Below are 57671 nucleotides of genomic sequence, written 5' to 3' on the forward strand. Positions count from 1 at the left end.
GGGTCTACATCAACAAGCTCGAGCTCAAGGCCGTGGCCTGAGAACACCGCTTACGCCTCGATCCCCAATGTCTGGTCTTCATCGACGAGACCTGGATCAAGACCAACATGGCTCCGCTGCGCGGCTGGGGGCCGAAGGCCCAGCGGCTGCGCGGCCTGGCTCCGCACGGCCACTGGCGCACGCTGACCTTCCTCGGCGCGCTGCGTTGGGATCGGCTCGCGGCACCTTGCGTCTTCGACGGGCCGATCAACGGCCAATGCTTCCGCGCTTATGTTGAGCAGCAGCTCATCACCGTGCTGAAGCCCGGCGATATCGTCGTCATGGACAACCTGGGAAGCCACAAATCCGCAGCCGTCAGGCAGATGATCAAGGCCGCTGGCGCCAGGCTCTGGTACCTGCCGCCATACTCACCCGACCTCAATCCGATCGAGCAGGCCTTCGCCAAGATCAAGCACTGGATGCGCCAGGCCCAGAAACGCACCGTCGAAGACACTTGGCGCCACATCGGACACCTCGTCGAAACCGTCGAGGCGGCCGAATGCAACAAATACTTCGAAAACGCCGGATACGCTTCCGTCAAAACGTGAAAGACTCTAGCCGACTGGGCGTCCTTCGAATTCGCGCTTAAACCGCTGAAATCGCTAAATTTTTTTATCGCTTGTTACGCAGTTTGTTACACAGCCATCGAAGACGGTTTGCTCCCCATGGGCCATTGTATTTGCGTAGGCCAGAGCTTCATGTGGACATCCATGCGGCGTCCAATCGCACAAACGGAAAGCATGGGTTTCTCTGAATCATTGACGTGCGCTTTTGTCTCTCTTCGCCCCCTCGAGCGAGACAAACGCAAGCTTGGGAGGGTCTGTCAACCCCCCTTGCATCACCAAGACTGAACGTCAGGATCTGCGTCGTCGCTATTTCCCGGAAAGGTTCGGAGCGCCGCTTTCGAGAGTTATAATCGTCACGAGCACTTTCTCAGGGTCTACCGGCTTTTGCAGGCAGGGAACGTTCCTGAACTCGGCCGGAATGATGTCGGGGTCATAGCCGGTAAGGAAGACAAAAGGTATTCCCCGTGCCTGGAGGGCGGAGGCCAGCCCGAAGCTCGGACCAGCGCCGAGGTTAACGTCCACCACGGCGTAGTCCGGCCTCTGAAGCTCCAGCAGCGAGAGAGCCTCGTCGGCTGCGCTGACAGGACCCAGCACCTTGGCCCCGGCGTCTTCGAGCACCTGTCGAGTGTCATCGGCAAGGTAAAAGTCGTCCTCGACAACCAACACTGCTCGGCCGTGCAGGTCGAAGCTCATGAACTCCTCCTGTTTTCCTCGCCGCGCTCTGCGGGCACGTCAGTCTGCAGCACGCTTTCGCTCGGCTGTAGAGGAAACGAAATGCGGCACAACAGCCCGGTTTCGGTAAGCTGCATCTCACCCACACCCTTGAGCTCAAATGGCACGCGGCGGGTGATTAGCTCAGTTCCGAAGCCTTTCCGCGTCTGCCGACCTGGCGAAACTTCGACGCCGATCTCTTGCCACGTCAGTTCCAGCCAATCCCGGCCCTGCCGCGGCTGTCGCCGCCAGTGAACGATGACTTTACCCTGCGGCGCGCCAATGGCACCGTACTTGGCGGCGTTGGTCGCCAATTCGTGAATTGCCAACGTCAGGACCTCGGCCGCCTTTGGCATCAGGATGACGGAAGGTCCATCGACCGAAATCCGGGACGCATCGGCGGCTTGCGCCAGGAGTTCATCACGCACGATGCCGTCCAGTTCCACACCTTCCGCGGCTCCGCGTGTCAGTAGCGTCTGAGTGCGCGCCATGGCGGCAATTCGCCCGCTCAACCGTTCACGAAACTCCTGGGTGGAGCCGGTCGCGTCGCCTCTCTTAACCAGCGAAGCGACCATGGCAAGAACGTTGCGGACCCGATGCTGTAGCTCAGCCGTCAGCACCGCCTGGCGCTCTTCGTTGCGCTTGCGGTCGGTGATGTCCTTGCCGATCTTCATGAACCCACGAATGGTTCCGTCATCGTTGCGGAGTGCAACCGTCTGGCCGTCAAGGAAAACGCGGCCACCGTCTTTGGTTTTATGCCAACGGACGTTGGGAGCGACACCTTCAGAGCGCGCCCGGCTGAGTTCTTGTTCGGGAACCCCGTGTGCCTGATCTTCGGGTGTGAAGATCGAGGAGGTCGGCTTGCCCAGCATTTCGTCTGCGCTCCAGCCGAACACCGCGGCAGCCCCGGGCAGCCAATCGACGATGCGATCGTCGGGGTCGCTTAAAATGATGGCGTAGTCTCGGGCATTCTCGACGATCAGGCGGAAGCGCTCATTTCCGTGCTCCAGCTCGCTTAACAACCCTCTGAGCTCGTACTGGCGCTGACGGGCACGCAGTGCTGCCCTGGTCGAGCTGGTGAGCGTAATTGACTCGACCGGCCGCTCCAGCAGCGTGACATTTCCGAGCGACGAGACAAGCCCGGCTCGCCATGCTGTGGCCCTCTGATGGGACAGGTGGCTTGTGAGAATGATGAAAGGAAGGTCCGACCAGACCGGCTGATCCTTGGTCCAGCGGATCAAGTTGCTGAGATCGCGACCGTAGAGACCTTCTTCGGCGGCGATGACGGCAAGACATTGCGGGCCAAGGCGCTCGATCAATGCGCCATAATCAGCACAGACGATCCCTGAGATTCCGATGCGCGACAAAATCTCGACCGCCGCTGGCCCATCTCGCCCGATTGGGGCAAGGACAAGAACTGCGCCGCTGTCCATTTCAGGCCTGATTGTTGGCACCGTGCACCATCGGCAGTTCTTTGTCGCTGGTATAGGTCGGTGTCCCCGAGAAGACTCCGGAGAAGTGCGTGAGCGGCGGACCGAGTGCAATGCCCTTTGGCGTCAGTTGGAATTCCCGGATCGTATGCTCGTGATTGCCACTGCGCTTCTTCACCACCGAAAGTGCGCGCCGGACCGAGCCGCCGAACTCAAAGTAGCGCAGCATGAGCACGGCGTCGCTCAGATAGCTGATGTCGAGAGGGGTATCCATCGGGCCAACGAGACCATGCTGCGCGAGAATGAGGATGGTGGTCACGCCTTGCTGCCCAAGATAGCTGAGCAACTCATGCATTTGAAGGATCAAGAAGCGCTCGTCAGGCATCGCGTTCAGATAGCCGTTCAGGCTGTCGATGACGACAACTCTGGCCTTGTCCCGCTCGACACTCGCGCGCACTCCGGCGGCGAATTCTCCGGGCGAAAGCTCGGCCGGATCGATCTGCTGAAGTCTTAGGGTTCCATCATTCAGTGCCTGATCGAGCGGCATCCCCAATGTCTGTGCCCGCGCCTCAATCGTGCCGCGGCCCTCGTCAAACGCGAAGTACACGGCGTGCTCACCCCGCCGAGCCGCAGCTAGGGCGAAAGTCAAGGCGAGGGACGATTTTCCAACACCGGCGGAGCCGATGAACAACGCGTTTGTTCCCCGCTCGATCCCCCCGCCGAGCAATTTGTCCAGTTCGGCATTCCCGCTCAGCGCCGGTTCGACGACAAACTTCCTGTGATGCTCCGCAGCTACGAGGCGAGGGAAGATTCTAAGGCCGCCTTTTACGATTGTGAAATCGTGATAGCCACCTCGAAACTTAATCCCTCGCATCTTGACGACTCGAATGCGACGCCGTTCCGCGCCATAGTCCAACGCGAGTTGTTCCAGGTTGATCACGCCATGGCAGATCGAGTGCAATTGCAGATCGGTATCCGACGACGAAAGGTCATCCAGCAAAACGACCGTGCAACGGCGTGCAGTGAAAAAATGCTTCAAGGCGAGAACCTGTCGCCGGTAGCGCAGCGAGTTCTGAGACAGCAATCGCAGCTCCGACAAGCTGTCGAACACCACGCGCGTGGGATCAAGGGCGGCAACCTTGTCAAACACTAGCTTGGTCGTTTCGCTCAGTTCGACCTCGGCAGGGTGTAGGATCGTCAGTTCACGGTCGGGATCCAACGACGTTTCCGGCGGCACCAGTTCAAAAATGTCAATTCCGTCCAGGGTCCAACCGTGCCGCTTGGCAACTAAGGCCAGCTCCCGTTGGCTTTCCGAAAGAGTGATATAGAGCACGCGTTCGCCGAGGCGGACCCCCTCGAGCAGGAACTGAAGCGCTATTGTCGTCTTGCCGGTGCCGGGGCGGCCCTCGTAAAGATACATCCGGTCGGGGTCAAACCCGCCGCCTAAAATATCGTCCAGCCCCTCGCTGCCCGTCGATATGCGCCTTTCTCCCGAGTCTTCAACATGATCAACGCCGCTTGTGGTTCCGTCTTGGTCATCAGCCACGTTGCTTCCCCTCATAATAGATGCGCCGGGCAGTGCCGGCGGCGGCAACCCGGAACAACGCCAAAAATAACCGCCGGTTCCCTGTGCCTGCCCGCGCCTCACTGGGCGGAATGCGGTTAAGCGAGCCCCGGTCAGGACTGCGTGAGAACTGCGCAGCTCAAGTCGGCGTTTTGCGCTCGCCCACCTCTTCGATCTTGTCCAGAACAACTTCCGGTGCCACGTCGCGCTTGAGCTCCTTCAACTCGTCGTCTGCGTCGGTATTGACGTCCAGGCGCTTGGCAATCTCCTCCACCAGCTCGATGAGCTTGGTCGTCTCATGTTCGTTAAGAAGGCTGACCTGAAGATCGAGGTCCGCCCTGGCATCGTCCTCGGCCGCCATGCGGTTCTGGTTGATCAGCACGAACGTCGACAGGAAAATGGCCTCGACCGAAGCAAACATCGCCAGGATTACCAAGGATGGATCAAACGGCTTGATAAAGGCCACGACGCCGAGATTGAGTGCAATCCATGCTCCAAAGAAGGCAAGGTGGATGTAGACGAAGGCCATGCTGCCGGCGAATCTGCTGATGGCAGCAGCCGTGCGTTCCTCCAAGGACCCTGTTTCGGCGTCACGTTTTCGTCTCTCGATCAGTGCCTCTATATTCCGCGCCAGGGCAGGGGCGAGGCCCTCCGCCGCCGGGGTCGTGGGCGTGACGGAGCCCATGGTTTGAGGGGCGCGTTTGGGATTCATTTCTGTGTCTCCCGTATAGGCAGCCTAACTCCCTGTTTGCCAATTCGCTCCATCGGCTGTTGTCGAGAGAGCGAGGAGATGCCAGCATCCATTTCAGTCCGGGGATCCTGCCACACCTCGTAGGAGCCTGCGCACCTCCGCTCGCGCGTTGAGTTAGGTTGGCTAAAGACCTATCTAGAGCTGATGGCTGTGCGGCGAACAAACGAGCCGAAATACAAGGGTAATTGCAGAGTGGCCGCTGTCGTCGGTTGCGACGCTTGGATCGTCGGTCCGGGCGCGGGGTATCTTTCTGGAATGCCCGCCTACCAGCGGCGTTGAGAAAGCTCCTTCATATCGACTCAAGAGTTCTCTCTCTGCGGCTGCCGGAGGGTTCGGATGCGGATGTCGAGGCGGCAAAGGCGACTGTTTCCAACGCGATTCGGGATGTCGACGGACTTCCGGTTATCCCGCGTGAAGCCTAGGACATTCTTACAATTTCATCTGGGGAGCGGCACCGCTGGCTGAAAGATGGTCTCTTGCAGAGTGCTGGGACCAGAACGGTCAAACTCCGGGGCCGCGCGCGAAAGATCACCTTCCATGTCTCTTCGATCCACACCACATCGAGGATGTGCTCGATCGCGATGTTGTCACCGTCTGGCGCGAAGAAGACGCCGCGGCGGCGGCCGAGAACTGGAAGCGCGCCGCCGCGAAGGCAGCCCTGAAGCGCGCAAAGAAGAAGGGGGCAGGCGGCAGGAGCAAAGTACCAGCAGCAGAGACGAGGATCCCCGGTCCAAGATGCGTGGCTGGGAAGATTTCCAGGAGAAAGGGCTGCTGCGCTGAATCCCCCTTGCCGTTGGGCGTGGTCGGCGGGCTCCCGAGTTAATCCCAAGGCTCGCTGCGGGACACTGCTTCGATAGCGCGTCCCTCCCCAGCGCCTTGTCGGGCCTGGATCACAGCAAGCAAGCTCCTTTTGGCAGAGCCGGCGCTAGATCAACGTGATCGGCATATGGCGGATGATCACCTTCTCCTGCCGGAAACGCCGCTCGAGAGCCATGCGACGATCACGCCAGTCGAGGTCGATCTCGTCGGTCATGACTTCAAAGATGACGATCTTGTCGGCGTTTGACTCGGCCCCTTTTCTCCGCAGCCCATCGCAGGAGCCTGGAGGTAAGCGGTAACGCCGTCGAAACGGCCAGCCAGCTCTTCCTTTACCCTCTCGAAGTCTTCCTGCCCGAAAGGCCGCCCTTCGTTGTCCATGCATGGGAGTAGAATCTGAACAAGGTGCATGGCGATCAATGGTGGAAAGCACGGTTGCTGTATTCAAGGCAATTGTGCCGGTCGGTGGCCGCAATGGGAGCGTGACCGACGGTTCGATCAAAGCCGGTGGTTGCCCTGCAGATCATCATCCGCAATTTGTTAAAGCGACACTCAGTGGAAGGTGCAGCCTTAGCCTGTCCGGGGGCTCCGCCGTCAGACTGACCCGGCCCGCAAATCCTGTGTCACCACATAAGCACGCCGGGTCGCTGGGTTCCCGGGAGTGTGCCATGCATGAATCACTCATAGAGGTCATCTACCCTGACGATGCTCGACCGGGTGATGCACAAGCTCCTGCCCGTAGCGCCTGGCAAAAATTGAAGGGAGATTAGGCTGGAACACGAGGCGCATCTCGTAGTTCGGTGTCGGGCGGTCGATCCAACCTCCCTTAAAATCGGCTGTCCATCCCTAGTGCCATATCAGGCCCACCGCTGTGCTCCCGTGGTGGGCCTTTCATTAAAAAAAAGGCAACTTTTGTGATCAAATTGCACGCTAATCCCGGCTGCAAACTAACCATTGTTATTGAGAGCAATTCGAGCGGCTAGCACGAACATGACCGCGACTCTGACGGCCCGCTGCCTGTAGGGAGGTGGACACTTTCGCTTGGCGGCGGGCCAAATTCCTCTGTTATGGTCGTCGCTATGCACCGCCACCAACACAACGCCGCTGAAGGCGGTTCAGTCACGCAGTTGGACCACCAATGGCATTGCCATCGAAGAGCCAGGGTTTGATCCTGTCGTTCGCTCCTTTGGAGAGGAATGGGCTTGGAACTTTGCGCAGGGCCAGGCGATGCGGCTGCGTGTCGAAGGGGTTACACGCAAATAGCCCCTGAATTTACGCGGCCACCGCGATCCTTGCCGATCTGGCCAAGAAGAGCCGTAGGAGAGGCACGCGCGTTAAGCCTCAGAACTCGACTTCGCTATTGAGCTAAGCTCAGCCCCAGGCAACCTGCTGAATGCGAGATGGACCGCCTTGCCCAGCTTTCAGATCTGGCGCCGCATGTGATCCAGGCCCACTACATGCCCACAACGCCACCAGCGGGGTCCAATCTGAAAAAACCGCCTAGGGCGAGTTAGAGACTTTCAGTCTTTCTACTTGGGCGAACGGCCTGCATTGGCTGGTCGACGCCATAAGCTGACCACCCCTTTCGGCCCCAAAGCGGATGCCGGCCAGGTCCACAATTGAGGAGTGAAAGTAGCGTCGAGCGAGATTATGAGGGAAGTTGGCGGAGCCGATTTCGCAAGTTGCAGATCTCCGCGGGCGGCGTTCGGCAGAGAGCGCTACCGCTCACACGCTCACCCTGCCCAGTTCAGGCTTCGTCTCTACGGTCGAGTCAGACGCGCTAGCGGTTGCATTGAACTGTCGGCTCCTACGGATCCCGTTCCGTAACTGATCAGGCGGCCCGGCTCAAGGCGGGGGAGCCGCGAGCCGGGTCTGACCGGCGGGGGCACGGACTAGCTACAGGTCGCCGGCTGGCATTGTTATATCAGGGTTTGCAAGGCTGAATGCCATGCGAACGAAGGATGTCAGGAGCTGCTGAGATCCAGAACATTCGTATTTGCCTATCGTCGTCCTCTCAGCATCATCTACATAGTGAGCTGGTTCTCGCCGCCTGTTTTTTGGTCTCGGAGGAGAGCTGTCGCGTTGTCTGGCTAGCCCACTGCAAGCAGTGTGGGTTTAGCGGAATGCACGTGACATCTGATCCGTGAGTGGCTTCAGAAGATAGGACCAGACGCTGTGACGGCCGGTTCTTACGTGAACCTCGGCCGGCATACCCGGCTTGAGCACCTTTGCGTCGGGCAGGCAATCGGTCTTGTCTTGTACACTGATGCGTGCCGAGAAATAGGAGAGCTGGTGCTGCTGATCCTTGATCAGGTCTGCCGAAATCCATTTCACCTTGCCACTGCACGCCGGTGTCGTGCCCGCATCGAACGCCGTGAGGCGAATTGAGACTTGCTGACCCGAATGGACTTCGTCAACCTGGGAGGGGGGGATGCGCGCGTCTACTACGAGGTTGTCCGCATCAGGGACAATCGTCATCAGCAATTCCCCTGGAGCGATTACACCGCCAATCGTGTGAACAGTGGATTGTTGTATCGTTCCCGATTGCGGGGCGCGGATTTCGGTTTTGGACAGCTCGTTCTCCGCGACGATCTTGCGCTCGTCGAGCTCGGTTCGCTTGGCTTCTGTTTCATGCAGCTCTTTGGTCACCTCGCTGCGCGTTTGCTCGTCAAGTTGCAGAACCTGCAATTCGGTTTCTGTGATCTTGACCTGTGCTTCCGCTACAGCCGCGGCCAGACGCCCTGACTCGCCTTTCGCTCTTGTGGCCTCAAGCCTCACATTGCTGAGCCTCTCTTTCGAGACCAGTTTTTTGGAATACAGGGTATCAACATCGCTGAGATCGCGGCCGAGCAAGGTAGCGGATTCGTCCATCGCGGCCTGCTGAGCCTTGAGGCCCTCGAGTTGACGCTCAATCTGCTCGGTCTGGCTTCTAAGAAGCGTTTTCTCACCGGCCAGTTCCGATGCCCTTGTTTCGAGCAGAGTACGCTCGCCGTTGACCAGCGCCACCACGTTCGGATTGCCCATGTCGGCCTGCAGGCCGCTTGGGATCCGCATTGTCGACAGCCCTTGACGTTCAGCCTCAAGTCGAGCAAGTCGCACCGTGGTGCGGTCTAGATCTTCGCTGATGATCTCGAGGTTTGCCCGAGCCAGCGTGTCGTCCAGCCGGACCAACACGGCACCTGCCCGGACATGGTCGCCGTCCTGCACATAGATTCCACTGATGGTGCCACCCGTCTGGTGCTGTACCTTCTTGGTGTCGCTTTCCACGACTACAGTTGCCGGTGCGATCACTGCGCCCGCAATCTCGGTCAAACCGAGCCATAGCCCTCCGCCTACGACCAGCAGGCAAGTGACCGTCAGCCCCAGCGTCAGGCTGGGTCCGAGGTCGCCCGTCGGTGTAAGCTCTTTCGAGGTCTTCGAGCACGAGCCGGCATCGGGCCAGGCGGAAAATGGAAGGTACGAAAGCAAGCGAGGCAGAACGTCACGCATGTCCGCTAACACCAGTTCGAATGGGCATAGCCGCGGACGGACGATGCGCGGGGGAAGGGGGCGGGCGCACGATGCCAGCCAACACCTCTTCGCGAGAGCCGAACGTCCTGACCATACCATCAGCCAGCACCAATACCTGATCGATGTTGGTGAGAGCGGAGGGACGGTGCGCAACCACGATGACGATGCCCCCACGCTGTCGCACCGCCAGGATCGCACCGGCAAGCGCGGCGTCGCCTTCAACGTCGAGGTTTGAGTTCGGCTCATCTAGAACAACAAGAAATGGGTCACCATAGAGCGCCCTGGCAAGGCCAATCAATTGTCTTTGGCCAGCCGATAAGGCCCTGCCTCCGTCGCCGATGCGCGTTTGGAAGCCCTCCGGCAAGCTCATGATCAACGAATAGATGCCTGCAGCCCTCGCGGCGGCAAGGATACCTTTCGGGTCGCTCTTTCCGCCGAACCTCGAAATATTGTCCGCAACCGTTCCGTCGAAGAGTTCAACGTCTTGTGGCAGGTAACCGATGTGTGAGCCAAGCGAGCGCGGGTTCCATTGGTCGAGCGAGGCTCCGTCCAACCGGACTTTGCCGTGGAGGGGAGCCCAGGCTCCGACCAGTGCCCGCACGAGGGTGGTCTTGCCTGAGCCGCTTGGGCCGACAATGGCCATGCCGGCGCCGCTGGTAAGGCGAAAGCTTACATCGAGCACCGTCGGCTTCGGCATGCCAGGCGGAGCTACAGTCAGTCTCTCGACGGTCAGCTGTGTATGCGGTGGCGGCAATTCCATGGGGTCGGCCGCAGTTTCGAATGCCTCCAGCGTAGCCTTGAGATGGAAATAGCTGTGTCGGGTGGACAGGAAGCCCTTCCAGTTTGCGATCGCTGCGTCGACCGGAGCCAACGCACGGCCAAGCAAAATCGATGAAGCAATGATGACGCCTGGCGACGCCTCGCCGCCGATCACCAGGTAGGCGCCAAGCCCCAGCACGCACGATTGCAGTGACATCCTTAGCGCCTTTGACAACGAAGCAGTTCCGCCAATGATGTCGGACAGCCGCTCTTGGTGCGCCAGATAACCAAGAACGAGTTCGCTCCAGCGTCCCGCCAGCCTGGGCAGTAGGCCCATCGCGTAAACGACCTCGGCATTGCGCCGCCCGGACTCGGCAAGTGCGCGTTGCGATATCATTGCCTCTGAGGTCAGCTTGGCCGGCCTGCGACCGAAAATTTCGGCAAGCGCGGTTATTGCAACCACTGCAACAGCACCAATTGTCGCGAGCACGCCGAGCGCCGGGTGGAGCATGTAGATGATCATCAGATAAAAAGGGATCCAGGGCGCATCGAAGACCACAGTCGGCCCTGATCCTGCAACAAAGCCACGCAGGTGCTCGACGTCTCGAAGCGGATCCAGCCGGTCAGCCTCTCGGCCAGCTTTCAGAGGCAAGAGCATCGAAAGCGCAAACGCCCTTTGATGGAGATTTTTGTAGAGCCGGCTTGCAATGCGGGCCAACAGTCGAAGTCGAACGAGGTCGAGCAGTCCATAGGCCGCGTAGAGACCCAGCATGCCAGCAGTCAATCCGACCAGGGTCGGTATGCTCTGGGATGGCAGCACCCGATCGTAGATCTGCAGCATATAGAGCGACCCGGTCAGCGCCAGCAGATTGGTCATCGCGGAAAAAAGCCCAACCCCAAAAAGCCCCGGTGCGCAGTCCGACATCGCGCTATGTAAAAGGGACGATACTTGCTTGGTCTTCATTGCCTCTTATTCTTCACGCAGGAGTGCCGCGTGGCTTTGTTGGGCTTTGGCCAATAGGGGAAACCCCGACCTTGGAAATGCTCTCAGTTCGGGCCAATTTCCCCGTGAATAACGTGAACATGAGGCGTCGCTAAGATATCCGAATTTTAATCAAAATGAAGCAAAATCGTGGCGTTGAGTGCGCTCGCCGGCAGCTAGAGCGGTGAAATTCGGGGATAACGCCGTGGAAGAAAACCGAGTTAACCTCGACTATTCTGGACCCAGCGCGCTGGAAACGTGGAGTTTTTTGTTCGTGAGACATCTTTGTGATACGCGGCCTCGATCAACTATTTTGTCCGGCGAAATCGGTACGTGATAAACTTGCGCGTTCATTTTTCCACGGTTGATCTTGGCGGGCTGGCGGGAGGTGAATGGGTGGGGTCGTAGATAGCAGGGCAAAGCGTCGATTCCCAAATGCTGCTGCAACACTCCAGACAAGCCAGGATTCATCTCGAGAGCCTCAGAGTTCGGACGGATGACGGCGTTCGAACCAGGCCGGCACCGTAGTGGATTGCTCCTTGAGCAGACCTCAGTTGCGTCGCGCTGCAAGGACACGCTGACCAGCCGGTTCTTGCGCGCGCACTATCCGCCGCTGGCGTAGGACGGCGTGGCCGACAGTGGAGCCAAGACAGCTTTCGGTTTGAGCCCTCGCGGCTTCCTCTTTAGCGCTGGATGACTGAGGTTCTACAGTTCCCGCCAAGAGAGGTCCGTCGTCCATCATTCGAACGGACGAGGACAAACGTTAGACCCCTCCCTAGCGTGACTTAGGCATTCTCGCACAGTAATCGGGCCATGAGAGATCATTACGATTCCGTCGATGTCGGACTGCTGGCCGGCCGCAGTGTTAGTGGAGCGGCAAAATGAGGCCGCATCTGGTCTGCGTCGGTGGCGAAGATCACGCTCTGAGAGTTCCATTCTTCTTGGAACTGCGTGCGAGAGGTTTCCAGATCACGGCAGTTTCGACTTGCGACGGCGCCTCTTTCCGGAGGCACGGGATATCCCACAAGGGATACGAGTTTGATCGCTTCAGCAATGGCAGCGGGAAAGCCGGCGCAATCAGAGCACTCCGCGAATTAATCGCCGAGCTGCGTCCGGACATCGTGCAGAGCTTCGACACAAAGCCAAATCTTTTGGCTCCGCTCGCGGCGCGGGGGCGGGTGCCGGTTGTTCGTACCATCAACGGACTGGGGTGGACGTTCTCGTCCCTTGCGCTGCGCGCCTTGATGCTGCGGCCACTTTTCATCGGACTGCAACGGCTTGCGTCCCTTTGGACGGCGGCGACGGTATTCCAGAACCGAGACGATCAGAAGTTCTTTCATCGATACCGGCTGCTAGGCCATGGCACCAACTGCCTGATTCCGGGTTCCGGCATAGACATAGGCGCTTTCGCGGCCGCCCAGCATCTTGGGCCACCAGCCGCGCGGCTTCGCCAGGAATTCGGGCTTGAATCGGCAGAAGTCATCATGTTTGTCGGGAGATTGACTCGTCAGAAGGGGATTCCGACCCTCCTCAAGGCGGTGCCGAAGGTTCTGGCCAGACGCCCGAATGCGCGCTTCGTGCTGGTCGGACCTTGGCAGTCCGAGGGGCCGTTCGCCGTCGCCGAATCGAAAATTCGGCAGCTTGGTTCCAATGTTGTGGTTTTGGGCAAGCGCTGCGACATACCGGCCCTTCTGGGTATAGCTGATGTGTTTGCTTTTCCAACGGAATACCGTGAGGGAGTGCCTCGCGTGTTGCTGGAGGCCGCGCTTGCAGGGCTCCCCATTGTTGCCTCAAGGATGCCGGGCTGCACTGATGTCGTCCAGGATGGGTGGAACGGGCATCTTGTGGCGCCACGCGATCCGGATGCATTGGCCAACCGAATCGTCGACCTGCTCGCTGACCGCCAGCGCGCCGTCAACATGGGCAGGCGTTCCGTCGATCTTGTCAAAGAGCGCTTCGCCCTTTCCGGGGTAGTCGACCAGTATTCCGATCTATACCGGAACGTCCTTGCTGCTCGTTCCGATGGCTCTCCCGGCCCTTCATTCTTGGCACGCCACCCCTCCAACAGCAGAATGGGGGAGTCGCGCTGATGATGAGGGACGCATTGCTTGCTGCGGGAGTCGCCTTGTCTTTCGCATCGCAGATCTCCGTCCCAGGTCTGCCATTCGGATATGGCGAACTCTTTCTGATAATTTGGATAATGCTCTCGCTCGGCCGGATTTTGGCGGGCGGTTCCATAGTAGCCACGCCGGCCTTCGCGAAATTGGCCAAGTTCTGGTTGCTTCTGTCTCTGACTTTGGCGGTCGGCACCTTCGTCGGCTACTTCACGTCGGTGCTTTATCTGACGGGACTATCACACGATGCAATGGCTTATGTGTTGCTGGCGAGTGTCACCTGCCTTGCAGCACTGGAACCCGATGCGGAATTGCGCTTACGACGGAGCGCTTGGTGGGTGATCGCGATCGCCACCGGAGCCTTCCTGGTTCAGCTTGGGGTGGCGTGGGGCTGGATCCATCAGTCGGACGTCGAGCCATGGTATTGGGACCGCTTGCGAGGCTGGTCGGAGAATCCCAACCAGCTCGCACTCTATTGCGCGGTCTTCGGTCCTCTGGCGCTGCACCTGGCGACGACAACACAGAGCCGATGGGCTCAGTTGTTCGCGTTCTCTAGCCTTGTCCCGATCTTCTACGTCGGACGGCTGACCAAAAGCGACACCTATCTCTACACCACTGTTTTGAGCGGTCTCGTATTTCTGGGGCTGTGGCTCAGGGCGTGGTTCGCATCAAGTTCCGGCAAAGCCACCTTGTCCAGAGAGATTGCCCTGCTGCTCGTCGTCGGTGCAGTTCCGCTCGCCATCGCGGCTGCACCATACGTAGTTACCGAAGAGAGCAGCGTGGCCGAGTTTGCCAAGAGCCTCACCAAGGACGGGGGCGACGAAGCAACAGCGGAGACATTTGACCTGCGCGTTTTTCTTTGGGGGCAGGCGATCGAGACGGGACTGCAATCCTGGTCGCTTGGCCTTGGTCCGGGACCACACCTTGAGCGACCGCCGGTCGCCGACAAACAGTTCTTGGAGCGCCCATTTGAGGCCCACAGCACAATACTGGATCTCTATCTGCAAGGAGGGTTGGTGGCGGTCCTGGCGCTGGTCTGGATCGTGGGGTCGGCCGCAATGTCAGCCTGGCGAAGCCGCTTCGACGCGCTCTCGGTGCTCCTTGCCTCGGTGGTCGTCTTCAGCTTGCCGCATCTGATCATCCGCCATCCCATCGTTTGGTTTGCGCTGACGTTCTGCCTAGTGGCGGGAATGCATCCAGCAGTCGGGCAGCGGCCCGGGTATGCAGAGGTAAGTTGATGTGCGGGATTGCCGGAATTCTAGTCGCGCCGGACCACATGGATGCAAACTCGCTACAGCCGATCGGGCACATGACGAGTTCGCTTCGCCACCGCGGACCTGACGGCCAAGGACTTTGGATTGATCGTGATGCCGGCATTGCCTTGGGCCACCGTCGGCTCGCGATCGTCGACCTGTCGAGCACCGGTCAACAGCCGATGCGTTCCGCAACCGGTCGCTACATCATTTCCTTCAATGGTGAGATCTACAACTTCCGCGACTTGCGGCGCCAGCTCGAGGATGCGGGCTGCGAATTCCGTGGCACCGGCGACACTGAAGTGCTGCTTTGCGCGGTAGAGTTATGGGGTCTGGAAGCCGCACTCAAACGCCTCGCGGGGATGTTTGCCTTCGCATTGTGGGATCTCAAAACCAGAACTCTTCACCTTGCCAGGGACCGGGTGGGCAAGAAGCCGCTTTACGTGGCTCTGGCAGGGGGGGCCTTGGTCTTCGCCTCGGAACTCAAGGCAATCAGGTGCTTTCCATCCTTCTCAGCCGAGATCGATCTTGAAGCCGCCGAAGCCATGCTGTCGCAAGGCTGGGTTCCAGATCAGGCCTGCATCTGGCGAAACGCGTTCAAGCTGCCTCCCGGCTCCTTCCTTTCGGTCAAATCTTCGGATCTCGCGAAAGTTGTCAGTGCGGTTTCGCTTGCAGAGCGTGTCAACCATTGGTGGTCGCTGGCCGAGGTCGCCAGGATCGGACGTGCCGAACAAATCGTCGGCGCCGACGATGATCTCACCAACGCACTCGATGACCTGCTGCGGCTCGCGGTTCGCGAGCGGATGATCGCCGATGTGCCGCTAGGCGGCTTTTTATCCGGCGGGATCGACAGCTCTGCCGTGGTGGCTCTAATGCAGGCACAATCCGCCAGTCCGGTGCGCACCTTCACAATCGCGTTTGGGGAATGCGGCTTCGACGAGAGTGGCTATGCAGCCGAAGTGGCGCGGCATCTGGGTACCGACCACACGCAGCTTCAGCTTTCGCCTGATGCCGCGCTCGATATCATTCCGGAACTGCCGCAGGTATGGGACGAGCCGTTCGCCGACGAATCCCAATTACCGACCCTGCTGGTAGCGCGGCTCGCCCGCCAATATGTGACCGTAGCGTTGTCGGGCGACGGCGGTGACGAGTGCTTCGCCGGCTACGGTCGTCACTTTATGGCGGATTGGTTGCGGCGCCGCCAACAGCTGCCCTTTGCAGTACGGCGAACCATGGCTACCGGGTTGAACCTCCTCGCCCGCGCAGTGCGTGAGGACATGCTGCGCCGGCTTCCTCTCGGACCGGATATTAGTCATATGCTCCGCAGCGATCGTCTCAATCGGATCTCCAGCCTGATGGGTGCAAGGCACGAGGACGATCTGTATCAGCGCTTGGTAACGCCTCCGACGGCAAACCTCACTCGCCGCGGGCAGGCCATACCGGCTCACAACATACCGAAGCTCGACGGGCTGCTGTCACGGCTCCTCTACGATGACATGGCGGGATATTTGCCCGGCGACATATTGGTGAAGCTAGATCGCGCGACCATGGCCAACGGGCTTGAGGGAAGATGTCCGATGCTTGATCATCGGGTGATCGAATTCGCTTGGCGCCTCCCGTCCAATGCAAAGGTGCGCGACGGCAAGGGCAAATGGATCCTTCGCAATCTGCTGCGTCGCTATGTTCCGGACCGGCTGATCGAGCGGCCGAAGCAAGGCTTCGACGTGCCGGTATCCACCTGGCTAAGGGGGTCGCTGCGCAACTGGGCGACCGATCTTATGGCCGACATCCGGCACGATGGCGATGAGGTGCTGGACAGCTCCAAGGTGGACAGATGTTGGCGCAATCACATGCAGGGGCAAGATTGCTCACGCGAATTGTGGTCGGCGCTGATGTTTCAGGCCTGGCGAAATGAGACCAGGAAAACGCCATGCGCAGCTCATTCGCGCCAACTCGACATGGCAGGAGTATGAAAATGGCAAGTTCCGCCGTCAGCCGGATCAAAATTCCCGCGTCCGTTCCTGCATCTGTCCCGGCAGTCGTGGAAGCCGGTCAGCGATTGCGCCCTCGGCGCGAATACGAGCAATCATCTCCCACGCATCAGCTGATGGCAGATTGGGCAAGAAAAAAATGGCTTATCCTAGCCCTGGCGATAGTCGGCGGGATACTCGCTGCGATCCTCGGTCTCGCTCGGCCGGTGATGTTTGAGGCGACGAGTCAGTTGATCATCGACGCCCCAGCGCGAGTGTCCATTGCTCCTGGAGCAGGTTCCGCACAGGACGTCATCGATTCCAGTATCGATGATCACATCACCATGCTCTCTTCGCAGGGCCATCTGCGACGTGTCGCAGCGGCGCTGCACGCGATCGAAGGCGTTGCGCCGGGGCAGGGTTCGTCGAAGACTGAAGCTCCCGAAATGCGTGTGGAAACTCCATCGCTGCAGACAATTGCTGCAGGGATTGTCGAGCGGCTTTGGCCACAAAGCGATCAGGGGGCGTCCGACCCCGACCTCAAGCAACTGCGCAATAGAATAAGGATTGGGCAGGAGCTGCGCTCGAGGATCATTTCAATCGCCTTCGCGGACGAGGATCCAGCCCGAGCCGCTTTAGTGGCCAATACATTCGCTCAGGTCTACATCGACGAGCTTGCAAAGAGGAGATTGGCGGAGGACAGGCAAGATCTCAACGTGGTGATCGCCAGTCTGCCGCGGGTGCAGAGTGATCTCGTTGCGGCGATCGACCGGCTGGAGAAGTACCGTCTGGGTGCTGGGGCCGTAGATCAAGGCTCAGCCGATAACGCCGCCCGCGAAAGAGCCGATCTAAGCCAGCAGATATCCATGTCAAAGGCCGATCTCAGGGCTATGGAATCGCGCCTTGAACATACCAATGATCTTCGCAACAGCGGCGCGCCGGTTGCGTCTCTCGCCGAAGCATTGGGGTCGCCCGAGTTGGCGGATCTAGCAGCGCGTCAGGCTGGTGACCCTGCGGACAAGGATCTTGCCTCTGCAATCCAAAACGCCGTCCAGCAAGGGCTTGCCAAGCTCGATTCGGAAGTGAACACCTATCGGGCTCAGGTCAGCACTCTGGAAAATCGTCAAAATGTTCTCGATGCGGTCGGGGCAGACACCGCCGGCAGACTTTCCGGATTGCGCGCGCTTGAACCGCAGGTAACTCTGCTCACTCAGAGATACAACGAGCTCTTGAGCCATCAGCAGGAGCTGACCAGACGCATTGCGGCTCCAACGGCAGGCGTCTCGATCCTTTCGACAGCATGGCCGCCGACAAAGCCGCAGACGTTGCCACCGATCTTCCTTATCCCACCCGGCATGATCGGTTTTGCCATTCTTGGTGCGGCCCTCGTGTTGATCTACAATCGTTCCAATCGCACTTTGCGGGGCGAGGCCGAAACCGAGGCTGCGTTCAATGTTCCTTGCGTCGGTATGGTGCCGGAGCCCGGTAAGGTCACCATGAAGAAGCTGCGGGAATTGCTCCTGGATCAGCCCAAAGCGGCCTACAGCCGAGCCGTGACGTCGCTTCTGGTCAGGGCATGGCCAAATCAAGCCCGGACCAATGCTTCGCAGACTATTCTTGTCGCGTCCAGCGTTCGTTATGAAGGCGCCAGTGAACTTGCCTGGAGTCTGGCCTTGGCAGCCACACGGTTGGGTGGCCCCGTGCTGCTGATCGATCTTGAGTGCTCGCATCATCAGCTTACGCAAGAGTTCATCCGCCAGGCCGGGGGACCTAAAGCTTATCGATCGTTCGGTGATTTTGTCGGTACTCGCTGCAGCCTGAAGGACGCAGTCGTGAGCGTCCCTGGCGCCGGCGTCGACCTGATGACCATTGCGTCAGGGGACGATCTTCTCGGGCTGCTGACGCGGGTTGACAGCCTCGAATGCAGGGATGAACTACGGGCGCAGTACAGTCTTGTGGTCATCAACGGACCATCCTGGCTCGCCGGACCCGAAGCAAGCCTGCTGACGAGTTGGGCCGACACGATACTTTTCGCGATCCGTTGGAACAAGACGCCACGCCATATCGCGGGAGGCGTTTTGGATTTTCTGAGAAGAGACGGTGCCGATTCTGTTCCAATCGCGTGCGTGCTCACGCGGGTCAATCTGAAGCGGCACGCCAAATATCGTTTCCACGATAGCGCGGATCTCTTGGCGGCGCAGACACCCTGAAATCGGCCATCGTTCGGCACGTCAGCCGAAAAGCTGTCTCGAGCCTTGCGAGGCACCACACCACTCCATGGGAAGCAGTCCTGGCGCTTTGTTACTGGGCCGTCGTCTTTGTCGGCACCAGCCGGAAACAGCACTTTGCGGGCTAGACCAGGGCCTGATCTGAAGCGCACCGAGTCCGTTGTTTTGTGATGGCCGGTCAGTTGCAGATCTCTCGTGTGCTGGCGCGTTGATCACGTCTGGGGTGCGCGATATTGCACGATGGCGGCTCTGATCGTCCGCGCTTCGGACGGGAGCATAACCGGTATACCGTCACGTACGGGATAAGCCAGCCCGGCGCTCGCTGAGATGAGTTCACCATTGTTCGCGTTCCAGGCAAGGGAACCCTTGGTCATAGGACATACCAGCCGCTCCAAGAGCGCAGGGTTAAAGGAAAGCGTTTTCATCCTGTCGTCTCTCCATCTTACCTGCGCCCCGCCAACAGCAATCCCAAGGGTTTGTCATGCTATGCAATCACCCGGCTTCACGTGGTCTGCGATCTTTCGGCAAACGTCGACGCAGCCCGAACAGAGCAACATTTGGACCCCTCTGGGCCTGTTTCTGTCAGTGCCATCAACTCCGACTGGCATCATGGACGTATAGGGAGCAACCATCTAGGGACTAGAAAACTGCCTCAGCGGGCCGACTTGAGCGTTGACACTGTTGTTGCAAACGGCGCTCAGGCCTCGGGTCCCATCCCGTTTCCGTGAACACGGCATCCATCCTAGTTCGAGCGTCCGACACTTTCCTCGTCAGTTTGAATGAATTGCCGGGCCGGGCGAACTGGGTTTCAAGCAATCAATAGCTTGAGGCGCATGGGTGAAGCATGAATGGCAGCGATATCAGCGTGGCGATGAGCTCCAAATTCTGAGAGTACGCCCTCGTCTTCTGCCTGCCCCGTTCGGCGGGGCTGGGCAATATTCGGTCCCGCAGGCAGTGTTTGGACAGGCCGCTCGGGTGCGAGCCATCGTCCGAAATGGCCTACTTAATGAAGGCAGTTCGGGGTCCCTGCCTCCCGCCCTCTGTCGGGGTATTGTCGCCAGTCAACACGGGTGACGAAGTCGTATACCGGGCCTCCAGGAAGGCCCCAGTTGCTGGACCATATCACCTGCGAACCGTCTGGCGAAGGTGAGGCGTGGGTCTCACTCCAATAATCAGAGGGAGCGTTTCGCGTCTGGGCAATGCGTCGTACCTCTCCGCTGCCGTCGGTGCGCAGCGCAATGATTTCCCGCGCATAGGGTGCCCAGTCAGGATGCTTCGAGACTTCACCCGGATCCCCGGAATAGCTAAGGAAGACCCAACCGGGCCTGCCAAGGGACCTGAGGGATGCGTGTTGTGCTTCGCCGTATCTCATCAGCGAGGTGACCTTACCGTCTTCAAGCCTGCGCTTGATGACCTGGAATTTGTCAGGATCTGACTTGCTGATTCCGACATATATTTCGCAGCCATCGGCGTCGACCGTCATGTCGCCGTGGCCGGGCCGGTGATGCTCAGTCCATTGCTGGCGCAAATTGCCATCAACAGAGAAAATGAACGTGTGTTCAACGTCACCCTTTTGAATGCATACGATGTTAATGCCCAGCGGCGAGATCGAGCATGCACCGTTGGATCCCTCTATCTGTGCAAGATCGATTTCCGCAAACTTGCGACGCTGCAGCAGGTCGAATGCAAAGACGACCATTTTCCCATCCTGTCGAACGGCGCGTACAGCGATACGGCTTCCGTCGCGACTTGGATTTCCCTTGTACGGGCCGAACTGGAGAATGCTGCCGTCAGTGGAGACAAACAGAACCTGCTTTCGATTTGTGCGAGGAGCCCAGGTGAAGATTTCCTGACCGCCTACGCAAATCATCATATTGGGATCGCGCGGGTGCCATTCGCATTCGGCCGACTGAGCACGGCGAAAGAGCGGCACGTAAGTTTGTCCGTCAAGGAAACACAAGCCTCCGCACCCGTTGCTGATGACAAGAAGGCTCTGATCCGAATTCCAGGCCTGCGCACTCGAATAGCGGTGGCTACAATAATTACGACACGCAATGTCATTGCCAAGGAGGCCGGGTCTCGTGATTAGCGTGAAGCTTGTTCCTGGCGCCGGATCCAAAGCGGCTTGCAGGTATTCGGGCAATTGCATCGCTACCGGCGCCACGAACCCTGTCGATATCTCCTGCGGACCTGAGGCTCCCTCCACATCTGAAGAGACGGCATTTAAAGAGACCAGAATTCCAACAAGGCCGAATAACTGACGGGGCTTCATGAAGCTGAACTCACGTATTCAATGTTTTTTCTACTTCATTGTCGCTTGTAATTTTCCGTATCTGAATTCAACTTCAGATCTTTTTGTGAATGAGCCCTGCATCGTTTCGATCGCGTCTCTTGCTATCATGTCGAGAGCCGCTGCGCGCCCACTTGCGTGCGAGCTGTCGATAGAAATCGTTGGCACGCCAAACGATTCCACGAGCTCTCCGACCAGAGTGATGTGCCGAATGTTGTCGAGGCTGGTCTGAAGATCGACTTCAAGGAGCCTTTGAACTATGCCAAGGTGTCGCTGGCGCTCCCTAAGCCGAGACTCGAGAATCTCTCTTGGCGCTTGTAATCTGACGAGCAAATTCGGTTTGGGTACAAGGTCTAGCGCGCGCTCTATCTTTTCTTGGTTGGTAACCCCGCTGAACATAACCAGCGAGCAGACGAATTGAACCATGCCCTGGTCGAAGATCGAGATCGTTTCGTTGGAAGTCAGAGCGGCATTCCATACCTGTATCAAGAGCTCGAAATGCCATTTGAGGCGGGTTGCCCAGAGGTCGCTTTTTGGTGGCAACAGCTCGAATATCTCGGTGGTCAGCGGATTTTGACCCACCCATTTTGAATGCAAACCATAAGCCAGCTTCAACGCGGCTCTTCTAATTGGATGCCGCCGGTCCCCGATCTGCAACACGACGGGATACCCGTGGCAGCGCAGAACAGGCACCAGCCCGGACGTGAAAGTCGTCTTGCCAGCTCCTGAGGGGCCGAATACTTCCAGTATCATCTCTCAATCCAACAGAAGCTGGCTTTGTTATAGAACTTTGTCACTCTGTTCAGATCGCACACGCGCCTTCAGCGTCCATCCCACGCCAGGCAGAATTCCAAGGCGGACGTGGATGTAGACCGCTTGTGAAATGCTCCAAAAAATCAGCATCGCGCTTGTGCTGATAGCCGCCCCCACGACTCCATCCAGGGCTATGCCCGCTATGCATCCCAAGATGTTGATGACTGCCGAAACAGCCATGAGCGTGGCGGCCGCGCGTTCGTGTCCTGCCATGGTCAGAAGTTGCTGCTGCGGCCCTGCGGCGACCCCAATCAACTGTCCGACCACGAGAATTCGGGTCAGCTCCACACCGGAGGAAAATCCGCTGCCAAGCAAGTGAAAAATCGTCTCGGTGAACATCAGCAGAGGCATCGCCAGCGCCAGCCCCCCCGCGCAAGACAGAATCGTGGCTTTGGCAAAGACAGTCTGGAGCCTCGCCACGTCGTTGCGCGCTGAGAGGCGCGCTATCGTGGGTGCGAACGCGCTGCTCACCGCAACTCGCGGCAGAGCAATGAGCATCGCCATATTCGCTGCGGCCGAGAATATGCCTGCATCCTTTACATAACCGTCCCATCCAAGCAGCATCACGGCTGTCCGGTTCATCAGGGTGTCGATGAAAACCATGATCACTATCGGGAGGAGGGAAGGCCACCATTCCCGAAACGCATAGGCCGGCTTCCCGAAATTCAGTTCAACCGGCCAATGACGCCAGCTGGCAAAAGCTGTGATAGATGCCGCAACGGCGGAGGCAATGAACAACATCCACATCACCGCCACGGCGTCCAGACGCCATGACGTCAGATACGCTGCCCCGCAGAGAAGCGTGAGGACAAGTCCGTCCCGCACGATCCGCTCAGGGAGCAGGGCAGATATCAACGCCTCAAACGCGCGCACGAGACCCCCGCCGGCAAGATAGACGGTGACCAGGGGGAGCGTCGCCATGCCTATTAATAGACTGCCGGCGAGTTCCGGATCGAGTTCGTCGGCCTCTTGGGTGACAAGCAAGATGCCAACGAGCGAAATGACCAGCGCCGCGGCTATGCAGGCCTTTGCACCTAGCATGATGAAACCCAGCGCCATCGGAGGCTGCTTGGTGGTTAGGTAGGTCGGCACGAACCGCATGACTGCCACGTGGAAGCCAAGCGTTGCGCCGTAAGACAATAGCGCGATCCAGGCGAAGACATAGGCGTAGATGCCGTAGCTTGCCGGTCCGACCATCCGCGCAATGGCAACTTGAGTGACGAAGGTCAGGGCGGCGCCGGCCATGTAAATGAAGAACGCCCAAAGGCTCGCGTGCGAAAGCCGTTGGGTCAAACCGTGAGTGTCGCCAGGCGTTCTCGCACCCAGGTCAACGCTGCTGGCAGTGGCCGTCCCATTGACAGTCGCCAAGTCGAATTCCGCGGTCTCGGCAGGACCAAATATGGACATCCTCGGGGAATCCGGCTTTCCGAGAGAGGCCACTGGCGGCGCTTCAGTAGCTATGCTTCCGGATCGCCCTGGCATTCTCTTTCCGATCTGTCCCCGCACGGCCTCTTGGCACACCAATTTGGCAGCGCCCTTCAACATCACGGTAGCCATAAGTGATCGCCAGTCGTCATCCGTTCGGGGGATGCGTCGGGCACACCCATCTGGAAGTTTACCCCCGCGAAAGTGTCGATCTTGTCGGCCACGTCAGCATGGGTTTGATGGACATTGCATATCAAAATCTCGGTCCGGATTGGCCGAGCGTTTACTCACGGGGCCGTCAAACAAAGTTGGGTCGGAGCGACCTGCCCGCAAGAGTTTCGACCACGCCGAACCCACAAGAACCGGGGTCATAGTCGGCAGACTTAATCGGCAAGGATGCCTTGCCGCCAAAAAGCAAAGGCTGTGCTTCAATGAACGTATTGGACAGAAAATTCCGGCCGGGCCTGAATGGGAGCCGGCGAATGAGCGAGGATCACGAAGCGGGTGAGACTGCAGGAGCAATCCTCGCGGAGCCGGTCAATTACGATGCCGATGTCGCGGCCTACGAACTCGCGACCAAACCCAGATATCAAAACCTTGGTTTTGCGGAGCGATATCTAGCGGGGTATGCCGGACGCCTGAAGCTGTCCACCTTTGCGTCCTACGTCATCGCACGACGGGAGCAGAACTGCATCGCCAAGGCGCTGGAGACCTGTTCTCCACTGCCGTCTCAGATACTGGATATTCCCTGCGGAACCGGAAAGCTCGCTGACGTGCTTATCCGGCACAACTGCCAGGTCATGGCTGCTGACATTTCCATGGAAATGATGGCCTTGGCTAAGACCGCATATGAGGGCCGACCTGGGTTCCAGGGTTTCGTACGATGCGATGTAACGCAGTTGCCAATGGCCAATGAAAGCTTCGATACGGTGATCTGCCTTCGACTGATCCATCTCATTCCGCCGCATCTCAGGCGCAAGATCATCAATGAACTGGCGCGCGTTACGAGTCGCCGCCTCATCGTCTCTTACGGCCTGGCTTCCCGATTTCAGAGAATACGACTAAAACTGCGGAATTCGATCACGGGCAGAGTTTCCGCGCCCCATCCAGTCGATTTCAGTGTCGCCCGGGAAGATTTCTCGCAGGCTGGCCTCAAGCTCGTCAGATCGTTCAGTATCCTTCCGCTCCTGTCGTGCGAGCAGGTCTTCGTCCTTGAAAAGGCATAGCCCCGGAGCTCGACTGATCGTCGAGCGCGGGGCGGGAGCTGATTATGGCGTCCATTGGCAAGGTAGGCACTTCGCGGATGACATCGCTCGACCTGCTCAGGTTGATGGCAGCTCTGGCAGTGATGCTTTACCACTATCTTTTCCGCGGCGCGATCGCTGGAAATCTCGATGTCAGCTACCCTTATGCAGCACCTTACGCCATCTATGGCAACCTCGGGGTCAATCTCTTTTTTTTGATCAGCGGGTTCGTCATTGCCTGGTCCGCCGAAGGCCGAACCTGGCAAGAATTCGCTGTCGCGCGCTTCGCTAGGCTTTATCCCGGGTTTCTCGTCTGCATGACGGCTACGTTCCTTTTTCTGGTTGTTGCCAAGGATCAGCGGCTGCCGACCGACGCTGCGACCTATATCGCCAATCTGACAATGTTCGCTCGAATTTTCGGCCGGCAGTCCATGGACGGCGTCTACTGGTCGATCATGGTCGAAATTCTATTCTATGGCTGGGTCGCGATGCTGATGTTGGCGGGCGCCTTTCAGCGCTGGAAATTGCTGATCGTAGCTATGTGGCTGGCCGTCGCGGCAGGCAACGAACTCGTGTTCGCAAACCCGGCGATACGCCTTCTTTTCATCACGGATTATGCGCCCTTCTTCGCGGGAGGCATCCTGGCCGAAGACCTGGTTGCAAGGGGACGTTCTCCCGCAGCGCTCCTGCTTTTTGCTGCCGCGTTGCTGCTGTCCTACAAGACCATGGTTCTTCCCCAAGCCTGGATGCAGGAGCACTATGGCGTCTCGCTTTCGCCCGCTGATCTCGTTGTCGCCAATACAGTGGTCTTTGGGATATTTGTCTGCGCCGTGTCGTTCGGCAGAATCATAAGGCCGTCAAAGCTTATTGTAATGCTCGGCGGACTTACTTATCCACTATACCTTTTGCATCAGTATATTGGCTATATTTCATTGAATGCGCTCGCTCCCTATGTTGGGAAGAATGTTGCTTTTCTTGTCGTGTCAGGTGGGGTCCTGCTTGCCTCCTTTCTTGTCTGTCGCTTCATCGAAACGCCGGTGCGCAGGCCAATTGTCCGCGCCCTGACGCCTTGGGTTTATCGGCTCGCGCCAGCGGCGCAGCAAGTAGGGCCGACCTCGCACACACTGACCTCATAATCACATGCCTGGGGAGGACCTTTACGTCGCGGCTGATATGCGGAGTGTCGGCAGGATGAGGTGATCACCGTTGAGGTATGATAAGCAGAACCTGCCGGACATGATGCAGGTACGGCCTTCTTTCAATGCGTAGCGCTTCAACGCTTGGTGCTCCGCCGTCTGCGATACGTGCGCGCCACCCTGCCGGGCGATCAAGAAATCTCTCACCAGCCGACCGTTTTTGATTTGGCGCTAATTTAGACCTCCAATAGGTAGGGTGTAGGGGCTTTGTCGAACAGCTGAAGGAAATGCGCATGGCCACTCTCCACTACACGTCTGGCGGATCGGGCGCCGACATTGCGACAGCGGGATTCAACTTGGCCGACGTATCATCTGTCGACCAGCTCAATGCCCTACCTGCCGGTATGAAGGGACTGGTCTGGCTGGGCGAGACGAACGGGACCACCGCATCCTTTATCCAGAAGGTCACGCCTTTCATCGGCAACCCGAAGGTGTTCGGCTTCTTCCTAGTTGATGAGCCGGACCCCACCGGCAAATGGGGCACTTATGCCAGTGCTGAAAATCTAAAGGCGGAATCGGACTGGATCCACTCCCATCTGCCCGGCACCAAAACCTATATAACGATGATGAGTTTGGGCACCTCTGCGAACCCCGACTTTTCGAACACATACAACCCCGCCAACACGCATATCGATTATTTCGGGGTGGATGCCTATCCGGTGCGCACCGGCGGCGTGATCGACTACAACATGATCGACCGCTATGTCGCTGCCGCCAAGGCGGCGGGCATCCCGGTGAGCCAGATGATCCCAGGCTACCAGGCATTTGGCGGCGGCAACTACAATACCGACACAGGTGGAAAATACGTCGTTCCCACTGCCGCGCAGGAACAGACCATCATAGACCATTTTGCCAAGCTGGTTCCATCACCTGCCTTCGATTACGCATATGCTTGGGGCTCTCAACAGGGCGACACCGCGCTTGGTCAATCACCGGCGCTTAAGGCGTTTTTCCTTCAGCACAACAAAAGCGTGGACAATCTGGACCACTCCGGCGATGCGCCTGCGCCCACCACAACGCCTCCGGTTATTTCCACGCCGTCGACCAGCGCTCCATCCACCGTCACGTCGCCCAGTCATCACGTGTTCAATGGCACCGGGAGTGCGGATGTAATTCATGGCACCACCGGCGCAGACACCATGATTGGCTACGGATACAACGACACCTATTACGTCAACAACGCTGGCGACAAGGTGGTTGAGCTCGCCGGTAGTGGCCGCGATACCGTGCTTGCATCAGTGACCTATGCACTCTCGACTGGATCGGCGATCGAGCGTCTCGCAACAACCAATCCATCCGGAACGGCCGCAATCGACCTGACGGGGAATGAGTTCTCCCAGACCGTAACTGGCAACGCAGGCAACAATGTCATCAACGGCCGCGGCGGGCACGACATCTTGCGGGGAGGGGGTGGGAACGACGTTTTCGTCTTCGATTCGGTGCTCAAGACCGGTGATGTCGCCAAGGTCGCCGATTTCAGTGTGATCCACGACAAGATCCAGCTCGACCACAACGTTTTCACGGGTCTCCATGTGGGCCCTCTAGCAGCAGGACAGTTTCACGTGGGCGCGAGTGCACATGACAGCACCGATCACATTATTTACAACAGCTCGACCGGAGCCCTTTATTTCGACAGCGATGGGATCGGCGGTGCACATCAAATTCAGTTTGCCGCCCTTTCGCATCATTTGCCCTTGACAGCATCGTCGTTCACCGTGGCGTGAGCACGGAAATCTTTTATGCTCTGTTCACGATGTGAATGCCGTGCAGATCCGCAAAAAGAAGCTACCTCAATGAGGCTCGACTTTGCGTCGATCCAAGCCTCATTGAGATCATGTCTGGGCGGTGATCCCTGAACTGGCGGCGAACTGCGAAAACCAGCGCTGCCGGACCGTTGGACACTACGGCAGCACAGATATGCGCCCTAAAAGGGCAACCAATTCCGCCTGACGCCTCGTTTCTGTTTTGGCGAACAGCGACGCGAGTTGGGTGCGGATAGTGGTTCGGCTCAGCCTGCTGCGCTCGGCAATTGTCAAGGGTGCATCGCCGCTCGCCAAACGCAATGCCAAATGCGTCTCGGCACCGGTCAATCCAAACATCTTTCGTAGGGTCTCTGGATTGGGGCCAGTCCTCGGCTGGCGATCGAGGAGCGCCACCAGGATCGACCCATCAGGAGTGACGGCGCCTTCCTCGCTCACGATGATCGGCCGATCGCCAGGGTTGCGAATGACGATCCAGGAAAGCGATCCGGCAGCAAAATGAGCCGGCACGCCAGCTATCAGGCTCCTCAGGGCTGCCGTCAGATCGCTGCGCGGATCAAGGGACTCGTCGCAGGCCCGCAGGATGGTTTCGGCGGCCGCGTTCCACTCAAGTACTCTTCTTGCCTCACTCAGCACAAGCCACCCGCACCCCATGCGTTCAAGCATGCCGGTCGCCGAATCGAGCGACGGCCGCGCGCATGTGCTGCCCGTTATTGACCTTGCCGTGGTGCGAGGGACGCGTCGAGCGGGGTTGGTCGCTGCTCTGCCCCCGAAGCGGACCGGCGCCACCCCAGGCGCCGCGATCGATCCCATGCCGCTTTGCCCGCTATTCAGACCCATGGATAGTTCCTCCTCGTCGTTATTCCCTATCTCGCCCAAGGGCGATATAGCCGGCTTAATAAAGCCTCGATTTCGTTCGATGGGAAAGCTGGCAAGCGAACTACGTGCACGCTCTCCGGTCTAACCTCGACGGATTAGGCCAAAAGGTGTAGCTAGGTCCGCAGGAGGTTGCCGAGGAGGTCCAAATTCTGTCGCCGACACGCTTGGCGTCGACGGCTGTTGTGGTCGCTACGCTGCTCTTTGAGTTTGGCATTTCTCACGCGGGTGGCACAGACCTGGCCTTCCTCGAATTTGTGCCCGCCATCGTTGTCATCGCGTTCCTTGAAGATCGAAGGATCGCAGCCGCAGCAACTTTGTTGCTGGCCGCCGCCGGGCTTGGCGCAAGACTGATCATCAAGCATCAGCCTCTTGCCGATGAGTTGGCACGCGCCATCCTGCTCGTGCTTTCCGGTGGAATGATTGCGATGCTTTTCGATCGATCCCGTCAGGGCTTGCGGGCCGCGATGGACGTCAAGCTCGCTGCTGTCGAAGCTGCGGAGTCGCGTTACCGCCGGGCCTTCGAGCGAGCCGCGCTGGGCTTTGCAACCGCCAGTGACCGCGGAGAACTGCTGGGGGTGAACAAACGCCTCGGTGTTCTTCTCGGCTACGGCCAAAATGATCTTGTCGGGAAGCGCTTGGATGAGCTTGTCCATCAGGACGATCGTGCGCTGCTGGAGAATTCGCTCAACGCCTTGAGGTCCCAAGCGCCCTGGTTCGGTTCGGAAATTCGCCTGACCCGAAGCGACGGCAGCACGCTCTGGGCCTCGGTAACGCTTTCTCTTTCCGCCTCGGACGCGATCCCGGCAGACAGCCTTTTTGTGGTAGTGGACGACATAACCGAACGCAGAGCGGCCGAGGAGGCGCTTAGAGCCCAAAACGAATGGCTCGACCTCGCGTTGTCGGCCGGTCGACTGGGCACTTGGCGAATAGAGTACGACAAAAGCGTCATCGCAGGCTCGCGTCAGTTCTGGGACATTCTTGGCTTGTCCCCGGCCGCGTCCCGCCCGCTGTCCGATCTGTCATCCATCGTCCACCCAGCGGACTGGGGCAAGCTGGCATCGCCTCCAGGAAAGGTGCGGCCGGGAGCCAATTACGACGTCGAGATTCGTATACAGCGCGGGGACGGCCAGGTCCGTTGGGTCGCCTTGCGGGGCCGCGAAGAAGACCAAGGCGGCCGTGACCAGCGTATCGGGATCGCCGCAGACCTGACAGAGCGCCGCCAAACCACGCTGCTGCGAGCCGCGGTAAGACGCCAAGAAAAGTTGATGCAGGAGCAGCGCCACCGGTTCAGCAATCTGTTTCCCGTCATCACGGCGATAGTGAAGATGCTGGGCGCGCCTGACGGCGACGTCGACAAATTCAAGGCAACGCTGATTGACCGAATTCGGGCGCTCGAGGCGACGCATATGCTGCTGACGAACAGCGCCGGTGGATCGACGATTCGTGATCTGGTCGGTCAGGAACTAGGGCCATTCTTGCAAGGCGGCAAAGCGACAATCACGGGGGCCGACATCAAGATTTCAGGCGGCGCAGCGGAGAGTTTTGCCATGATCATTCACGAACTCACCACCAATTCGATCAAACATGGGGTGCTGGGCGACCCTGCGGGCGCGGTTGAGGTGCGCTGGGATTTCAACTCAGCCGAGACTGGCGCCGACATTGTTTTTGAATGGATAGAGACGGGCCGCCGGCGCGCGGCTCCGATCACGCGCCAAGGCTTCGGATCAATGGTCCTGGGGGTTGATGGAACGCCCCTGGTCGGACATTCCTCGCAGTTCCAGGTTCGGGAGGACGGGTTCCGATATTCGCTTCGAATGTCGTCCAAGGAAGTTCAAGCCTAGCTTACACCGAGCCGAGCCATGTCTTTATCAGAACTGCCGCTTCCGTTCGGTTTCGAACCCCCAATTCCCGCATGATTGCCGCAACATGTATCTTCGTCGTAGCCTCGGCGATATCGAGATCTCGCGCTATTTCCTTGTTGGAGTACCCCTCCGCCATCAGCCGCAGCACATCCTTTTGCCGAGGTGTGAGCCTTTCAAGAGAGCCACCGCCGGCGTTGCTGCCGCCATAGCGGACATCGATGGGTTGCTGGTGACTGCCTGGTCGCGATAGGAGCGCCGGTACATAAATACGACCCGAAAGGATTTCCTTCACAGCCAGCACGACTTCCTCATCACTTTGCGACTTCACGATATAGCCGTGCAGGCCGACATTGAGGGCGGTCAGAATCTCCGAGCGCGAATCGTTGCCGGAAACTATCGCAAACCGAGTGTTCGGGTAGGCCACCAGGACATCCCCCAGCACGTCCTGGGTGAAAAGACCCGGCATGTTCAGATCGAGCATCGCGAGGTTGACGCACTCCTGCTCGGCCAGAAGGCTAACAACCGCGTCAAAACACGTAGCTTCCAGTATCTCCGCGTCTTCGATGCCAGCGCTCAGCGCCAACCTTAAGCCACGTCTGTAAAGCCCGTGATCATCGGCAATGACAATCTTGTACATATTACCCCAACGCACACACACTTCCGCACATCGGGGCTTCAATGCCAATCGATCGCAGCGATATCGGGCGCGATACTGCTGCCACCGAACTGCTACCCACGGTTGGTCTATCCCCAACGATGCGCAAACGCAGGTTTGATTATGCACCTCTAATGCATTCGTCGGCAAGAACAAAAGCTACCTTGTGTTAACCATGCCGCAGAGGAGGCCGTAATGCCGAGCCCGGTCATGCCGGGGTGGGGCCAGGCGCTTGCCTCCGGTCCGTGTTTTTCTGTCATTCTGCAGGTGCCGGTTGCAGCCGCTCGAGCTCAAAGACCCGCGCCTATTCCAGTCGTCCTGGTGGCCACCATCCGGCCGCCAACGAAAAAGGACATCAGACCGGCCACGCTTCCTTTTGAACGACACGGGGCCGAGCGGAAGTGCGGCACTTCTGTGAAGCACTCGACTATCTGTAGCGCGCCAATGAAAGCGGCTGCCCCCCAAAGGCGCAGGTCCTGCGAGGGATCAGGCTAGGAAGCGAAAGAAGGCCGGCGTGCGAGGAGTACATCAAACCGGACATTGCGATGGCTTGGGCTTTGCGGCCACGACGATGAAGCTTTCTGCAAGTCGCGCAGGAATCTGAAGCGCCCTGCTCATTGTCTCTGCGGGCTCCACCAACGCTTCGCAAAGGCTCGGGGCAAACCGGCCAGGCCGAGGAAGGAAGCCGTACGGAATGACTTTCTCGACGATAAAACCCGCATCAGCCAGAAGCTGTTCCATGCGATCAAGTCTTAGCGTGTTGTATTTGGTGCGTCCGACAACCGTGTTGAGAAGCCTTGAGGCCACCCCGGCCGGCGAGGTTGCGTTGAGGTGAATATTGCAGACAAGCTGGCCACCTTCAACCAGATGCTCTCGAAGCGCACGCAGCGCCTGGCGTCTTAGATCGTCGTCTGCGTTCAAAAAGAACCGAAAAGCCGAAGCGACGTTGAATCGTTGGTTTAGCGGCTCATTGGTAATGTCGATGAGGCAAAGGCGCACATTGCTGCAGGGCGTCGCGCCTGCAAGCATAGGTTCTGACACATCGACCCCAACGACCTTTCCAAAATATCTCGCGGCCACATTTGTGATTCGGCCAGTACCACAGGCAAAGTCGAGGCAATGACGATCTGGCCCCCCTGCAGAGCGAAATATCTCCTCAACGATGGGTCTCTCAATTTTTTCCCAAAGCGCACCGTAATAGCCAGATTGAAACGTAGTGGCGTATCTGGCGCCGCAGCCTTGGGCAGCATGGCTTAGGCGGTAGTCATGTGAGAGCGCGTGGCCAGGAGGAGAGGGGGCTGAGGCGGATTGCATGTGCATGCGGCTCCTGCGCTCGACTGTTTGCCAGGCGGCTTCTGTCTAACCCGTCTTTGAAGGGCCCGCATCGTCTGAACGTACGACGGCATCAGCAGGTGGGTTCATGCCCTTCATGACCGCCCGCCGACTCTTCGGCCGACTGTGCAAGTCCGGCACGAAGGGACCCAGTTCGATGACTTCAAAGGTCTCGCGAGGAACCGCAATCATCCAAACGAATGTTGGCGTGGTCCGGATTCTACCTAAGGCTCCGCGAAAAGCTGACCGGATTGTCAGGGGCGCGCACACGGACATGATCATCGAACTATTCGGGCCGCCTGGCGCGGGCAAGACGACACTTCTACGCCGCGTCTGTCATGGCATGGCTGAGCGAGGCGTTAGCGTAAAGACCGTGAACGGCTATCGGCTCATTGAACAAGCGTCGGCATCGCAAGACGTCCCCGAAACGCGCCACGGGATAGGCAGGATCGGCCGGAAGATCGCGACTTGCGGTCCCATCCTGCTGTCCACCTTGCCGAACGACAGTGTCGCGGCGCGTCTCCTGGCGTCCCTCCCTCTTCGAAGCCGCACCTGGTCATGGCGAATGAAGGTCGACATCGCTCTGCTGTGCGAGTCCTGGCATAAAGCGCAAGAATCCGAGGGCTGCTTTATTTTCGAGGAAGGCCTCATTCAGGCGCTGTGCGCGATGCTGGTTTTCGCGCGCAATCCCAGCGTTGACGCAATACGCGAGACCCTGGCGTTCCTGCCGAGGCCGGATATCCTGGTTCAATTGGATGCGTCGCAAGAAACTCTGCGCCGCCGCCTTATGGATCGATATGCGCGGCAACCATTTCTCGAGGTGTTGCTGTTCGAACTTGGGGTGGAAAGGGGACTGAGGCAGGCTGACTTGGCAAGGCAGGTCGGCGAGTGCTTGAACCGGGAGGGCTGGCCCCTGATACAAGTAAACGGCGACGACCCTCACAATTTCGAGAAGGTCATCGCAAAGGTGACCGCAGGACACGTCAAGGAGATCGCCCTGACACGACCTGACGATGTTCGGCCTCGATTTGCCGGCGCATGATCCGTATTGGCAACGAACAGATCGCCATTCGAACGCACGACGACAGCCCGCTGTCAGAGGACTAATTTTCTCGCAGGAGGTCGGGGACCAGGTCCGTAGAGGTTGGTCATCGACAAAACTCTGGTCACTGGCCGTGTCGGTCATTTGTGCGGGAGGATCGTATGAAAGCGGTTATTCAATGCGGCGGAATGGGCACCAGGCTTCGGCCGTTCACCTCGGTGCTGCCGAAACCTCTCATGCCGATCGGCGCCCGGCCAGTGCTCGAATTGCTGCTTAAATGGCTACGGCGCAACGGCATCGAGAATGTCTATGTCACGACCGGCTATCTTGGACATCTGATCCGCAGCGTGTGCGGCGACGGCTCGCAATGGAATATCAAGATCCGCTACACGCAGGAGATGGAGCCGTTGGGGACGATCGGGCCGCTGTCCCTGATTAGGGACGAGTTGGATGAGCCGTTTCTTGTTCTCAACGGCGACGTGCTTACCGACTTGAGCCTCAGCCGCTTCGTGGCAGCGCATAAGGCACACAACGACCTCGTAACCATCGCGACTGCCTCGCGCATCACCAAGATGGATTTCGGAGTTATTGACGAAGTCAATGATACCGTCCAGGTCTTTCGCGAGAAACCGTCACTCTCACACTTGGTGAGTATGGGGATATACTGCATGGATCCGGGCGTCATGCAGTTTATCCCGTCAGGAATACCTTTTGGATTCGACGATCTAATGCTGCAGATGCTCCAGAGCGGCAAGCCCGTCCATGTCTTTAAGCACGACGGTCTTTGGCTAGACATCGGTCGCGTCGAGGACTTCCAGAAGGCGCAGGCTACTTCTTGGGAGGAGCAGTCGGCGTCAATTGAGGTCGCGGCAGCATGAAGCTGTCTAGAACCAGGCGAGTTCAGCGGAGGTTGTGATGCTCCTGGTCAGTGAGCCCGTATTGGGCGTGCCGGAAAAGGCTGCCTTATCGAAAGTGATCGACAGCGGCTGGCTGACAATGGGCGAGCGGGTCCGGGCGTTTGAAGAGGCATTCGCGGCGATGCATGGCGCCGATGATTGCGTTGCCGTCAACTCGTGCACTGCAGCCCTTCACCTCATCCTGCACGCACTTGGCATTGGACCCGGCGACGAGGTGCTGGTTCCTTCGTTGACTTTCGTGGCGACGGTGAACGCCGTGCTCTATGTCGGCGCCACCCCGGTTTTTGTGGACATAGAGTCGGATGACGTTCCTCTCATGTCAGTCGCCGACGCAGAGGCCCGATGTACGCCTCGCACGAGAGCCGTGATTCTGGTCCACTTCGCAGGCTATCTGGCCCACAAGGAAGACTGGCAGGCATTCGCAAGCGTGCGCGGCCTCTGCATCGTGGAGGATGCAGCGCACGCACCCGGCCTCAAGGAAGTTGGCACTTTCGGCGCCGGGGCGGCCTTCAGCTTCTACGGCAACAAGAACATGACCACCGCTGAAGGCGGCGCGGTCATCTCAAGGGATCCGGATCTACTCGACGCCATCCGCCAAGCCCGCGGCCACGGCATGACCACGGGGACCCATCAGAGACTGAACAGTCGCACCCCACAATACGACGTCACGATGTTGGGCTTCAACTACCGCATGGACGAGATGCGGGCCGCGCTGGGCCTGGTTCAGTTGCGCAATCTGCAGGAGTGGAACGACGTCAGGCGCATTCTTGTTGCGCTCTACCGCCGTCTCATCGCCACGCGGTGCCCGGACATTTCTATACCGTTCAGCGAGCCCCGCACGTCAGCATACCACATCATGCCAATTCTCTTGCCAGCCTACGTCAACCGGCAAGATGTGATCGACGGGCTGCGCGCGCAAGGCATACAGACCACGATCCACTACTCCCCCGTGCACCAAATGACGCTCTACCGCGAACGTTGCCCAGGCGTCCACTTGCCGTGCACGGAAGACTTTGCCGAACGCGAGCTCACCATCCCTCTGCATCCCCAGATCACATCACCAGTCGTGGAAGCCGTGGTGGATGCGTTGGCCTCGACAGTCGCCAGGAGCACGCGTGAAGGGGCCGCTGCATGAACGCGATGGACCTGCCCATTCATCGCCTCACCACGAGATCGGTACACCACGGGCTTGCCCGGCGCGCCATGGATGTCATCGCGGCAATTTCGTGCCTCGTCGTGTTCTCGCCGCTGATGCTGCTTGTTGCGGTGGCTCTGCTGCTGGAAGGTGGGCGGCCGGTGATCTTTGTTCAGACCCGCATAGGCGTGGGCGGCCAGCTCTTTCGAATGTACAAGTTTAGAAAATTCTATCCGCGGTGCGATGCAGCGGGCCTCGCATTGACCCTTGCCAATGACCAGCGCATGACAAGGGTCGGCAGGTTTCTCGCTTCCAGCAAGATGGATGAACTGCCGCAGCTGTGGAATGTACTGAAGGGCGAAATGGCCCTGGTCGGCCCTCGTCCGGAGAGCTTGTCGTTCGCCGACTGCTTCAGGGACGGCTACGAAGCCGTGCTGCAATACAAGCCGGGCTTGTTCGGTCCCGCCCAGATCAAGTTCCGCCACGAGGCGCTCTTCTATCCCCGAGATGTCGAGCCAACAACCTTCTACAAAGAAGTGCTGTTTCCGGCCAAAGCCAGGATTGATCTTTCCTACTATGCGCGCCGGACACTTGTGTCGGATGCAGCAATGATCGTTCGAGGAGTTTTCATTGTCCTTGGGATGACTGCGAGGCGTCCAAGCGATACGTAGTCACGATTTTGGCCTTTCGAATCAAGGTGCTGCAGGGATTGTTCGATTATGAACTACAAAGGCAAAAGAGTTCTGGTGACCGGAGCGGATGGATTCATCGGATCGCACCTGACTGAGGCTCTGGTCCGCGGCGGAGCCGATGTAACTGCCTTGGCTCTTTACAATTCCTTCGACAGCCATGGATGGCTCGATGATCTCCCGGACGAGATCCGCAACCACCTCAAGCTGGTTCGCGGCGATGTTCGCGACAGCGCGTTCTTGAATCGGATCGTCCGCGGCCAGTCCGTCGTGTTCCATCTCGCCGCGTTGATCGCTATCCCGTATTCCTATGCGGCCGCCCAATCCTATGTTGAGACCAACATCATGGGCACCGTGAATGTCCTGGAAGCGGCACGCCAGTGGGATACCGAGCGTGTGGTGCATACATCCACCAGTGAGGTTTACGGCACCGCATTGACGATGCCGATCAGTGAATCCCATCCGCTGCAGGGGCAGTCGCCATATTCAGCTTCGAAGATCGGAGCCGATATGATGGCCGAGTCGTACGCGCGCTCCTTCGACGTACCGGTCGTGATGCTTCGTCCATTCAATGCCTTCGGCCCTCGGCAAAGCGAGCGTGCGATCGTTCCCACCCTCATCAGGCAAGCGATCGATGCGAACTGCCCGGCCATCATGGTGGGCGACACAAGTCCGATCCGTGACCTGACCTTTGTCGAAGACACTGCCGCGGCGTTTCTTAGCGCCGGTTCGGCTGACCTCGAATTCGGCCATCCCTACAACGCCGGAAGCCAGCGTGCCGTGACCATTTCGGACGTGCTCGATCTGGTGTTGGAACTGAGCGGCTCCAACAAGCCTGTGCGCCGCGACGAGAGCCGGCTGCGCCCGCAAAATTCCGAGGTTCGCGCGCTGCTGGCGGATTCGTCCCGGCTTGAGCGCGCGACCGGGTGGAGGGCGCACACGGACCTGCGCGAGGGCCTGAAACGAACCATTGCGTGGTGGCGGGCGCGTCTCAACCGTGGGCTGGTGCGCCATGAAATGGGCTACATGACGTGAAGCTGACCACTCTTCCTGTCGCACTGCCTCGTTGCCTGCAGCGCCCTCGGCCCGTGGGCTGCGTGCAGTCGCCGAAGGTACGCGCTTATTCCTTTGCGTCGCCCAAGCCGGCCATCGCGCCGACGAGTTCCATTAATCTCGTACAGCACGCAAAAGGCTGTACTGCATCATTGGCGCCAAATGCATGCGGCATGTCCGGCGACACGCAACGCGATAAGTCGCATGCTTCGATTCAAGCGAATGTCGAATTCCGAAGGAGGTCGCTTCAAATGGCCAGCCATAGCCGGTTCTCCGTTGCGGTTCTCGCGGTTTTGGGCACGGCGTCGTTGGCCGTGGCGGCCGACACGTCGTCCCTCTATCGGATTTCGCCCGGCGACACGGTCGAGATCGGAATTGCTTCCATTGCCGACCGGACCCAACGCGCGGTCGTCCAGGTGGACGGCACGATCGTGCTGCCTGAAGTCGGCGCGGTTTCCGTCGGCGGCCTGACGCGGCCAGAATTGCAAAGCCGAATGCAAACGATCCTGCCGACCAAGATCTTTCACGTCCGCGCGCCGGACGGTCGCGAACAGATGGCGGTCGTAAGGCCGAGCGACGTGACAGCGACAATCGCCGAGTATCGTCCCATCTATGTTACGGGCGACGTGCTCACCCCCGGACAGCAGGCCTATCGTCCGCTGATGACGGTGCGACAGGCAATCGCGGTCGCCGGCGGGTTCAGCCTATTGCGGGCGCGCACCAACCAGGCAGGCCCGGACCCAATCGATCTGCGACGTGATTACGAGATGATCTGGGGCGAATACACTAGGGAATATTTTCACAGCGCCCGCCTGCGCGCCGAACTGGATAAGCAGGAAAACTTCGACACCCAGCCGCCACAGGGATCGCCCCTTGCCCCGGCGCTCGCAGCAGGATTAGCGAAGGCTGAAGCGGAAGCGTTGAAGCTCTCCTTGAACAATTTCAAACAAGAACAGAGCTTTATCGAAAAGGGCGCGAACGATGCTGCAGCCCAGATCGAAACGCTGACGAAGCGCGCACAGGATGAAGCGGCCGGAGTGAAGGCCGATGAAGACGATTTGCAGCAGGTCACCAAGGCGTTCAAGGCTGGCAACCTCACTAACAACAGACTTGCCGATGTCCGTCGCGCTGTCCTGCTTTCGTCAACCCGTGCGCTGGAAACCTCGGTGGAACTGATGCGAACCCAGCGCCAGCAGGAAGATTTTGTCAGGCAAATCGAACGCAACGAGAACCAAAGGCGCATCGGTCTGTTAAACGAGTTGCGAGATACGGAGGTTCGCCTCGCCGATATCGGCACCCGACTGCGCGCCGCAAGCCAGAAACTCCAGCCCTTGGGTGCGACCGCCGCACCTTTGTCGATCGCCGGCGAAACCGTTCGAGCTCAAATGACGATCGTCCGAAACGTCGATGGACAATGGCGCAAGCAAGCATCGGACGAGGACACCGCGGTAGCGCCGGGAGACACCATCGAGGTCCGGTTCAACAACGAGATGGAAAGCGCGGCAGCGCAATAGCGCTACGTGGCCCAGGCGACCGCTCGGCTTCTAGGATGGAGGCAGGTCTTGAGCGAGGATATCGACGTCGCCCACGCCTACAGCAAAGGCAGCACCATCTTCATGGGCGTGGAGATGCTGGTTTCCTCAGGCGCCCTTGTCCCGAGGCCGGAGACGGAGCTGCTTGGCTCGACCGCGGTCGACATTTTGCGCCAAATGAAGCTGCCGGCGCCGCGTGTCGTCGATATGTGCTGCGGCGCCGGAAATCTGGCCTGTGGCATCGGCCATCATGTTGCCACGGCGCAGGTCTGGGCCAGCGATCTTACCGATAGTTGTGTCGAGGTGGCGCGCCGCAACGTCTCCCATCACGGATTGGCCAACCGCGTGTCGGTCATGCAGGGCGATCTTTTCGAACCCTTGTCCGCCCTGGTGTCTCCAGGTTCGATCGATGTTGTCGTCTGCAATCCGCCCTACATCTCTGACAAACGGCTAGAGGGCGACCGTTCACATCTGATCACTCTCGAGCCGCGTGAAGCCTTCGCGGCCGGACCCTACGGCATCGCCATCCACATGCGCGTGGTCAAAGATGCGCATCGGTATCTGCGACCTGGTGGCGCGCTTCTGTTCGAGGTAGGACTGGGCCAGGAACGTCAGGTCGCAGGTCTGTTCGAGCGCAGCAGGAGCTATGATGGCGTTCGCACCGTCAGCAACCGTGCCGGCGAGGCGCGTGTCGTGCTTGGATACGCGAAACCGCGGATTTAGAACCGGTGATTCCAGGAAGTTCAGAGGCGGCTTTGTCGTCTTGATCTGGGCAGGCTGCCTGGGTCCGGCTCCTCACCGAAGCGCCGAACGCCAAGCTTGCCTGACGCAACATTCACCGGCTCATGCTCTCTTGCGGGCGATGAACTGCGCTATTCCCTGTATTGAATCGAGGTTCTCCGGCAGTAGCTCGCTGTCTTCGACCATGATGCCAAAGGTCTCTTCAATGAAGCCGATGACCTCGAGCACGCCGGTGGAATCGACAATGCCCTGGTCGAGCAGCGACTGCGTGGCGCTGAGTGATTTTACGTCGGCGATGTAAAAGTTCGACGCCAGAAAATCGCGGATTTGTCTGGTGTAAATCTCGCCCTCGAACTTCGTTGCCGAAATCGCATCCATAATCCGCTCTCCGGTTAAAACTAAATACGGTGTGCACCTCGACGCGGCTACAAAAGCGCAACCTTCTTGAGTTTTCCTGTCTCCGTCCTTGGCAGGCTGGATACAATGACGATGGATTTTGGGACCATGAAGTTCTCGAGCCGCTTCTGGCATTCCATCTGGAGCTGCCGCTCACCTGCACGCTCGCCCTGCTCCAGCACTACGAAGGCTTTGACAGCTTGGCCCAGAAGTTCATCGGGGACGCCGACCACGGCAGCCTCCTTGACGCCTGGAATGTTCACCAGCGCGTTTTCGACTTCCTTTGGGGAAACCTTTTCTCCCCGGGATTTTATGATCTCATCGCCACGGCCGACGAAGTAAAGATAGCCCTCGGCGTCCATGCGGCAGTAGTCGCCGGTGTAAAGCACTAGCTCGCCCGGCAAGGGACCCGGCTTCAGCCGCGTGGCGGTCTCTTCCGGCTTGCCCCAATAACCTTTCATCACCGTCGCGCCGCGGATGACGAGCTGGCCGACGTTGCCGGGCTCCACCCGTCGGTCCTTGTCGTCGACGATCCACATCTCGGTGTTCGGGATAGCTATTCCGACGCTCAGCGGCTTTCGCGCGAGATCCTCGGGCGGCAGATAAGTGCAGCGCTTGCACTCGGTGAGCCCGTACATTGAATAGATCCTGGCGCCCGAAAACAGCTCCCTGAGCATGGCGATATGCTTGAGCGGCAGTGCGGCGGCCGTGTTGGTGACATAGCGGATGCTCGAAAAGTCGTGGTTCTTCAGCGACTTCAGTTCCGCCAGCGACGCGAAGATGGTGGGCACGCCGGGAAAGCCGGTGATCTTCTCGTCTTTGACGATCTGAAGGATCCGCGCCGGAAAGGCGAAGGAGCGCTCGAGAACCAGCCGGGCGCCGGCGCGGAAGGCCATAAGCATCTGATAGAGACCGTAGTCAAAGGCGAGAGGCAGGACGTTGAGAATGACTTCGTCCTCGCGAAGCTCAAGATATGACGCGATCGAAGTGCATGCGGCGGTCATGTTGCGGTGCGTCAGCATCACGCCTTTGGGCTCGCCGGTGGATCCGGACGTGTAGACGATGGCGGCGAGATCGATGTCAATCGATTTGCGTTCCGGACCAGCCGACGTTCTTTCGGCGGCCTTTTCCCAGCGTACGGCGCTGGGCAACCGGCTGAGCTCGTCCTCCTGGATCGGCCCTGACACGATCACCTGGCGCAACGATCGACACGTGTGCGCAGGTCCACTGAATACCGAGCGCAGATGCTGGTCGGTGATCAGCGCCGCCGGGCGGCAGTCATTGAGCAGATAATCAAGCTTGGCGCTTTTGGTGAGCGGGTTGACGATGCACACGACTGCGTTCGCTTTCAGCACCGCCCAGAAACTGATGACCGTCTCCGCTGTGTTGTCGGCGAAGATCATCACGCGGTCGCCGCGTTGCACGCCAGCGGTCGCCAGATAGCATGCGATTCCATTCGAACGCTCATCGATTTCGGCATAGGTGAGGCGTTGCCTGTTGCAGACCAACGCCACCTTGTCGGCAAGGCGGCCGGCCGACCGGACGAGATAGTCTTGCAAGAGCGGTACAGCATCGTGGATCACGCTGGCACCCTTTGCCTGTTCTCATAGTCGACATCGACGCTTAGGTCCGGCACCACTGCGCCATCGGGCCGGACCGCTACAAATTGCTGATGGAGAAGCTGCGTCGACAGCACTCCCACCAGAGCCATGTTGTCGGTATTCGACATATCGCCGCCGCCGGTTTTGGCCTGGCACTTCCTGACCAGACTGGTCACCGAATTGGGGTCGAAGACGCCAGCTGCACGCAGTGCCGTCTCGGACAATGCATCGCCGATGTAAGCCGGCGCGCCGCTGGCGAAGAAACTTAGCGCATTCGGAGCCCGATAGGGCTGCTTCTTTCGGGCGACGACTTCCAGCGGCAGGAGGGGCGCCGCCATGCGCTTCAGCACATGTTTTTCATCAAGGCCGTGCAGCTTGTAAGCGTCCGGGAGTTTGTTTGCCAGGGCAGCGACGTTATCGTCCAGGAAGGGGAAGCGGCCCTCGACGGAGTGAGCCATCAACATCCTGTCGCCCTGCGCGGAAAGCAGGTAGCTCGACATCAAGGTTTGGATCTCCAGGTGCTGATCCTGAGCGAGGGTATTCCAGCGGCGAAATTCTGGCGGCAGCATCGAGAGCAGTTCGGTCACGGCGTCGCAGCGCTCCACGGCGGCGGATATATCCGGGCAGAACAATCGCTTGATTGCACTCGTCGTGCGCCAGCGCGTGTCGTGCGCGAAGCCAGGCGCTTGGTGAGCAGCAATGTTGCGCCCGAAGAATTGCCGCGCCAGCGCCTGCTCATGGACGGGAGACCGCGAGAGATAAGGATAAAGCCGCTGAAGCAGGAGCGCGCGCCTCGTCGACGTCGGCTGGCGTCCCCAGAAGCGGCGAATCTTGCCTTCGCGAAAAAGGTCGTAGCCGGCGAACATCTCGTCGGCGCCTTCCCCGGTCAGCACCACCTTGATCCCGCGTTCGCGGACCAGTCTCGAAAGCAGGAAGAGCGGCGCCGGAGCGGTTCGGAGGATTGGCCGCTCCGCGTGGCGGACCACTTCCGGAAAGACATCTGCGATGTCGCCCCGCGAGACGACGATTTCGTGGTGCTCGCTTGCCGTCCGCGCGGCAACCAGACGCTGGAAATCGGTCTCGTCATATTCGGCGTCGGCGAAACGCAGCGAGAAGGTGTGGAAACGCTCACCGGCGAAGCGCCTTCCGAGCTTCGCGACAAGGGAGCTGTCGAGCCCACCAGACAGATAGCAGCCGACCGGAACATCGGCCTGCGTCATTCGCGAGGCCGTCGCGGCTTCCAGAGCCGCCTGCACCACCTCGACGGCTTCATTCAAGGAGCCTCTGAACCGATCCTCGTCCTGGTCGCCAATTTTCGGAAAGCGCGGTTGCCAGAATGCCTGTTCGTGCGCCACGCCCTTGTCGTAGACGCGGACATGCCCAGGACGAACTTCGCGGATGCCTTCGAATACGGTCTGCGGAGCGACAGCCGCCCACAGGGTGAAGGTCTGGTTAAGGCCCGCCGGGTCAAGGCTGCGCGGTATGGAGGCCCCTGACGCGAAAATCGCCTTTATTTCGCTTGCAAAGAAAAGGTGGCCGCCGTGCTCGCAAAAATGCAGCGGGCAGATGCCATAGCGATCGCGTGACAGCACCAGGCGCCCAGAAACCGCGTTCCAGATCGCCAAAGCCCATTGGCCATTCAATCGTTCGAACGCGGACTGTCCCCACTCTTGATAGGCATGCAGGACGACTTCGGTATCGGAGCGGGTGCGAAACCGATGGCCAAGAGCGATCAACCGGTCCCGCAACTCGAGGTAATTGAAGATCTCGCCGTTGAACACTATCCAAGTCAGGCCTTCTGCATCGGCAAGCGGCTGCTGGCCGTGCTGGAGATCGACAACGGATAAACGGGCATGCGCCAGGCCGGCACGTCTGTCACGGTACAGCCCCCGCTCGTCTGGACCGCGATGGGAAACCGCGGCAGCCATGCGTAGCAAGGCCTCCCGGGAAGGCGGCTTCGCCGTGGCGTTCAGCGCCAATATTCCCGCGATCCCGCACATCGGCTCAGTCCACGTCCATCGGAACGGATGGCAAAGGGCGAGAGTGCAGATAACGCGCTCCCCGGCGCTTGGCCTCGATGTCCTTGAAGACCTTTTCGACCTGGCTGCCGGTGAGGCCCGCCGCCGCCGCTACCTCGTCGGCTCCTATCCCATGGTTCATGCCGTAAAGGCACAGATCGGTGAGATGGTAAGGCAGAGCAAAGTAGAATTCCTCCTGGCTTTGCGCCAGGGAGAACGTGTCGGTGGTCGGGGGCCTGCGGCGGATTTCCTCGTCCACCCCGAGATATTCAGCCAACTGGTAGACCTGTGTCTTGTAAAGGTGCACGATCGGCATGACGTCGGCGATGCCGTCCCCCTGCTTGACGAAAAAACCCTGGTCGTATTCGAGCCGGTTGGGTGTACCCGCAACAGCGTAACCGAGACGGTCCGCATGGTAGTACTCGGTCATCTTGCGGATGCGCTGCTTGTAGTTGGTCGCGGCAACAATCTGCAGGTAGGCTGCCGGAGGCAGCCGGACCGTTTTGGTCCTCCCATTTGGATCTTGAACCGTAAGACGGGTGATGTTGAGGCCCTGGCTTTCCAGAATGGAGGTCAGCACCAGCTTGCATTTCCAACCTTCGTCATAGTCAGGAACGACGGAGCGGATCGCCTCGCTCTGCCGGCGGTATGCGCCTATGGCATCGAGCGCCGGGGCAATGTCCTCGACCAGAGTGGCGATGCCGAGCTGGGCCGCGATGACACGTCCCAGCCTCAGCGAGTCCCCCGAGGAGTCTCGCTCCGGCATCAGTATGCCAAACACCTTTTCCTTGCCGAAGGCGCGTACACACAAGGATGCGACGACGGAACTGTCGATGCCACCCGACAGCCCGACCACCACGCCGCGCCGCCGAAGCGTGACCAGAACCTGTTCGCGCGTCGATGAAATGATGCGGTCCGCTTCTGTCGCGGCATCCAAGTCCAATGCTTGCCTTGTGAATTTCGAAATCATGCTTGCTAGCCCCCCAGTCGAAGCCTTTCGATCCCCGTATAGGTCTCTAGAACGGCCTTCTCGATCAGCGGTCGGTTGGTTGCAACATGTGGCTCGACGACCAGATCGATGTGGCTGCCGACGACTGGAACAACCTGAAGCTGGCAGAACACCCGATCCCATCCGATGGCGAGGGACATGCCCGGGCGGGCGCAGCGAAACAGCGTGCCATGGATTGGAAGTGCTGGCTTAGGTTCCTTCAGCCAGCGGAAGAACGCCTGAGCCCGCAGCACCTCCTGCAGCTCAAGCTTGATGCGGAAGCAAGCCCCGTTGAACTGGCCGTCGGTGTAACGGTCGATAGCGTCGGCAAGACGGCTTTCATGACCCATTCTGACCGTGATCTTCGCGAGTGCGCGGCAGGCAACGCGATAAAACGAGATACGGTTGGAGCGTAGTCTGCGCAACGTGCGTGCGACCGTATCCCAAATGCGGCTGCGCTCACCCTCGAGGCTGGTATCCAGGATCCCCACGAACTTCACGGGCCTGCCGGCCTCGAGCAGGCGGGCGGCGACTTCCATTGCAACCGCCCCTCCCAGCGAGTGGCCAAGTAGCCGGACATTCCCCGACGGCTGGACACGGTTGATCTGTTGGACCGCAGCATCCGTCATGCTTGCCAGGTCGCGTTGACCCTTGAGGATCATCGCGAGACCGGGGTAGCGAACCGGTACGACCTTTGCGGTCGCCCGCATCGCCGATGCGAAGGCGGCAAGGCTTGGACCGTAACCGACAGATCCAGGAAACAGAAAAAGCAGCGGCGGATCATGCTCCGGGGCGGCTTTACCGAAAGAGGCTGCCTGCGCCGCGACGACCGCCCTGACCATCTCATCCGCGGTCATCGAAACGGTGAAGCCCTCAAGGCCCAGTTCCTGGCCGATGAGCGTCTCGATCTCCATGACGCAATGCAGCAGTTTCAGTGAGTCCCCTCCGGCTTCGTCCCATCGCCCTGCTGCTACGTGTGTGTTGAGAACCTTGCGCCACGCCTTTTCCACCAGCTGGCGTGTTTTGAAGTCATTTCCAGGACCTGGCGGATCGGCAATGGTCGTCGGCTTCCTTGCCAGATGGTCCATTTTCGCAAGTTTCGCCAGGTCAACCTTTCCGCCGCTAAGGCGGGGAATCTGATCCACGCGGTGAAGTCGCAGCGGCCGCAAGGGCGAAGGCAACGCATCTGAAATCAGCCTGCGAAGATCGTCTGTGAAACCTGGGCCGGCAGCATCACTCGGGATTGCGAACGCGATAAGCTCGTTTGTCTCCGTCACTACCGCCACTGCTTCCTGAACGAATGAGGCCGATCGCATTACCCTCTCGAGTTCGGCTGGCTCGATGCGGCGGCCGTTGATCTTTATCTGGCGACCCTTTCGGCCAATGATCCTCAACAGGCCATCACCACCCAATCGTACAAGATCGCCGGTGGCAAAAATCCGTTGGTTGGGGTCAACGGGGTCGGGCTCAGCGGGAAGGACGGCGCCATTTTCCCAGTGCCCGAGAAGCACATAAGGGCTTTTTATCACCAGCTCGCCTGTCTCGCCGGCGAGTGCGGCACGTCCCTGCTCGTTCACTATCGCAAAGGCTATGCCCGGCAACAGACGCCCAACCGGCACGTCCGCCTCGGCGTCTGCCGGTTGCGGGGGCAAGAACCACTGTGATCCGGTGGTCTCTGTCGACGAATAGCCAATCTGGACAAGACAACCTGGCGAAACTGCTTTGCGCAGAAGCGCAATATCGCTCCAGAGGACTCTCTCGCCGCCGACCCGCACGACCCGCAGCGAACTGAACGTTTCGACGGGAGAACTGGACAGGAGCGCGCGAAGCAAAGCCGGCACCAGGTAGGTGACTGTGGTGCCCTGGTCCTTGATCCTGGCGCAAACGCCGCGCAGGCCAATCGCTTCCAGATCGACGAGCTGCAAGGTGGCGCCTGTCAGGACGGCCGCAAGAATTTCGCGACAGCCGGCAATCGTGGCCGGGCCTGTCAGGGGAAGAAAGACATCGTCCGAGTTGATGTGACATGCATCGACATATTGTTGCACACGCCAAAGCAGGGCGCGCTGGCTGTTGACTATGCCCTTGGGACGCCCCGTGCTGCCCGACGTATAAAGGATGATCGCCGGCTGATCGACGCGGGGCGAGGGAAGCGGCGCGGCCAAAAGGTCACCGTCCGCGTCGGCGCCCACATCAATCCATTCGACGTCCGCCGGCAGGTCGCCGGGCCTGCGGCCCAGTCCCAGCATCGCGCAAAGCCTGGCCGCTGACACAATCTCCAGGATCCGGGCGTCAGGGTCCTTTGCGTTCAGCGGCACTGAAATCCGCCCGGCGGCAATCGTTGCGAGCATGGCAACGACGTTCCAGACGGAACTTGGCTGGCAGATACCGACCGGGCTGCCTTGCGCCGCAGACCTTGCAACGCGCCGCGACAGCTTTTCAACCGCCGCGCCGAGCGCCGAATATGACAGTTGCTCCGAGCCATCATGGATCGCGACCTTGTCGGGGTATCGCCTTACGACGGTCTCAAGATGATGAGCGATCCCGATTTCCGCAAATTCCCCTGGCAAAGGCGAATATGGGCGCAGGATCGGTCCGCCGTCGTCCAGTGCGTAGGCAGCCACGTCAGTCCACCTGGAGTCCTCAAGGGCAAGAGGTGCCTCATCAAGGTCGTGATCCGCCACAGTTGCCTTCAAGTACGCCGGGAGCATGGCTTGCCTGAGCTAAGAGTGATGTTCCGGTTATCGATCTGCGTGGCGAAACTTTCATCGATCATTCTGATGATGCGTCTCGTGTTCAACAGACGTGAAATGCGAAACGCTCGTGAGGTTGGTCCGACTTGTAAGCTTTTGGGATATGCATGACCGTCAGCAGGCCCGTTCTGATCACTGGAGCAGCCGGATTTATCGGCTTTCATCTCTGCCGGAGGCTGCTTTGCGACGGTTGGAAAGTCGTCGGGCTCGATTCCTTGAACGAGTATTACGACGTCAACCTGAAGCGCGCCCGGCTCGATAGGCTGCTAGAATTTCCGCATTTTGAGTTTGAGCACGCCGATCTCGCGGACTGGACCCGTATTTCGGCGCTGTTCGGCTCAGTCGATCCCGAGATCGTCGTCAATCTCGCGGCACAGGCCGGAGTGCGCTACTCGCTCGTAAATCCGCACGCGTATGGGGAAAGCAATCTCAAAGGGTTTCTCAATGTCCTCGAGGGATGCCGCCACGCTTCTGTTCGTCATCTGGTCTACGCATCGTCGAGCTCGATCTACGGTGGCAGCACACGTATGCCCTTCTCGGAAAAAGATTCCGCCGACCATCCACTGAGTCTGTACGCCGCCAGCAAGAAAGCCAACGAACTGATGGCGCATTCTTACAGCCATCTTCTCAGGCTCCCGACGACGGGACTGCGGTTCTTCACCGTATATGGACCATGGGGCCGGCCGGATATGGCCCTGTTCATCTTCACGAAGGCCATACTTGCCGGCGCGCCGATCGACGTCTTCAATCATGGCAACATGCAACGTGATTTCACTTATATCGATGATATCGTCGAGGGTGTGGTCCGCGTGATGCAACAGCCCGCGAGAGCCAATGCAGAATGGAGTAGCGCGGCACCTGATCCGGCAAGCAGCAACGCACCCTTCAGAATACACAATATCGGCGGAAACTCCCCAGTTGAGCTTAACCGATTGATCGAAGTTCTGGAGGGTGCGCTTGGCAAAAAGGCCAACCGCAACCACATGCCCCCCCAGCCCGGCGACGTTTTTGCTACCTCCGCGGACGTCACCTCACTAGAGAAGTCAACTGGCTTCAGGCCCACGATCCCCGTCGAGATTGGAGTTCCGCGTTTCGTTCAATGGTATCGGGAATTCTATCAGGCGTAGGAGCAGCCTTGCGCCATGCGCAGCGGTCTCAACATAGATCCTTGGGCGGGCCGAATACTGAAGCCAAAGCTTCGGTTGGCATGAGCATCTGAATATCACACGAAGTGCGCATCCAAGTAGTCGGTGTCCGCGGCCTGGGCAACCAGGCGGCGTTCGGGTACCAGCTGTGGGATGCAGTGTTCGATGGTCTTGCCTATATCCAGCGGGAGATTTCGCTCCGAAGTTGCTTCTAAGATTAGGAATACAATCGGCGATGGTGCCCTGCTGGGCGGCCCGACAGTTACGACGTTGGGGTGCGTTCGGCGAACCGTCGGGCCTAACCGACCCTGGGCAAGGTCGGCTAGATTGAAACTATCAATACCTGGGAATGTAATCGCCGTGCAAACAGACGATGGTCGCGCCAAGCGACCTCGGCTCCGCCGGTGTTGACTGGACCTGTCAACGGTCAGCTGGTCGAGCAATGAGGTGCTTGTGGCGCTCAAAAATTCGCAGCTTTTCTGGATAGCCAAGACGCAACGTTGCACCGCAGGCCGGGCATTCGAATGTGGAGATGACCTTGAACCATGAGCCCTTCCTCGCGATGAGATGGTGGCATCGCGGACATTCAAAGCTGAGCGTCTGTTCGTTTAGATATTGAGGAATTGGCACCCCTGCCTCACGGTTCCTATCGCCCCGGACGGTCGCGGCGGCTGGAATGAAAGGCCGCCCGCCAGGAGTCTGAATTGAGAGATACGTTTCTGACCGTCTCCCAAATGACGCGGCGGCCTAATCGTTTCACACCATGGACCAATGCCCGGGCACATCAGACCTCGGTCGGCAACATATGTTAAAATGCGTTGAATAATCGGCCCGCGGTTCTGCCAGTCGCCGCTGGCATGACAACTCGCCGACAAGCAAAGGTCGTTGTGTCTGGCGACCTCGCCAGGCAGCTCGCGATCGCCGAATTCCTGCAGGAGGTCTGACAATGCAAAAGTCGGAGCCCTTTGTGGGTTGGGGACTGCGCCGCAGTCACTGAGTGGACTTCGAAAGGTCCCCAGACCCAGTTGCGTTCCTTCGAATGAACGATCAGCTGCTTGTGAGGCAGAGTTATTATCTGCGCAGAATGTCCAGCTCGATCTTCTGCTGAAGGGAAGGCAAGTACGATGTGCGGTATCGTTGGAACTGTCGCCCGACGCCAGGTCGCGCCGCTCATCGTCGATGCGCTGAAGCGGCTTGAATATCGCGGCTACGACTCGGCCGGTGTCGCCACCATCGAGCATGGTGAGCTTGGTCGCCGCCGCGCCGAAGGCAAGCTCATCAATCTCGAGCGCCGGCTGAAGGACGAGCCGCTCGACGGCACGATCGGCATCGGCCACACGCGCTGGGCGACGCATGGCGTGCCCAATGAGACCAACGCGCACCCGCATTTTTCCAGCGGCGTCGCCATCGTCCACAATGGCATCATCGAGAATTTCGCCGAATTGCGCGACGAGCTCACCCGCGACGGCTACAAATTCGCTTCGCAGACCGATACCGAGGTCGTGGCGCATCTGGTGGCGCGCGAGCTCGCGAGGGGTCTGAAGCCGGTGGAAGCCGCGCATGCTGCGCTGAAGCGGCTGTCCGGCGCGTTCGCGCTGGCGATCATGTTCAAGGGCGACGAGGATCTGATCGTCGGCGCCCGCAACGGTCCGCCTCTGGCCGTCGGCCATGGCGATGGAGAGATGTTTTTGGGCTCCGACGCGATCGCGCTGGCGCCCTTCACCAACTCGATCACCTATCTCGAGGATGGCGACTGGGCGGTGGTGCGCCGCGAAGGCGTGACCATCTACGACATCGACGGCAACAAGGTCGACCGCAAGCGCCAGCAGTCGCTGTCGACCAGCTTCATGGTCGACAAGGGCAACCGCCGGCATTTCATGGAAAAGGAAATCCATGAGCAGCCGGAGGTGATCTCGCACACGCTGGCGCATTACGTCGATTTCATTTCCGGCAAGTCGAAGCCGCTCGACCTGCCGTTCGACTTCGCCAGGATCGGCCGGCTGGCGCTGTCGGCCTGCGGTACCGCCTATCTCGCCGGGCTGATCTCGAAATACTGGTTCGAGCGCTATGCGCGGCTCCCCGTCGATATCGATGTGGCCTCGGAGTTCCGCTACCGCGAAATGCCGCTTTCGGCCAATGACGCGGCCTTCTTCATCTCGCAGTCGGGCGAGACTGCCGACACGCTTGCCTCGCTGCGCTATTGCCGCCAGGCCGGCATGAAGATCGGCGCCGTCGTCAATGTGCGCGAATCGACCATGGCGCGCGAATCCGACGTCGTGCTGCCGACGCTTGCCGGCCCGGAGATCGGCGTCGCCTCGACCAAGGCGTTCACCTGCCAGCTGTCCGTCTTGGCCGCGCTTGCGGTCCGCGCGGGCGTGGCGCGCGGCACGATCTCGCCCGATCAGGAAAAGCAGCTGGTGCGCGAGCTTTCGGAAGCGCCGCGTTTCGCCACTCAGGTGCTGAAGCTCGACGAGCAGATCGAGCGCATCTCGCGCGAGCTGTCGCGCTACAAGGACGTGCTCTATCTCGGCCGCGACACCAATTTCCCGCTGGCCATGGAAGGGGCGCTGAAGCTCAAGGAGATCTCCTATATCCACGCCGAGGGCTATGCCGGCGGCGAGCTCAAGCACGGGCCGATCGCGCTGATCGACGAGAACATGCCGGTGATCGTGATCGCCCCGCATGACCGCATCTTCGAAAAGACGGTCTCGAACATGCAGGAAGTGGCGGCGCGCGGCGGCAAGATCATCCTGATCACCGATGCCAAGGGCGCGGCGCAGGCCGGCATCAAGACGATGGAGACGATCATCCTGCCCGAGGTGCCGGAGATTATTGCGCCGATCATCTACGCGCTGCCGATCCAGATGCTCGCCTATTTCACCGCCGTGTTCATGGGCACCGACGTCGACCAGCCACGCAATCTGGCGAAGTCGGTGACGGTGGAGTAACGGACGGGCGGCTATCACCGGCGTTCTCGCGTGGCCCGGGGAAGGTCTACGCGGCAGTCGAATCGCCCCAAGGCGACTGTGGCGTCTATCTCGTCGCGGACGGTATCAACAAGCCTTGCCGCTGAAGCTTCGAGCCCCTAGCTTCGCGGATCTGCAGGCGATGGATCTGCTCCATCGCGGCTTTGAGAAAGCGCCACGACGGGCCTTCCGCATTGCGGTTGCAGGATAGTGTTTGCCCAAGACGCTGCTCGTGGCGCCTTTAGCGGACCAACTATTTAGTTTGATGGGCAGGGAGAGCTCCGAAGTGGTTCACAGTGGCTTGAAGAGCGCTTCTAATCCAACTTCTGGAACACTCGCCACTGTGATCGGTCATTCACGCTCTTGCTAACTGCCTCCGGTCCCTTCGGCGAAATGCAGCCGGCCTTGGACGCGGTCTGGAAAGCCAAACCGCAGGGAAGCTCGATTTGACGCTTATAGTTGCCCGATACGGCAGACACCAGAATGGAGCTGAGGGACCAGCGCTCCCCAATGCGCTGAAAAGCCCTCACACTTTTGGCCCACCGGCTGCAATCATGGCATGTGCGGAGCGTGTCCATCGATTAGAGAGCGGAGCGCGACATTGGAGCAATACGCCGGTTCATGCGTTGGCTTTCAACTCTACTCGAAGGACCCACGTCATTGGACACTACTGCAAAGCTAGCCAAGCTGCGCCGACATGTCCGCATTCTAGTAGACCTTGGCCGAATGGCGGGAGAGGAAGCTTCGCTCAGCCGCTTCCTCGATCAGGCTTGTGTGCAGGTAGCCCGGGCCGTTGAAATAGACCACGCAAAGATCCTTCGCTACCGACCCCCTACGGCTGACCTGTTCATGGAGGCCGGCTTCGGATGGAGGCCGGGGACTGTGCGCAACGCCATCTTTTCGGCGGATCTGCGATCACCGCCTGGCCGAACCTATCAGACGGCTGAGCCTTTGGTGATTGTGAATGGCGCGGCCGCCGACGAGGATAGCGAATACGTCTTTTCCGATGTGCTGAAAGAACACGGCATCAAATCGCTGGCGAACGTGCCGATCCTGATCAAAGGCGCTGCTTGGGGTGTGTTGGAAGTGGATTCCTCGGTCACGCGCGACTTCAGCGAAGATACCGTCGACTTCATGACAGCTGCTGCCGCCCTCGTCGCTTCAGTAATGCGGCAGCCAGAAGTGGACCGAAGCAACGTGGAAGCCACCACCGCTCTAGTTGTGGAGCCTCAACAGGTTGTCTTCGGACAAGGCGAGTCTGCTGATGGGCGTGTTGGCCTTAAGGCTACCATGGGGTCGGTGCCAGTTGTAGCGATGAAGCCAGAGAGGCAGCTCTTCAGCTCTTTGATCGGAGGTGTCGTAAGCCCTGGCGTATGCCCACTCGCGTAGGGCAGTCTGAATGAAGCGCTCGGCCTTGCCATTGGTCTTTGGCGTATACGGCTTTGTGCGGATGTGTTTGAGATGCAATCGCTTGCAGGCCTTGGCGAAGACTCTCGATATATAGCAGCTACCGTTGTCGGTCATGATGCGGGTCACCTTTACGCCGAGGCCCCTGTAATAGGCGATGGCAGCCTTGAGGAAGGCGATGGCGCTGCGCGTCTTCTCGTCGGGTTTGATTTGGCTGAAGGCGACGCGGGATGCATCGTCGATGCAGACATGGACGAACTCCCAACCCGGACCGCCGCGCTTGGAACTGCGCCAGGTGCTCTGGCCCGTGCGATCGCCGGTGATGCGATGACCAACCCGCTCGAAGCGGCCGAGCTTCTTGATGTCGATGTGGATCAGCTCGCCCGGATGGGCACGTTCATAACGGCGTACCGGCGGCAGCGGATCCAACGCCATGAGGTTGTTCAGGCCGAGGCGCCTGAGTACACGACTGACCGTCGCGGGCGAGACGCCGACCTCCTTGGCGATGTGCTTTCCGGACCTGCGCTCCCGGCGCAGGGCCTCGATGCGAGCAACGACTTGCGGCGGCGTCGGACGGTACAGACGCCGTGGTCGAGAGCTACGATCCTGCAGACCGGCCACACCCTCGGCTCGATAGCGCGCAACCCACTTGCGCACCGTATGCGGGCAAACGCCTGCGGCACGTGAGGCGGCCTGCGGCGTCTGCCCGCGCAGCACTTCAGCCACAACTCGCTCTCGACCGTGCGGCGTCAGTCGGGCATTCTTATGGATGTTCATTCGGTCCTCCTGTGAGAATCGCTAAAGCTTCAGCAACTTCAGCTTCCTCGCTCGGGACCGAATGAACAACCTCCTGAAAGCTCACATCTAGTTCAGGCGCAACAACGCGAGGTGCTGTTGCGGGAAATGCAGCACCGCGTGAAGAACAACTTTCAGCTCATCCTGGCCTCGATAGCCATCCAGAAGCGGCGCTTGGAAAGCCCGGAGGCGCACCGGGCCCTGGAACACGTGGCTAACCGAGTTAATGCCATTTCGCTTGCCCACGATCAGCTGGCACCCAGTCAGGACCTTCGAACGGTGGATGTCGCCGGTTACCTGCGTGCGCTCTGCGCGTCGCTGCAGACGCAGGTGGAAATTGCTACGATCGAGCTCGCGGCCGACGAGGTCGAGCTCTCGATCGAACGCGCGGTGCCGCTCGGTCTCATCTTGAATGAAGCTGCGATGAATTCAGTCAAGCACGCCTTCGGATCCGAGGGCGGGCGTATCGTTGTCAAGCTTGAGTCCGGGATCGGCTACGGCGAGGCACGCCTGACCGTAGCTGACAACGGTCGCGGCATTCAAAACCCCCGACCCGGCGGGTCGGGACAGAAATTGATCCAGGCTCTCGCCCGGCAAATGGGTGGCCATGTCCAGCAAGAGAGCTCTGCCGCGGGTACGACAATAACCCTGATCTTCCCCGTCATTTCATAGCGCTAGCATCCTGTTGCGGCGGCGTGCATCGTCGCCGCATGCGCTTCGAGTCGCTCTGGCTAATCGAAACGGCAGAGCGCTCCGTTAAGCACACGAGCAAATCCTGAAGGCGGGATGCAGCGCGATTATTTGCCCAGGCACGTTGCTACAAAAGCCAGTGCGGAGTCCGCTGGTTCTGCGCCCGGGCCTAAAGGAATAGACAGCCGGCTCTCAAATTTGAATGCCGCTATAGCTATTTTGTGTCAAAATGGCAGCATGTCGAAGTACCTCTTTGAGGTTGTGCGAGACGGGCAATCTCTGGGAGATGCCTGGGTCGATTTCGGCAATTGGAGTGAGTTGCGACGAGAAGCGCTCAAGACTCTCCATGACATCGCTATCGACGAAATGTTCGCCAGCGATTTGGATTCAACCATGACGGTTTCCGTGCAGAACGAGGCTCGGAAAGTGGTATATGCTGCCACCATTAGCGTCTCTCAGTCGTTTCCGGTTTCGCAGGATCCCCACTAGCCGGGAACATCGTTGGCCGCGCAAAGTTACTTTCCCGGCCACGATCGGATGAAGCAGGAGCAGCTCGAGATCGACCGGCTGCGGAAGGAAGTGGCGAAGCTGAAGGCGGAGCGCGGCATCCTAAAAAGGCCGCAGCCTTCGCCGCGAGGGAAGGATATGAGGTTCGCTTTCATCGCGAGGCACCGGTGGCGTGGCTGTGCGAGGCGCTGGACGTATCCCGCCCAGGCTTCCACGCCTGGCTCAACCGGAGCCCCAGCTAGCTCCCGCACGCGAGATCGATCTTCGATCTCATCGACCAGGCCGGGCTTGAAGGCTTGGTTTCGAAGCACAAGGACAGGGTTTATCGGGGCGGCAATTCAACGGCATGGCTAAAGATCAAGTCGTACGCGATCGACGAATACGATCTGCTCGGCGCTGAGCGCGAGCCCGGCAAACCGGCATTTGCCCTTATGGCCGAGCGCAACACGGGGCGCTATGTCGGATCGGCCTTCATCACCTTGAATCGCGAGATGCGGGAACGGCTATGGAAGCGGGTGCAAAAGCGTCCTGGGTCGCCGCCGAAGGGCATGAAGCGGCCAGCGACGCAATGGGTCAATCCGGGCTAGTCGGCCGCGTGAAGAACATGCGCGGCGAAGAGGATCTGCGGCACGCGAAGAGTAGTGGAGCTACTGCGATGCCAATTCGCCAGAAGGCACAGGAGGCCGGAATTTTCGAGCCTGCCGAATTGGAGTTCCTGGCAAGGGTGTTCGACCGCCTGAAATATGAGGACCAGACTGCCGATCAACGTGAGGCTCTGGCGTCCCGCATCCTAGCCAACTTCATGGCCAGCATCGAGGGTGAGGAAGAGCTTGTCTCGCTGTCAAGGCTACCTTGGGGCCGCTCACACATGTCGTAGCGGCTTCGCCGTCGTTGCCTCATAAGTCGAGCTAGCTGTTGCGGCCGAGCTACAGCGCTTTACCTGAGATTCTATTAGGAAAGGCCTGTGCTGGGTTTCCTGGGTTTCGGGCGGACCATCCGGGGAAGGGGCGCACAGCAGTTTTGAGGGAAGATAACCCGTCGGCTTAGGTCGGCGGGTTTTTCTTTGGGTTGCCTTGTCAAATGGAAGGAGGCTTAGGCCCCCGAGTTTTCCGTAGTTGGAACCGATTCGCCGCTATTCAGCCGTCTTAACCGGGATTCGAAATCGATAGATGATACCCCGCTCGCTATCCGCCACTCTCACCCATTTCTCGTCGGCGCTGGCTTTCCAGTCTTCCGTTACAACAGCGTCGCTGATCACGCGGGCCACGGCCTCTTCACGTGTCGCGGCAGTGATCTCGCGGCCCGCCATCGGCCGCCGAGCGGATGCCCGAAGATACATCCTCGCCGAGCACCACTCTGCGCATGACGCGACGCGTACACCGGCCGGCGACTTGGTGGCAGGCGTGCTGTAAGGGGAATGGTGCCGCCGCTTTCCTGAGGGTCGGAATGACTGACTGGCTGATGCTTTCAGAGACCAAGCGTCCAGTTGGCCCTTGGCATCCTCATCGGCCCGTCACGCTCGAGCGACACAGCTTCGGTCACCTCGGCCGCTGCCTTCAGAACCAGATCTGCAGAGCGCTCGACCTCATCGAGCCGCCTCATAATCCGGAGGCGGAGACGCACTAGCTGGTGCAGCTCGGAACGCCTCTCGCCAATGGTCAAAGCTTCAAAACGCAAAACACTTACTCGGCACGCGGTACGAGCGGATATGGTCGCTCAGACCCGTCGCCACCGCGAGATCGCCATGTGGCGAAACGCCTCCACCCTTTGACGTACTCCGAGAGCCGATGGGCGTCAGAACCCGAGCGTTTCGCCCGCTTCCAGCTTGGCAAAGTCTGCCGCCGGCCTCTCCTGCGTGGCCGCATCGGCGAACTCCTCCAAGGCCTCTTCGACTTCGTCGACTGAGGTCGCTGTTAACTGCATGTGAAACAATACCCGATGCGTAAGCATCGCGATTTTGGCATCGCGGAATAGCTGGTGGTGATGCATCGATGCCGTATCGAAATCGGCGATCTGCATGACGGTCGCTCCTCAGTGAGCTGCCGGCACGATCTTGAGCAGCCGACGGCGAGCAGCTTTCGCCCGTGCCTGGCCGGCTCGTATGCGGCTGCAAAGGGCCAGACTAACGGCGAGGCCGTGGTCCTCATCGAGCAGGGCCGTCGCTTGCTTCAGCGAGTGCTCGGCTCGCTTTGCGCGTTGCCGTGCGACCGCCATCTCCAAGACCGTAAGTTCGATCATCGTTCGGCATCCTTTCGGGTTGCCGTCCCTTCGAGAAATCAATCGGCGCCGGCAGCTTTTGTTCCTGCGACGGAACGTCTGGAGGCGAGATCCATGAACGGCTCTCCAGACCCGCAAATCCGTCCTCGACGCAGCTGCGGCATGACTGGCGCATCCCGCCTTTAGCCTCGTGCTGTCTTGCGCTTGAACGTCACAATGGCGCGGGCACGATCGACATCCGCGTCAAATCCGGCCGCTTGCCACGACTTGCATTGGACATGGGTCGTTGTCTTGGGATCTTCGTTGGCCCACCACCAATCGTATTTCCGGGCCGAGGCCGGTAAGCTGGCCATTTTTTCCAAAGACTTGAAACTCAATGTCACAACGTCATCAGTTCGCGTCATGAGATAGTCCCGCCAGGAATCGTAGTGCGCCATGGGGTGATTAGATATCAGCGCTTCGATTTCTTTGGCGGAGCCGGTTCGCCTTGCTTGCCATCTGAGTGCGCAAGCAGGATCCGGCGCGATGATGCATGGACAGGAGGCTTGCCGCGTACCGCGATTGAGATCACACATGAGTCTTTGCGCTTTAGTTCATCAAGATAATCGGCCCACCATTGCATCATCCGAACTCGCTCTTCCCAGTGCTCTGCTCGGGCGTAGGCGCGACGGACATCGTTGTTCTCAATATGGGCCAGCTGCCGCTCTATCGCGTCAGGATGCCACTTACCGCACTCATTCAGCAGAGTTGACGCAGTTGCTCGAAATCCATGGGCGGTAGCTTCGTCCTTGCCGTAGCCCATGCGGCGCAGGGCGGCATTGAGCGTATTGTCGGAAATTGGGCGCGAACCCGAACGGACCCCAGGAAACAACAGTGACCCTCCACCTGAGATTTCCCGAAGTGAGGTCAGGGCGCTGACGGCTTGCCTCGGAA

At 59.3% G+C, this 57671-nt stretch carries 43 protein-coding genes and 5 pseudogenes (1 of these 48 running past the window's edge); 25 read left to right on the forward strand and 23 right to left on the reverse strand.

Annotated elements, in window-relative coordinates:
• Positions 1–59 precede the first annotated feature (59 nt).
• Positions 60–587 (forward strand): annotated as a pseudogene (locus E5X34_RS15725) (IS630 family transposase); the annotation flags it as partial.
• A 324-nt stretch (positions 588–911) separates the two neighbouring features.
• On the opposite strand, the gene E5X34_RS15730 reads toward E5X34_RS15725, so the two are convergent.
• From E5X34_RS15730 to E5X34_RS15745, 4 genes are all read right to left on the reverse strand, one after another.
• Positions 912–1298, reverse strand: a complete 387-nt coding sequence (locus E5X34_RS15730) for a response regulator (protein WP_292566315.1) — start codon at positions 1296–1298, stop codon at positions 912–914.
• Complete coding sequence (locus E5X34_RS15735) at positions 1295–2749, reverse strand: sensor histidine kinase (protein WP_292566317.1); 1455 nt, start codon at positions 2747–2749, stop codon at positions 1295–1297. Before E5X34_RS15735 ends, E5X34_RS15730 begins: the two co-directional genes overlap by 4 nt.
• 1 nt (position 2750) lies before the next feature.
• Positions 2751–4226: an ATPase domain-containing protein gene (locus E5X34_RS15740; protein WP_292566598.1), complete on the reverse strand. Its 1476-nt coding sequence runs from the start codon at positions 4224–4226 to the stop codon at positions 2751–2753.
• A gap of 223 nt (positions 4227–4449) precedes the next feature.
• Positions 4450–5022 (reverse strand): DUF1003 domain-containing protein, encoded by a 573-nt coding sequence (locus tag E5X34_RS15745; protein WP_292566319.1) that lies wholly within the window; start codon positions 5020–5022, stop codon positions 4450–4452.
• A gap of 223 nt (positions 5023–5245) precedes the next feature.
• Between E5X34_RS15745 and E5X34_RS15750 the strand changes: the two are divergent.
• Positions 5246–5841, forward strand: a pseudogene (locus E5X34_RS15750) (hypothetical protein).
• Between the two features lie 2151 nt (positions 5842–7992).
• Here E5X34_RS15750 and E5X34_RS15755 read toward each other — a convergent pair.
• Complete coding sequence (locus tag E5X34_RS15755) at positions 7993–9366, reverse strand: HlyD family type I secretion periplasmic adaptor subunit (protein ID WP_292566322.1); 1374 nt, start codon at positions 9364–9366, stop codon at positions 7993–7995.
• Positions 9359–11110 (reverse strand): type I secretion system permease/ATPase, encoded by a 1752-nt coding sequence (locus tag E5X34_RS15760; protein WP_292566324.1) that lies wholly within the window; start codon positions 11108–11110, stop codon positions 9359–9361. The genes E5X34_RS15755 and E5X34_RS15760 overlap by 8 nt, the downstream gene beginning before the upstream one ends.
• 899 nt (positions 11111–12009) lie before the next feature.
• Here E5X34_RS15760 and E5X34_RS15765 point away from each other — a divergent pair.
• Genes E5X34_RS15765 through E5X34_RS15780 form a run of 4 tightly spaced genes read left to right on the forward strand, consistent with a single transcriptional unit; the run spans position 12010 to position 18675 of the window.
• Positions 12010–13218 carry a glycosyltransferase family 4 protein gene (locus E5X34_RS15765; protein WP_292566327.1) on the forward strand — a complete coding sequence of 403 codons (1209 nt, stop codon included), beginning with the start codon at positions 12010–12012 and terminating at the stop codon, positions 13216–13218.
• Entirely contained in the window at positions 13218–14480 is a 1263-nt protein-coding gene (locus tag E5X34_RS15770; protein WP_292566330.1) for a polymerase, read from the forward strand. Before E5X34_RS15765 ends, E5X34_RS15770 begins: the two co-directional genes overlap by 1 nt.
• Positions 14480–16468, forward strand: coding sequence for an asparagine synthase (glutamine-hydrolyzing) (gene asnB / locus E5X34_RS15775; RefSeq protein WP_292566333.1), 1989 nt, complete (start codon positions 14480–14482; stop codon positions 16466–16468). The genes E5X34_RS15770 and asnB (E5X34_RS15775) overlap by 1 nt, the downstream gene beginning before the upstream one ends.
• A 2-nt stretch (positions 16469–16470) precedes the next feature.
• Positions 16471–18675, forward strand: coding sequence for an exopolysaccharide transport family protein (locus E5X34_RS15780; RefSeq protein ID WP_292566335.1), 2205 nt, complete (start codon positions 16471–16473; stop codon positions 18673–18675).
• A 230-nt stretch (positions 18676–18905) separates the two neighbouring features.
• Here E5X34_RS15780 and E5X34_RS15785 read toward each other — a convergent pair whose 3' ends face one another.
• The 4 genes from E5X34_RS15785 to E5X34_RS15800 form a co-directional block, all read right to left on the reverse strand.
• Positions 18906–19118, reverse strand: a complete 213-nt coding sequence (locus E5X34_RS15785; protein ID WP_292566337.1) for a Trm112 family protein — start codon at positions 19116–19118, stop codon at positions 18906–18908.
• 578 nt (positions 19119–19696) lie between these two features.
• Entirely contained in the window at positions 19697–20965 is a 1269-nt protein-coding gene (locus tag E5X34_RS15790; RefSeq protein ID WP_292566339.1) for a hypothetical protein, read from the reverse strand.
• Positions 20966–20995: 30 nt separating this feature from the next.
• Complete coding sequence (locus E5X34_RS15795) at positions 20996–21736, reverse strand: hypothetical protein (protein ID WP_292566342.1); 741 nt, start codon at positions 21734–21736, stop codon at positions 20996–20998.
• Positions 21737–21763: 27 nt separating this feature from the next.
• Positions 21764–23203 (reverse strand): oligosaccharide flippase family protein, encoded by a 1440-nt coding sequence (locus E5X34_RS15800; RefSeq protein ID WP_292566345.1) that lies wholly within the window; start codon positions 23201–23203, stop codon positions 21764–21766.
• Between the two features lie 500 nt (positions 23204–23703).
• Between E5X34_RS15800 and E5X34_RS15805 the strand changes: the two genes are divergently transcribed.
• The 3 genes from E5X34_RS15805 to E5X34_RS15815 all read left to right on the forward strand — a co-directional run bounded on the left by E5X34_RS15805 (position 23704) and on the right by E5X34_RS15815 (position 27385).
• Positions 23704–24447, forward strand: coding sequence for a class I SAM-dependent methyltransferase (locus tag E5X34_RS15805; protein ID WP_292566347.1), 744 nt, complete (start codon positions 23704–23706; stop codon positions 24445–24447).
• Between the two features lie 44 nt (positions 24448–24491).
• Positions 24492–25601 (forward strand): acyltransferase, encoded by a 1110-nt coding sequence (locus E5X34_RS15810; protein ID WP_292566350.1) that lies wholly within the window; start codon positions 24492–24494, stop codon positions 25599–25601.
• Positions 25602–25894: 293 nt separating this feature from the next.
• Entirely contained in the window at positions 25895–27385 is a 1491-nt protein-coding gene (locus tag E5X34_RS15815; RefSeq protein WP_292566353.1) for a calcium-binding protein, read from the forward strand.
• Between the two features lie 177 nt (positions 27386–27562).
• Here E5X34_RS15815 and E5X34_RS15820 read toward each other — a convergent pair whose 3' ends face one another.
• Positions 27563–28087 (reverse strand): helix-turn-helix transcriptional regulator, encoded by a 525-nt coding sequence (locus E5X34_RS15820; protein ID WP_292566356.1) that lies wholly within the window; start codon positions 28085–28087, stop codon positions 27563–27565.
• Between the two features lie 377 nt (positions 28088–28464).
• Here E5X34_RS15820 and E5X34_RS15825 point away from each other — a divergent pair, with 377 nt between their 5' ends.
• The gene (locus E5X34_RS15825; protein ID WP_292566358.1) at positions 28465–30141 is read left to right on the forward strand and encodes a sensor histidine kinase; all 1677 of its coding nucleotides are present in this window, start codon (positions 28465–28467) and stop codon (positions 30139–30141) included.
• 1 nt (position 30142) lies between these two features.
• Here E5X34_RS15825 and E5X34_RS15830 read toward each other — a convergent pair whose 3' ends face one another.
• Both E5X34_RS15830 and E5X34_RS15835 read right to left on the reverse strand, forming a co-directional pair.
• Positions 30143–30799: a response regulator transcription factor gene (locus E5X34_RS15830; protein ID WP_292566361.1), complete on the reverse strand. Its 657-nt coding sequence runs from the start codon at positions 30797–30799 to the stop codon at positions 30143–30145.
• A gap of 546 nt (positions 30800–31345) precedes the next feature.
• Positions 31346–32131 carry a class I SAM-dependent methyltransferase gene (locus tag E5X34_RS15835; protein ID WP_292566364.1) on the reverse strand — a complete coding sequence of 262 codons (786 nt, stop codon included), beginning with the start codon at positions 32129–32131 and terminating at the stop codon, positions 31346–31348.
• 292 nt (positions 32132–32423) lie between these two features.
• On the opposite strand from E5X34_RS15835, the gene E5X34_RS15840 reads away from it, so the two are divergent.
• From E5X34_RS15840 to E5X34_RS15870, 7 genes are all read left to right on the forward strand, one after another.
• Positions 32424–33191 carry an AAA family ATPase gene (locus tag E5X34_RS15840; protein WP_292566367.1) on the forward strand — a complete coding sequence of 256 codons (768 nt, stop codon included), beginning with the start codon at positions 32424–32426 and terminating at the stop codon, positions 33189–33191.
• Positions 33192–33352: 161 nt separating this feature from the next.
• Complete coding sequence (locus E5X34_RS15845; protein ID WP_126060832.1) at positions 33353–34069, forward strand: sugar phosphate nucleotidyltransferase; 717 nt, start codon at positions 33353–33355, stop codon at positions 34067–34069.
• Between the two features lie 37 nt (positions 34070–34106).
• The gene (locus E5X34_RS15850; RefSeq protein ID WP_292566370.1) at positions 34107–35243 is read left to right on the forward strand and encodes a DegT/DnrJ/EryC1/StrS aminotransferase family protein; all 1137 of its coding nucleotides are present in this window, start codon (positions 34107–34109) and stop codon (positions 35241–35243) included.
• On the forward strand, positions 35240–35914 hold the full coding sequence (locus tag E5X34_RS15855) for a sugar transferase (protein ID WP_292566373.1): 675 nt from the start codon (positions 35240–35242) through the stop codon (positions 35912–35914). Before E5X34_RS15850 ends, E5X34_RS15855 begins: the two co-directional genes overlap by 4 nt.
• 48 nt (positions 35915–35962) lie before the next feature.
• Positions 35963–36967 carry an SDR family NAD(P)-dependent oxidoreductase gene (locus E5X34_RS15860; RefSeq protein ID WP_292566376.1) on the forward strand — a complete coding sequence of 335 codons (1005 nt, stop codon included), beginning with the start codon at positions 35963–35965 and terminating at the stop codon, positions 36965–36967.
• A gap of 269 nt (positions 36968–37236) precedes the next feature.
• Entirely contained in the window at positions 37237–38499 is a 1263-nt protein-coding gene (locus E5X34_RS15865) for a polysaccharide biosynthesis/export family protein (RefSeq protein WP_292566378.1), read from the forward strand.
• Positions 38500–38547: 48 nt separating this feature from the next.
• Positions 38548–39240, forward strand: coding sequence for a class I SAM-dependent methyltransferase (locus E5X34_RS15870; RefSeq protein WP_292566381.1), 693 nt, complete (start codon positions 38548–38550; stop codon positions 39238–39240).
• Between the two features lie 120 nt (positions 39241–39360).
• Here the strand turns inward: E5X34_RS15870 and E5X34_RS15875 are convergent, their stop codons facing one another.
• The 5 genes from E5X34_RS15875 to E5X34_RS15895 are packed head-to-tail and all read right to left on the reverse strand — an operon-like array spanning position 39361 to position 46882.
• The gene (locus E5X34_RS15875; protein WP_126060838.1) at positions 39361–39636 is read right to left on the reverse strand and encodes an acyl carrier protein; all 276 of its coding nucleotides are present in this window, start codon (positions 39634–39636) and stop codon (positions 39361–39363) included.
• A gap of 47 nt (positions 39637–39683) precedes the next feature.
• Positions 39684–41237, reverse strand: a complete 1554-nt coding sequence (locus E5X34_RS15880; protein WP_292566384.1) for an AMP-binding protein — start codon at positions 41235–41237, stop codon at positions 39684–39686.
• Positions 41234–43255, reverse strand: coding sequence for an asparagine synthase (glutamine-hydrolyzing) (gene asnB / locus E5X34_RS15885; RefSeq protein ID WP_292566387.1), 2022 nt, complete (start codon positions 43253–43255; stop codon positions 41234–41236). Before asnB (E5X34_RS15885) ends, E5X34_RS15880 begins: the two co-directional genes overlap by 4 nt.
• Positions 43256–43259: 4 nt before the next feature.
• A complete protein-coding gene (gene nadE, locus E5X34_RS15890; RefSeq protein WP_292566390.1) occupies positions 43260–44243 on the reverse strand; it encodes an NAD(+) synthase in 984 nt (327 codons plus the stop codon).
• Between the two features lie 5 nt (positions 44244–44248).
• A complete protein-coding gene (locus tag E5X34_RS15895; RefSeq protein ID WP_292566394.1) occupies positions 44249–46882 on the reverse strand; it encodes an AMP-binding protein in 2634 nt (877 codons plus the stop codon).
• A gap of 236 nt (positions 46883–47118) precedes the next feature.
• On the opposite strand from E5X34_RS15895, the gene E5X34_RS15900 reads away from it, so the two are divergent.
• The 4 genes and pseudogenes from E5X34_RS15900 to E5X34_RS15915 all read left to right on the forward strand — a co-directional run.
• The gene (locus E5X34_RS15900; RefSeq protein ID WP_292566397.1) at positions 47119–48138 is read left to right on the forward strand and encodes an NAD-dependent epimerase; all 1020 of its coding nucleotides are present in this window, start codon (positions 47119–47121) and stop codon (positions 48136–48138) included.
• A gap of 1142 nt (positions 48139–49280) precedes the next feature.
• A complete protein-coding gene (gene glmS / locus E5X34_RS15905; protein ID WP_292566400.1) occupies positions 49281–51104 on the forward strand; it encodes a glutamine--fructose-6-phosphate transaminase (isomerizing) in 1824 nt (607 codons plus the stop codon).
• Positions 51105–51139: 35 nt separating this feature from the next.
• Positions 51140–51333 (forward strand): annotated as a pseudogene (locus tag E5X34_RS15910) (hypothetical protein); the annotation flags it as partial.
• Positions 51334–51896: 563 nt separating this feature from the next.
• Positions 51897–52232: pseudogene (locus E5X34_RS15915) on the forward strand (GAF domain-containing protein); the annotation flags it as partial.
• A gap of 105 nt (positions 52233–52337) precedes the next feature.
• Here E5X34_RS15915 and E5X34_RS15920 read toward each other — a convergent pair.
• Positions 52338–53306, reverse strand: a complete 969-nt coding sequence (locus tag E5X34_RS15920; protein ID WP_292566403.1) for an IS481 family transposase — start codon at positions 53304–53306, stop codon at positions 52338–52340.
• A gap of 126 nt (positions 53307–53432) precedes the next feature.
• Between E5X34_RS15920 and E5X34_RS15925 the strand changes: the two genes are divergently transcribed.
• The 4 genes and pseudogenes from E5X34_RS15925 (at position 53433) to E5X34_RS32900 (ending at position 55398) form a co-directional block, all read left to right on the forward strand.
• Positions 53433–53996 (forward strand): sensor histidine kinase, encoded by a 564-nt coding sequence (locus tag E5X34_RS15925; RefSeq protein ID WP_292566601.1) that lies wholly within the window; start codon positions 53433–53435, stop codon positions 53994–53996.
• Positions 53997–54110: 114 nt separating this feature from the next.
• On the forward strand, positions 54111–54503 hold the full coding sequence (locus E5X34_RS15930; RefSeq protein WP_292566406.1) for a hypothetical protein: 393 nt from the start codon (positions 54111–54113) through the stop codon (positions 54501–54503).
• A gap of 30 nt (positions 54504–54533) precedes the next feature.
• A pseudogene (locus tag E5X34_RS15935) lies at positions 54534–54760 on the forward strand (IS3 family transposase); the annotation flags it as partial.
• Between the two features lie 266 nt (positions 54761–55026).
• Complete coding sequence (locus tag E5X34_RS32900) at positions 55027–55398, forward strand: hypothetical protein (RefSeq protein ID WP_366664879.1); 372 nt, start codon at positions 55027–55029, stop codon at positions 55396–55398.
• 917 nt (positions 55399–56315) lie between these two features.
• Here E5X34_RS32900 and E5X34_RS15945 read toward each other — a convergent pair.
• From E5X34_RS15945 to E5X34_RS15960, 4 genes are all read right to left on the reverse strand, one after another.
• On the reverse strand, positions 56316–56540 hold the full coding sequence (locus E5X34_RS15945) for a hypothetical protein (protein WP_292566409.1): 225 nt from the start codon (positions 56538–56540) through the stop codon (positions 56316–56318).
• A gap of 12 nt (positions 56541–56552) precedes the next feature.
• Positions 56553–56759: a hypothetical protein gene (locus E5X34_RS15950; protein WP_292566412.1), complete on the reverse strand. Its 207-nt coding sequence runs from the start codon at positions 56757–56759 to the stop codon at positions 56553–56555.
• 161 nt (positions 56760–56920) lie between these two features.
• Complete coding sequence (locus tag E5X34_RS15955) at positions 56921–57142, reverse strand: hypothetical protein (protein WP_292566415.1); 222 nt, start codon at positions 57140–57142, stop codon at positions 56921–56923.
• Between the two features lie 47 nt (positions 57143–57189).
• On the reverse strand, positions 57190–57671 hold the 3' end of the coding sequence (locus E5X34_RS15960) for an integrase arm-type DNA-binding domain-containing protein (RefSeq protein WP_292566417.1). The gene runs 823 nt beyond the window's last position; the window shows 482 of its 1305 coding nt (coding positions 824–1305); the start codon falls outside the window, past its right edge; it ends in the stop codon at positions 57190–57192.

Source organism: Mesorhizobium sp. (genome assembly GCF_004963255.1).
Classification (GTDB): Bacteria; Pseudomonadota; Alphaproteobacteria; order Rhizobiales; family Rhizobiaceae; genus Mesorhizobium.

What these genes read in the sequence shown, in the direction of transcription:
- E5X34_RS15950 (WP_292566412.1), bottom strand. Translation starts at nt 56,759, where the DNA reads ATGATCGAACTTACGGTCTTGGAGATGGCGGTCGCACGGCAACGCGCA.
- E5X34_RS15795 (WP_292566342.1), bottom strand. Translation starts at nt 21,736, where the DNA reads ATGATACTGGAAGTATTCGGCCCCTCAGGAGCTGGCAAGACGACTTTC.
- E5X34_RS15830 (WP_292566361.1), bottom strand. Translation starts at nt 30,799, where the DNA reads ATGTACAAGATTGTCATTGCCGATGATCACGGGCTTTACAGACGTGGC.
- E5X34_RS15780 (WP_292566335.1), top strand. Translation starts at nt 16,471, where the DNA reads ATGGCAAGTTCCGCCGTCAGCCGGATCAAAATTCCCGCGTCCGTTCCT.
- E5X34_RS15930 (WP_292566406.1), top strand. Translation starts at nt 54,111, where the DNA reads ATGCAGCGCGATTATTTGCCCAGGCACGTTGCTACAAAAGCCAGTGCG.
- E5X34_RS15955 (WP_292566415.1), bottom strand. Translation starts at nt 57,142, where the DNA reads ATGACGCGAACTGATGACGTTGTGACATTGAGTTTCAAGTCTTTGGAA.
- E5X34_RS15800 (WP_292566345.1), bottom strand. Translation starts at nt 23,203, where the DNA reads ATGTCCATATTTGGTCCTGCCGAGACCGCGGAATTCGACTTGGCGACT.
- asnB (WP_292566387.1), bottom strand. Translation starts at nt 43,255, where the DNA reads ATGTGCGGGATCGCGGGAATATTGGCGCTGAACGCCACGGCGAAGCCG.
- E5X34_RS15790 (WP_292566339.1), bottom strand. Translation starts at nt 20,965, where the DNA reads ATGAAGCCCCGTCAGTTATTCGGCCTTGTTGGAATTCTGGTCTCTTTA.
- E5X34_RS15855 (WP_292566373.1), top strand. Translation starts at nt 35,240, where the DNA reads ATGAACGCGATGGACCTGCCCATTCATCGCCTCACCACGAGATCGGTA.
- E5X34_RS15765 (WP_292566327.1), top strand. Translation starts at nt 12,010, where the DNA reads ATGAGGCCGCATCTGGTCTGCGTCGGTGGCGAAGATCACGCTCTGAGA.
- E5X34_RS15735 (WP_292566317.1), bottom strand. Translation starts at nt 2,749, where the DNA reads ATGGACAGCGGCGCAGTTCTTGTCCTTGCCCCAATCGGGCGAGATGGG.
- E5X34_RS15900 (WP_292566397.1), top strand. Translation starts at nt 47,119, where the DNA reads ATGACCGTCAGCAGGCCCGTTCTGATCACTGGAGCAGCCGGATTTATC.
- glmS (WP_292566400.1), top strand. Translation starts at nt 49,281, where the DNA reads ATGTGCGGTATCGTTGGAACTGTCGCCCGACGCCAGGTCGCGCCGCTC.
- asnB (WP_292566333.1), top strand. Translation starts at nt 14,480, where the DNA reads ATGTGCGGGATTGCCGGAATTCTAGTCGCGCCGGACCACATGGATGCA.
- E5X34_RS15770 (WP_292566330.1), top strand. Translation starts at nt 13,218, where the DNA reads ATGATGAGGGACGCATTGCTTGCTGCGGGAGTCGCCTTGTCTTTCGCA.
- E5X34_RS15920 (WP_292566403.1), bottom strand. Translation starts at nt 53,306, where the DNA reads ATGAACATCCATAAGAATGCCCGACTGACGCCGCACGGTCGAGAGCGA.
- E5X34_RS15810 (WP_292566350.1), top strand. Translation starts at nt 24,492, where the DNA reads ATGGCGTCCATTGGCAAGGTAGGCACTTCGCGGATGACATCGCTCGAC.
- E5X34_RS15760 (WP_292566324.1), bottom strand. Translation starts at nt 11,110, where the DNA reads ATGAAGACCAAGCAAGTATCGTCCCTTTTACATAGCGCGATGTCGGAC.
- E5X34_RS15815 (WP_292566353.1), top strand. Translation starts at nt 25,895, where the DNA reads ATGGCCACTCTCCACTACACGTCTGGCGGATCGGGCGCCGACATTGCG.
- E5X34_RS15860 (WP_292566376.1), top strand. Translation starts at nt 35,963, where the DNA reads ATGAACTACAAAGGCAAAAGAGTTCTGGTGACCGGAGCGGATGGATTC.
- nadE (WP_292566390.1), bottom strand. Translation starts at nt 44,243, where the DNA reads ATGATTTCGAAATTCACAAGGCAAGCATTGGACTTGGATGCCGCGACA.
- E5X34_RS15745 (WP_292566319.1), bottom strand. Translation starts at nt 5,022, where the DNA reads ATGAATCCCAAACGCGCCCCTCAAACCATGGGCTCCGTCACGCCCACG.
- E5X34_RS15865 (WP_292566378.1), top strand. Translation starts at nt 37,237, where the DNA reads ATGGCCAGCCATAGCCGGTTCTCCGTTGCGGTTCTCGCGGTTTTGGGC.
- E5X34_RS15925 (WP_292566601.1), top strand. Translation starts at nt 53,433, where the DNA reads ATGCAGCACCGCGTGAAGAACAACTTTCAGCTCATCCTGGCCTCGATA.
- E5X34_RS15845 (WP_126060832.1), top strand. Translation starts at nt 33,353, where the DNA reads ATGAAAGCGGTTATTCAATGCGGCGGAATGGGCACCAGGCTTCGGCCG.
- E5X34_RS15840 (WP_292566367.1), top strand. Translation starts at nt 32,424, where the DNA reads ATGATCATCGAACTATTCGGGCCGCCTGGCGCGGGCAAGACGACACTT.
- E5X34_RS15835 (WP_292566364.1), bottom strand. Translation starts at nt 32,131, where the DNA reads ATGCAATCCGCCTCAGCCCCCTCTCCTCCTGGCCACGCGCTCTCACAT.
- E5X34_RS32900 (WP_366664879.1), top strand. Translation starts at nt 55,027, where the DNA reads ATGGAAGCGGGTGCAAAAGCGTCCTGGGTCGCCGCCGAAGGGCATGAA.
- E5X34_RS15850 (WP_292566370.1), top strand. Translation starts at nt 34,107, where the DNA reads ATGCTCCTGGTCAGTGAGCCCGTATTGGGCGTGCCGGAAAAGGCTGCC.
- E5X34_RS15945 (WP_292566409.1), bottom strand. Translation starts at nt 56,540, where the DNA reads ATGCAGATCGCCGATTTCGATACGGCATCGATGCATCACCACCAGCTA.
- E5X34_RS15785 (WP_292566337.1), bottom strand. Translation starts at nt 19,118, where the DNA reads ATGAAAACGCTTTCCTTTAACCCTGCGCTCTTGGAGCGGCTGGTATGT.
- E5X34_RS15730 (WP_292566315.1), bottom strand. Translation starts at nt 1,298, where the DNA reads ATGAGCTTCGACCTGCACGGCCGAGCAGTGTTGGTTGTCGAGGACGAC.
- E5X34_RS15875 (WP_126060838.1), bottom strand. Translation starts at nt 39,636, where the DNA reads ATGGATGCGATTTCGGCAACGAAGTTCGAGGGCGAGATTTACACCAGA.
- E5X34_RS15755 (WP_292566322.1), bottom strand. Translation starts at nt 9,366, where the DNA reads ATGCGTGACGTTCTGCCTCGCTTGCTTTCGTACCTTCCATTTTCCGCC.
- E5X34_RS15820 (WP_292566356.1), bottom strand. Translation starts at nt 28,087, where the DNA reads ATGCTTGAACGCATGGGGTGCGGGTGGCTTGTGCTGAGTGAGGCAAGA.
- E5X34_RS15805 (WP_292566347.1), top strand. Translation starts at nt 23,704, where the DNA reads ATGAGCGAGGATCACGAAGCGGGTGAGACTGCAGGAGCAATCCTCGCG.